The following is a 57,290-nucleotide window of genomic DNA, read 5'->3' on the forward strand; positions in this document are numbered from 1 at the left end:
CGGCGGAGTGGGTGAACATCATGGTCTTGTTCGGATCGATGCCGGCGGCCATGTAGTCGAGCACCAGGTTCAGCACGTTGTCTTGGATGTGCTCGGTGGTGTCGCGGTCGGTGATCACCTGGTAGTCGGCGATGATGATGTTCGTGTTGACGCCGCGCTCCTGCATGGCGACACGCTCACGGATCGAGCCGAAGTAGTGGCCGAGGTGCAGCCGGCCGGTCGGACGGTCGCCGGTCAACATGGTGAAGGACGACGGCTTGGCCTCCAGCTTGGCGAGCGTTTCGTCCGAACGCTTTTTGGCCGCGAGGAAGCTCGCGCTTATCTCATTGCCTGCCGCTGTCAGTTGCTGCTCGTCGGTCATGCGAAAATCCTTTAAATAGGGCTCAGATAAACGCTTTTTATGGTAAAAGTGTGAGCCGACAACGAACAAGCCACTATTAGTGGTACTCTCTATTGTTGATGAATCGAACAGCACAGTAATCGCAGGGGGTCAGATGGGCCGCGGACGTCAAAAAGCAAAACAGCAGAAAATTGCCCGAAAGCTCAAGTACCTGACCACCGATACCGATTACGATGAGCTGGCAAAAGAGCTGAGCGAGCAGGAGCCGGGAACGGGCTCTCCTGACCCGTTCGCCGATATTGATGATCAGTATGCGGACAAGGATGTGGATTCTGCTGCTGACGCCGACGCCGCCAAGGTCTCGCCCGCCGCGCAGGAGGACGACCTCGACGAGTACGCCAAGTGGGCAGCCGAAGCCGCCGCAAAGGCGACCAGCGGCGAGTTCCCGGCCTCCGCGCCGGCTGCGCCCAAGCCGAAGCCGGCCCCGCGCAAGCCGATTCCGATGCCCATGCCCTCAGCGCTGAAGCCGAAGAAGAGCTGAGCGCACGTAGGCATATGTCGGATATCAGCGGGCGGGATGGATCGAAGCCCACCATGCTCATCATGGACAACGACCGCATGGCCTTGATGGCATTGCAGTCGATTCTGGCGAAGGCCCTGCCAGACTTCGAATTGTTGCCGCCGGTGAGCGAAGGCAGCAAAGCCATTCAGCTGTGCACGGCCACCAAACGCCCGCCTGCTGTGCTATTGGCCGATATCGCGATGAACGACATCAACGGCCCGGATGTGGTGCGTGCAATCCGCAGGGAAAACGCGACCACGGCGATACTGGCCATTACCGCCTCGATTGTGGGCCGACATGCCAAAGAGATGGCCCGGGCCGGCGCGCAAGGCATCATGAGCAAGAACGATGATGTGCGGTTGCAGGCCGTGGCGATTCGTCAGGTACAGGCCGGCAAAACATGGGGCGATGGTGGCGACGTGCGGTTCGAGACCGCGACCGTTGCGTCCGCGCGCATCAAGGCCGAGAAGGACAACCGGCTGAGCGCGCGTGAGATGGAGGTTGCGGAACTGTGGTCCCGCGGCCGGACCATGCCGCAGATCGCCGCCGAACTGTCCATCACCGAAACCACCGTGCGCACGCATTTGATGCGTGCGGCCGACAAGCTTGGCGCCGGCAATCTCAAGGAACTTATCGGCGCATGGATTCGCATGAACCTGCACTGATGAAGGCGCCGATGGGCGTGTGGGGACACGGTAGAAGAAGCGCAAGACGCATAAGGGGAGCGGCCCGGTGAAACGTCCGATTATCATTTCGCAGCATTCGTCGTATTCGTATGGTCACGCCGACGGCAAGAAGCATCATCAGATTGATATCGATATAGAACTCAAGCATCCGCTGGCGATGTTCGGCCCGATCGGTGTGCTTGCGGTGGCGGCAATCGTCTATGCGGTGACCGGGTCGTGGCTGGTTACGGCGTCGGCGGCGCTGACGGCAAGCGTGCTGCTGGTATTACTGGGCATTGCGTTGCGCTGGCGCAAGCGCGTGGTGAATCAGGAGAACGAAAACGAGCAGATGGAATCGGCGCTGGCCGATCTGCGCCACGGCAACCAGCTCGCGATCGAACTGCACGACACGCTGTCCAATGATATGACGTATATCTCGACCATCGCCCGGAATAATCTGGCCGCGCCAGCCGGCATCGATGGTGGCGACTGGCAGCGCGTGCTGGATCGCAGCCAACGTGCCTTTGCGGAAGTGCATGGCATCATCGATTTTCTGACCGAGCAGAGCGGAATGGACGCCGGCTTCCGGGACGAGTCCTTGCCGGTCGGTGGCACCGGGACATCTGAGGTGGCGACTGCAGAATCAGGGCAGGTTGATTCGCCGACGAAAGAATCCGCCCTGGCTCGTGACCCGGTAGGCACCGGGAGCTGTCCAGCGATTGCGAATGAGGTGGTTGACAATGCCGTGCCCGAGAACGCCGGTGGCGATGACCGTACGCAATCCACAGCGGGCATGCCGCAATCCTTCGTCACGCGTGTGAAGGCGCAGATCACCGATACCGAGGAGTTTCTGGAGGCGCAGGGCTATCGGGGGACGGCCGCGGTCAACGGCATCGCCATGGTCGTGGACCCCGAGGCGGCGGCCGAGGCGCTGTCGCTGATGACGGAGATCGGCACGAATATCCGCCGCCATGCACCGGCGGGAGATGATTCCTATCTGCTGTTCGTCACGCTGTCTCCCGAATGGATTGAGATTCGTGAGACCAACGATATCCGTGACGATGCCGACGCGCAGAGTGGCCTGTCCGCGCAGGAGCGGTCGGGGCGTGGGCTGGCCATGCATCGCACCCGTGTGCAGGAGTTGGGTGGCGAACTGACCGCCCGTTCGGACGATGGCGTATGGATGATTTACGTGCGCATTCCATGCGTGCGGGGTTGATTGTCGCATGTACTCACAAGTGAGGACGACTACCAAGTCTAAGTCCTCGTATCTGAGGACTTTCGTCGTCCGATTCTGTCGATTGCCATCTATGGTGGTGGATGTCCGTAAGGACAAGTCTAGGAGGCAAATATGCAAATTGGAACAGATCCAATGATTAGTACGGGAGTCATTGACATTCACATCCGTATTAAGTGGTGATGTTTCATTATGTCGACGTGGATACGATAGTTGGAATCTGTCGTATCCACGCTGTTATTCTTTGTCAAATTTGCGATAAGGTAATGGGCGCTAGATGGGACGAAATATGAATATAGATTTATGGCGGGGAACTGATTACGGATGGTGGCTGGCTGCGGACACGTCCGGTGCGGTCGGTGCCAGTCTGATCGCGTTCGCGGTGCCGCTGATGATGCTCGCCACGACAGGATCCTCTGCCGCCGCCACCACGACGGAAAGCATCTGCGTGGTGGTGCAGACGGTGCTGGGCCTTGCCGGCGGCGTGATTCAGGACCGGTATGATCGCCGTACGCTCATGCTGATCTGGGGTGCGTCCGGTGTGGTGCTCTCGGCGGTGGCGGCGGCAGCGGTGATGCTGTTCGGCAATGCGCCGAAGACGAGCGGCCATGGGGTCAACGGGGCAAACGCTCCGGCATTCGGCGGACCGTATGCCCACGTGCTTCCGATCGCGCTGCTGTGTATCGTCGTGCTGTTTTCGGTGCGCGATGGGCTGTTGGAGAATACGTCGAATGCCATGCTGCGTGGCGTGGTGCCGGATGAGCAGCTGCCGCACGCGATGGCGTTGAATGATGCTCGTGATTCGACGGTCACGTTGGTGGGCGGTCCGTTGGGCGGTCTGCTGATGACCGTGGGACATGCGGTGCCGTTCCTGACCAGCGCGGTGCTGAGCGTGCTGGGCATGGTGTCCGCATGGCGTATCCGCCGCTATTGGAAACGTGCGACTGTGAGCGATAGCGGCCGTCCGGGCAATGTTGATACCGGTTCGGAGGTCGGGGCCGTCTCGGACGCCGATGATGCCGATGACTCCGCCCCACGCTGGCGCGACGCACTGGACGGCATGATCTGGCTGCTGCGCGACCGGTTCCAACGCCATCTCATCATCGCAGCGGCCATGGTGACCGGTGCCAGCAATGCCTTCCTACTGCTGACCGCGCTGGACATCTCCCAAGGTGGCAGCCAGCTGATATCCGCCGGATTCATCAACGCCGCCTCCGCCGTTGGCATGTTGCTGGGCGCACTGATGGCCTCGCAACTGGTCAACCGTGTGCCCGGCGGCGTACTGGTGGGCGTGATGTTCGTCTTGCTGGCTGTAGGATTCACCGGTGCCGCGTTGGTGCCCTCCATGGTTGGCAAGGCCATATTTGTGGCCTGCTCGGTACTGGCATTGCCCGCGGGCAACGCGGTGCTTGGAGGCCTCAGCAATACCTTGGTGGGCAAGGACAAGCTCGGCCGCGTTGGAGCGGGCAGCATGGTGTTGCAGTACGGTGCCTATGGCGTGGCCGTGGCACTCGCCGGCTGGGGTATGCAGACCATCGGCTACGGGCCGACCTGCCTGATTCTGGCCGCCGTGCTGGTGGCTGCCGCCCTCTATGCGCTGACGATGCGCAGCCTCGTCACCCTGCCCACGCCGGACCGCTGGGCCGAGCATATCCAGCGCTGGGGCATCGCCCAGTTCTGATGGGCGGCCTGCGGCGGCGATTACAGCGGCAGCAGGTCGCTTAGGTCGTCGCGCTCGCCGACCGCGCTGATGTGGCCGGCGTCCTTTTCCTCTGCCCACGTGGTGATGCCGCAGGCCAGTCGCAGCCAGACTTCCGGGTCCAGTTCGATGACGTCCGGTGGGGTCAGGTTATGCGGGTCCGATTCCGGGCCGTCCAGGATCTTGACCGCACCCCACGGCGCAACGCGCACCTCCACGCCCGGCCCGGGCGCACGCCGTTCCAGCAGGAACAGCGAGTAGCGCACGGCCATCGCCCATACCGGGCGAGGCAGAATGGGGGAGGCGGTCAGGCGATGTGGCGTGTTGTCGGCCAGTTCCAGGGCTGCGGCACGCCATTGCACCAGTGCGTCGTGCCCTCGTTTCAAGTCTTTTTCGAGAATTACTGCCATATGCTCCATCATGGCACCGGATCCGGAAGATCTTCCGTAATGCAAACGATGGCATACGGTGTGATGCGGAACTGTGAGACATGTGATACGCTTCTCAATGAGAACGTATGCAAGAGCGCTCCGCCATCGTCGTTACGGAGAGTTCATGCTTACGTTTGTGAGACGATACCTATCGCGCGGCATAATAATTACGGGCACTTATCCCGGAAGGAAAGTCAGAATGACCGAAATCACCGCACCGAAGTCTCCCGTCACGGCGGAACAATTCGCCGACGAGATTCGTGAACAACTGAAATACACTCAAAACGTCACCGCCGAGCAGGCCACCCCTGCTGACGTGTATGTCGCCGCATCCAAGGCCGTACGCAATCACCTTGCCGACTCCTGGTTCAAGACCCAGGCCGACACCGTCAACGGCAACACCAAGGCCGTCGGCTACCTGTCCGCCGAGTTCTTGATGGGCAAGCAGCTGGAGAACGCACTGCTGAACGCTGGCCTGACCGACCAGTTCGACAAGGCTGTGGAAGCCCTTGGCTTCAAGCCGAAGGACATCGTGGACGCCGAATACGAGCCGGGCCTCGGCAACGGTGGCCTCGGCCGTCTGGCCGCCTGCTTCATCGACTCTCTCGCCTCCCTCGGTGTGCCGGCCTTCGGTTACGGCATCCAGTACAAGTACGGCATCTTCAAGCAGAAGTTCGACGAGAACGGCAAGCAGGTCGAAACCCCGGACTACTGGCTGGCCAACGAAGAGCCGTGGGGTCACACCGACTACAACCGTGATCAGAAGGTCTCCTTCGGTGGCAAGGTCGTCGAAAACGCCGACGGCACCAAGACCTGGGAACCGGCCTGGTCCGTGCGCGCCGTGCCGGTGGACTACATGGTCCCTGGCTACAAGTCCCAGCGTGTGAACACCCTGCGCCTGTGGACCGCCAAGAGCTACGACGAGTTCGATCTGCTCGCCTTCAACCGCTCCGAGTACATGGACGCCGTGGCCCCGCAGGTCAAGGCCGAGAACATCTCCAAGATTCTCTACCCGGAAGACTCCACCAAGGTCGGTAAGGAACTGCGCCTCGAGCAGCAGTACTTCTTCGTCTCCGCATCCCTGCACGACGCCATCCGCGTCTTCTACCCGGGCCAGGACAAGCCGGACCTGACGACCTTCCCGAACAAGATCGTCTTCCAGCTCAACGACACCCACCCGGTGATCGGCATCCCCGAGCTCATGCGCATCCTCATCGATGAGTACGGCTACGACTGGGATACCGCGTGGTCCATCACCACCAAGACCTTCAACTACACCTGCCACACCCTGCTGCCGGAGGCCCTTGAGGTCTGGCCGGCCAGCCTGATCGGCGAGCTGCTGCCGCGTCACCTCGAGATCATCGAGAAGATCAACGAGCAGTTCGAGGCCGAGCTCAAGGCCAAGGGCGTTGCCGCCGACACCATCAAGGACATGGCCATCTACACTGGCGACGCCGTGCGCATGGCCTACCTGGCCACCTACGGCGGCTCCCACGTCAACGGCGTGGCCGAGCTGCACTCCCAGCTGCTGAAGGACGTCACCCTCAAGAACTTCTCCGACGTCTACCCGGACAAGTTCACCAACGTGACCAACGGCGTGACCCCGCGTCGCTTCGTCAAGCTCGCCAACCCGCGCCTGTCCGACCTCATCACCGAGGGCCTGGGCACCGACAAGTGGGTCGCCGATCTGGAACTGCTCAAGGGTCTCGAGCCGCTGGCCAAGGACGATGAATTCGTCAAGAAGTTCGCCGCAGTCAAGAAGGCCAACAAGCACGCATTCGTGGGCTTCGCCAAGGACCACTACGGCATCGATATCGACGAGAACACCCTGTTCAACACCATGGTCAAGCGTCTGCACGAGTACAAGCGCCAGTCTCTGAAGATTCTCGCCGTGATCTCCAACTACGCCGACATCAAGTCCGGCAAGGTCAAGGCCGAGGACATCACTCCGCGCACCGTGTTCTTCGGTGCCAAGGCCGCTCCGGGCTACTACCTGGCCAAGATGACCATCGAGCTGATCAACAACGTTTCCCGCGTGATCAGCAGCGATCCGGCCGTCAAGGGCAAGCTCGCCGTCCACATGCTGCCGAACTACAACGTCGAGATGGCCCAGAACCTCATCCCGGCCACCGAGCTTGACGAGCAGATCTCCCAGGCCGGCAAGGAAGCTTCCGGTACCGGCAACATGAAGTTCGCTCTGAACGGCGCCCTGACCGTGGGTACGCTGGACGGCGCGAACGTCGAGATTCGTGAGCGCGTCGGCGCCGAGAACTTCTTCCTGTTCGGCATGACCGTCGACGAGGTCGAGAAGAAGTACGCCGAGGGCTACGATCCCGCCTCCTACTACGAGGCCGATCCGCGCCTGAAGCAGGCCATCGATCTGGTGGCCGACGGCACCTTCTCCAACGGCGACCGCAACGCCTACTCCCCGCTCGTGGCCGACTGGCTGACCAAGGACTGGTTCATGACCCTGGCCGACTTCTCCGCCTACATGGGCATCCAGTCTGAGATCGAGGCCCTCTACGCCGATGAGCTCGAATGGAACCGCAAGGCCCTGCTCAACGTGGCCAACTCCGGCTACTTCAGCTCCGACCGCTCCATGGAAGACTATTTGGAACGTATCTGGCACACTGCTCCTCTGGCCTGACGGCCGCCGGAGCAGCGCGCCGGCTACGTGCTGGTTTCTACCTCGCGGCTGTCGCCGCTCGGCGTCGCCTACGGGAAGCCCACCGGGCTTCCTGCTTAACGGCTCCGCATATCTGGCACACTGCTCCTCTGGCTGACTGAGTCGGTGGGGCGGCTCCCCTCGGAGAGGGGAACCAGAACATAAGAAGCCCCGCAACCGACATCCATCGGTTGCGGGGCTTCTTGCGTTGAAAGACCGCCCTATCAGGCTTCGGCCGGGGCGGCTTCCGCCTCGCCATCGGCCTCATCCTCGGCCTTGTTCAGACCCAGGTCGACCGGCGAGGAGCTGTTCTCCCACGGCTCCTCCCACGGATCGTAATCCGGGTTCTGCTGCTTGTAGATGTACAAACCAACAAGCGCGGCGAGCAATCCGCCGAACAGCAGCGCGAAGAACTTCCAACCGTTAGAAGACTTGTTCTCCATGACGGCTCCTTTCCCTAGGGATCGTCTGGTCGGTATGCCCATTCAGACCGACTCTGCTCCCTATTCTAGGCCGCTGTTTGTGACGATTGGGTGGAATGACATTCGTGAGCGATTCATCCACACCCGTCTGCCCTCGGCCGGCTCAGCATCTTCGCGGCGCGTGAAACGCATCCGAGACCTTCGATACAGTGGATTGCATGCATATTCCTACACAACGGGAGATTCGATACCAGTGGGAGCGCGGTGGTCCGGTGATGACCTGGGCGCTGATTGTTGCGTGCGTGGCAGTGTGGCTACTGGAGGTATTGCTGGGATTTATTGCCCCGGGCCTGAGGACCTGGTTGATGTACCTCGGCATGGCGGCTCCGGTCAGACTGGTGGCTGAGCCGTGGACGCTCATCACTTCGATGTTCCTGCATGCGCCGAACTCGCTATTGCATATCCTGTTCAACATGATTGCCCTGTATTCCGTGGGCCCAGTGCTGGAACGAATGATCGGCCACTGGCGGTTCTTGGGACTGTATGTGATTTCCGGCCTTGGCGGCTCTCTGGGACTTATGGTGTGGGCTGCGGTGGCTCCGGGAGGCATCGGCTGGCAGATGGCAGCCTATGGGGCTTCTGGAGCCTTATTTGGCCTGTTTGCATCATTGCTGGTGGTATATCGCCGTATCGGCGCCGATATCCGCTCCATGTTGATCTGGATGGCGGTGAACTTCGCCTTGCCGTTCGTGGTCGGTGGCGTGGCGTGGCAGGCGCATGTCGGCGGCTTTGTAGTGGGTGGAATACTCACATGGCTGCTGGTGGGTGGTGTGCCGGCGTGGCGCGGTAAAAGCCTGAAATGGCGCATGCAAGTGTACGGCTGGGTCATGGTGGTGCTGGTCATTGCGTTGATTCTGTTGTGCAATATGGCCAATCCTTATGGGTGGATGAGTTTCGGCTCCCTGCACTGATATGGCTTGATATGGCTGTAAAAAACGATTGATGCCGGGTATTGCGGAACATGCAGTGCCCGGCATCAGTGTATGTGCGGAAAGCGGCGATGTGGATATTAGCGATGTGGATATCGTCGTTCGGTGAGTGGGTGTGTGCCGTATGAAGATATCCACAGTAATGAGATGCGCGCAATGACGAGTTATCCACGATAATGAGTTATCCACAATGGTGACTTGTGCACAAGTGTGTAGAAAAGTGCATAAGATTGTGGATAACTTATGTGGATAAGTTAGGAATGCCGCGTCATTGCTGGGTTTGTTGCAGTGGATAACTCGGGTGTATAACTGTTCCCTCGCTGTGGCGATGTATGCCAAGCCAAAGTTATGCACGAGATATACACCGAGAAACGCCGCTTATCCACCACTTATCCACATGGTTTTCCACATTCGGTGGAAAACTACATGGGTGTAATTCATCCACAGGCTGTGGATAACGTAGTGGATAAGTCGTGGATAAGTGGTGGATAGCTGTGGATGAACAGGTGAAGGCACGAAAAAGGCCGGCCTCCGCATACGGGAGGTCGGCCTTTCGCATAAGAACTAAGAACAACCTAACGATAGAAAAACGATCTACCGATAGATAAGCGCAACGAGTCGGAACTCAGCGCCATCCCATCGTCATCAGGAATCCGATCATGATCAGGGCGAAGCCGATGCCCAGGTTCCACGCGCCGATGTTCGGAATCGGCCAGGAGCCGGACGGGGAGAGGTAGTACACCACACACCAAATCAGGCCGATGATCATAAACGCGCAGAACAGCGGCACGAACCAACGCGGGTTCGACTTGGTGCCCTTAATGGTTTCTTCAACACGCTTGGTGTTCTCCGCCTGACGGTTCATCATGCGCTGCATCTGCGGGGTCAGCGTGGCCTTATCGGCAGTGGCGTTGAGCACGGCCTGCACCTGCTCCATATTCACGCCGTAAGCCGCGCCTTCCTCGGCAGAAGCGTTCTCTGCGTTCTGCTCGGTGTCTTTGTTGGCGGTCTCGGCCGCAGCGGTGCTGGATGAGGTCTCGCTCTGCCAGTCCTTCTGGTTGTTCGAGTCGGTCTCGTGCAGCTCTTCGTCAGCCATCAGCATAGTCTCCATTCAATAGGCTAAAAGTCATAATAGTGGCTACACTCGAAAGCGGCGACCAGAGTCGGCAAGAAGACAGGAAATTCATGGCCAGACATGTAGGTAAGCACGGCGCACGGCACTCCCTATGGGGTGGTGTCGCAGTATTCGTCGTCGTTGCCTTGACCGGTTTTCTGCTGAGCACCAACGTGAGGGTCAACCGCACGGCCGACGTCACCAGCGATACGGCCGGTCTGGTGGAGCAGGGCGTGGACGAGGCCAACCAGCTGCAGCAGGACGTCAGCGACCTGACCGAACAGGTCGCCAATCTTACGGACGCGCTCAAGGCCGATGGCAGCGGTGCCACGCGGCGTCAGGACAAGAACTCCAGCAATGTGGATTCCAGCCTGATGCTGCCCGCGCTCAGCGGCAGCGGCGTAACGGTAACGCTGGATGATTCTCCGTTATGGGAGAACGCCGTCAACAACAATGGCACGACCGCCAATATCAACGATTACGTGATTCATCAGCAGGACGTCGAATCGGTGGTGAATGCCTTGTGGGCCGGCGGTGCCGATGCGCTGATGATTATGGATCAGCGGGTGCTGTTCAATTCGGCGGTCATCTGTTCCGGCAACGTGCTGTCGTTGCACGGTAAGAAATACTCGCCGCCATTCACCATTTCCGCGATTGGTGACCCGCAAAGACTTCGCGCAGCGTTGAACGACTCCGAAGCCATTACCATTCTTAAGCAATATGTGACCGCGTTTGGCATTGGCTACAAGGTGGAGAATGCCGAGGGCCTTCAGTTCCCCGCTACCGCCGCCTTGCTGCAGCAGTTGAAATATGCCACGGTCGATACGTCAAAGACCACAGATGAGGAGCAGACTCAGCAATGAGACACGGCAGGCACGACAGCTGCGCACCGGCGCCCATTGATCTCGCGTCCGTGTCGGACGTACAGCCCTTCCCCGAGGACGACGCCGCACGAATGGCGGCAGACCCAGCCAATGCCAGCAGGGCAAGGTCCCGTCGTGCCGCAGTACGCGGCGCGTCTTCGCCCCAGCGGAGCCTGATCTGGCAGGCACTCGGCATCTGCGCCGAACTGCTGATTACCGCTGCCGTGATTTGCGCCCTGTACATCGTCTGGCAGATGTGGTGGACCGGTGTCGAGGCGGAGCGAGCCCAGAACGAAACCACCCAGTCCGTCGACTGGAGCGACCCCAGCAACAACGGGGGAACGGTCACCATCGCCAAAGCCCAGGAGGGCGATGCTCCAGTACAGCCGAAAGACGCGAAATATGGCGACTTGATCGCGCAGATCTACATTCCGCGCTTCGGCTCCCAATGGCATCGCAACATCGTGGAAGGCACCACGCTCGAGCAGCTCAATCGCCACGGTCTGGGCCATTACGACACCACCCAGATGCCGGGGCAGGTCGGCAACTTCGCCGTCGCCGGCCACCGCAACGGCTACGGGCAGCCGTTGGGCGATGTGGACAAGTTGCAGGAAGGCGATCCCATCATCGTTCGTACCAAGGATTACTGGTACGTCTACCACTACACCCGGCACGAGATTGTGCTGCCCACGGACGTGTATGTGATCGCCCCCAATCCGGGAGACTCCACTGCCAATCCCACCAAACGCATGATCACACTGACCACCTGTGAGCCGAAATACTCCACCCCCACCCAACGATGGATCAGCTATGGTGAGTTGGCGTACTGGGCCAAAGTGTCTGATGGCGTGCCCAAAGAGCTGGCTACTACTGATTCGTCCGGTGCAGTGAAGTTCTCCACCACCGAAACCCCCTCTATCGCTTCCCGCATTGGCTCGCTGGACAAGGTGGTATTCGGCGCGCTGGTAGTGTGGCTGGTTCTGTTCATCGCCGCTGCGGTGGCATGGCGCTGGCCGGTGCTGCGCGAGATTCGCACGGGTGAGCGTCGCCGCCCGGATGCCAGCATCTATGGCGGACTGTTGCGTCTGCAGCCCGGCGTGGCACCGATTCGATGGCTGCTGCTGGCTCTGCTGTTGTTCGCAGCCGCCGCGGCGCTGTTCCAGTGGGGATTCCCTTGGGCCGCCGCCGATATCCCATTCCTACAGCAGATGTCGAACTTCGTGGCAGTGAGCTGACGGCAGCCTAGTACTATGTCTTGCAGTACACGTCCCTCAAGGAGAGCCCTATGACCGATTCCGCGCATATTTTGGTGGTGGATAACTACGATTCCTTCGTCTACACGATCGTAGGCTATCTGCAAACCCTTGGCGCCACTGTTGATGTGGTGCGTAACGACGCCATCGACCCAGCCGCGCCGGGTGTACTGGACGGTTACGATGGCGTGCTGATTTCTCCCGGCCCGGGCGCTCCGGCCGAATCCGGTGCCAGTGAGGATATGATTCGCCTGTGCGCGGCCACCGGCATGCCGATGTTCGGCGTATGCCTGGGCTTGCAGGCGCTCGCCGAGGTGTACGGCTGCACGGTGGGCCACGCGCCCACCATCATGCACGGCAAGACCAGCCCGGTGGAGCATGCCGATGACGAGATCTTCGAGGGCGTGGCCAATCCCATGACCGCCACCCGCTACCATTCATTGGCCGTTGAGCCCGATTCGGTGCCGGATACGCTGGTGGTCACCGCGTGGACGCAGGATGACCACACCATTCAGGGCATCAAGGTCAAGGACAAGCCGATGTATGCCGTCCAGTTCCATCCCGAGTCGGTGATGACCCAGGACGGCTACCGTCTATTGGCCAACTGGCTGAGCGTGTGCGGCCAAGGCAACGCCGTGGCCAAGTCGGCCGGCCTTCAGCCCAAGGTCACGAAGTAGCAGTCGTCTACTTGTTGCCGCCTGGGCCGGTGCTACCGCTGCCGCCAGCGTTGTCTCCTGTGTTGCCGTTGTTGTCGCCTGTGTCGGCGGCCTTCGTGGTGATGGTGACGGTCGAGCCCACGTCGACCTGGGCGCCGGCGACGGGATCGATGCCGACCACCACGGCGGTGGGGTCGGCCGGACCGTTGGCCTGGGCCTTGAGGCCGACGGCCTTCAGCATGAGTTCGGCGGTGGCATATTTAGTGCCTGCGGCGATATTCGGTACAGCGACCTTCTCCTTGCCCGTGGACACCCAAATGGTGATGGACCCGCCCTGTGCGATAGAAGAGCCCGAATCAGGGCTTACACGGGTAATCAGACCGGCCTCCACCGTATCGGAGCTCTCCTGCTCCACAGTGAAGCTGAACCTGCCCTCATACTGCTGTAGCACGCTGTCCTTCGACTGACCGACCAAATTGCTCGGTACGGTGGTCATGCCGGAAGAAACATATATGGTGATGGTGGTGCCCTTGGGAACCGACTGGCCGGCGGCAGGATCGGTTTTCGTCACCATATCCTTGGCGATGTCGGCGCTGTCTTCGGTTCTGACGGTGGCATTCACCTTGAATCCGGCGCTTTCCAGAATGCTGCGCGCCTCTTCCTGGCTGCGTTCCTTGACATCCGGAACCTGAGTGGACTGCGGGCCTGCGGAGAACCATACCTTCACGGCAGATCCCTTGGCCACCTTGGCGCCGGCATCCGGGCTCATCTTGGTGCAGGTGCCCTCCGGCTCGGTGGAGTCGGTGTCCTGCTTGCCGACCATGGTCAGGCCCAACGCCTCGAGCTTGAGCTTGATATTGTCCTTGGAGGTGGAGGCGTTGCACACCTCGGGTATGGTGACCTTGTCTTCGGCGGACTTGTTGGGCGCGCCGTTCATGGCGAACACGATGCCCGCAATGACAAGCACCGCGACAATAGCCGCGATCACCGAACCGATAATGATCTTCTTGCGCTTCTTGGCCTTGGCCGCCGCCGCACGCTGCTGCGCACGGGACTGCAACGCCGCTGAGTTGGCACCATTGGCCGGTGGAATCTGCTCGAACTGACCGGTCACCGGGTTGAATGCCTGGGTGGGCTGCTGCTGCGGTTCCACCGGCGTGGTGGGCAAATCACGTTCGGCTTCCTTGCGGGCCTTCATATTCGACAGGTCCGTCAATGGGTTGAACGCGGCCGCCACCGGTACGCCGCCGTTCATGTAGGTCAGGATGTCGGTCTTGAACTCGGAGGCCGTGGCATAGCGATTCTGGCGGTCCTTGGCCATGGCCTTGGCGCAGATCGAATCCCACATCTTCGGCAGCCCCGGCACCACGGCGGATGGCGGCGTGGCGACTTCGGAAACATGCTGGTAGGCGATGGCCACGGCGGAATCGCCGGTAAACGGCGGGCGGCCGGTGAGCATCTCGTAGAGCACGCAGCCAGCGGAATACAGGTCGGAACGCATGTCGACGGTCTCGCCGCGCGCCTGCTCGGGAGAAAGGTACTGTGCGGTGCCCACCACGCCCTGCGACTGGGTCATGGTGGCTGCGGAATCGTCCAGAGCGCGGGCGATGCCGAAGTCCATGACCTTGACCACGCCCTGCTCGGAAATCATGATGTTGCCGGGCTTGATATCGCGGTGGATAATGCCCATGCGATGCGAATAGTCGAGCGCGTTAAGCACGCCCAACAGCACCTGTTCGCAGTCGCGCTGGCTGAGTGCGCCGTTGACCTTGATGATGTCGCGCAGGGTTTGGCCCTTGACGTATTCCATGACGATGTACGGCAGACGCTCGGTATCGCCGCTTTCGGAAGAAACCAGTTCTTCGCCCGAATCGTAGATGTTCACGATGTTCGGGTTGTTCATCTGGGCCACGGCGTGTGCTTCCCGGCGGAAACGGGCCAGGAAGATGTCGTCGTTGGCCAGATCGGCGCGCATGATTTTCACGGCCACGGTACGGCCCAGACGGGTGTCAAGGGCCACGTGGACCTCGGCCATGCCGCCACGACCGATGAGCTGGCCAAGCTGGTAGCGTCCGCCGGCCAATGCGGTGGGCATACTGGTGCTCATTGCTTATTCCCTCCCAATCTTGAGGCCGGGGCCTCCAAAACAATGCGTGGCGTGCTGGTCACTCGGCGCGGCAGTCGATTGCCGGACGTGACCATGGCGGTGTCGGCCATTTCGGTCTGCTGATCCAGCAGACGGCGTTCGATGCGTGCCAGCGTGCGGGACACCACCAGCGCGTCATTCGGGCGATCCAACGGGTCCTTGGCCAGCATTGACATGACAAATTCGCGTAACTGGACGTCCACCGAGTCCGGCAGTGGAGGCACGGGATTGTTCACGTGCGCTGCGGCGATATCGACCGGAGTGGTGCCGGTGAACGGACGCTGCCCGGCAAGGCCCTCGTACGCCACCACGCCCAGTGAATAGATGTCCGATTGCGGCGTGGCCTGCTGGCCCTGCGCCTGCTCGGGGGAGATGTATTGTGCGGTGCCCACCACCATGCCGTCCTGGGTGATCTGGCCTTGGCCGGTGGAGTAGCTCACGCCGAAATCGGTGATCTTCACTTCGCCGGTGTCGGAGACCATGATGTTGGCCGGCTTGACGTCACGATGAATCACGCCGTGCGAGTGGGCCACGAATAGGCCTCGCGCGGTCTGAATCAGAATGGGCAGCAGTTCGACGGGATCCATCGCGCCCTTGCTGTGGAACAGATCCGCCAACGATTTCGAGGGGACGTATTCCATAATCAGAAAGCCGATGCCGTCATGCTCGTAGTATTCGAACAACGCAGCGATATTCGGGTGCGCCAGATTGGCGGAATTATGGGCTTCGGCACGCAGGCGGCGCAGCTTGGCCTCGGCGTTGGTCACGTCCGAGCGCAGCGCCTTGATGGCCACTTCACGGCCGAGCTGAATATCGTAGCCTTTCCAGACCTCGCCCATACCGCCTTGCGCAAGACGCGAATCAAGACGATATCGGCGGTGAATAAGCTGTCCTTCGATAAGTTTCACTGCTGCAAAGCCTCCTGCATCATCGCGCGCATGATCGGGCCAGCGGCGAGCGAACCGTATACATCTGTGTTATGCACCAGCACCGCGATGGCGATCTGCGGATCGTCCGCCGGCGCGAAACCGATCACCCAGCCGTCGATGGCAGAGTTGTCGGTACCGATTTGTGCGGTACCGGTTTTGGCCGCCACCTTGATGCCGTTGATGGCCAGCTGCGGATTGGCCTCGGTCACCACGCTTTCCATCATCGTGGTGAGCTTGTCTGCGGAATCCTTGTTGAACGCATTGGCCATGGTTTGCGGTTTGGTCTGCGAAAGTACGGTGAGATCGGCGGCGCGCACACGATCGACCAGCGTGGGCTGCATCAGTTTGCCATTGTTGGCGATTGCCTGCGCGACCATCGCCATCTGCAACGGCGTGGCCGTGGTGTCGCCTTGGCCGATGGATGCCAGCGCAAGCTTGTCGTCGGTCGGATCAGAGGGGAATGTGGACGCGGTGGCCGTCATCGGGGTGCCCGTGGATTCGGTGCCGTCAATGGTGATGGTGCTGCCAAACTCGAGCTTGGTGGCCATGTCCGAAACCTTGCTCGCGCCGAGTTTCACGCCAAGCTGGGCGAACGCGGTGTTGGACGACCACGCGACGGCCTCTTGCAGGGAGATCTGCCCGTTGACGCCGTCGGCCTGATGCTCGGCGTTCGGCAGCTGTGTGGCGGTGCCGGGCAGCGTGTAGCCGGCGCCTGCAGGAATCTTCGTGTCCGTCTGATATTCGCCGGTTTCCAGCGCAGCCGAGGCGACGATGGTCTTGAACGTGGACCCTGGTGGGTACAGCTGCGAGGTGGCACGGTTGATTAGTGGGCTATTTTGGCCCGCAGAAAGTTCGTTGTAGGCCTGAGACGCGGCTTTGGTGTCATGGGTCGCCAGTTTGTTCGGATCATAACTGGGCGTGCTCACCATGGCGAGGATACGACCGGTGCTGACTTCGATGGCCACCGCCGCACCATCGCGCGTACCGAGCTGATCGTAGGCAACCTGCTGCAGCTTGGGGTCGATGGAGGTTTCGATGGACGCGCCCTGATTCGTAGCGCCGGTGAGCATGGCCTTGGCCCGCTGCCAGATCAATGAATCGGCCTCACCGTTGAGCAGCATGCTGCGGGAGGCTTCCAGGCCGCGATCGGCGGTCTGGTTGATGGAGAAGAAGCCGGTGACCGGAGCATACAGCGGACCGTTGGAATAGGTACGCAGGTATTTGAATGCGTCGTTGACCGGCTCGGATTTGGCCATGACCGTGCCGTCCGAGGCCAGGATGGCACCGCGGTAGGCACCGAGCTGGTGGTACAGCGAACGGGCGTTGCGCGGATCGTTGTTCAGCGCGTTGGCCCGTACCGCCATGATGATGGTGGACGACAGGCCGAGAATCACGAACAGCGCGACCACGGCGGTGAAAAGCTGACGAAGATATTTGTTCATACGCGAGTGCCTCCGTTAACGGGAGGAAGCGGGGGAATCGTGCCGGTAGGCGTGTACGGTTCATCGGCGTCGGCATACGACGGAGTGGTGGTATCCGCAATGGGGTCGTCAAACGATTCCGACTCGGACTGCGACGCCGTAGCCGACGCGCTGCGAGGCTGAACGATCGGCTCAGTGGCGCGGGCCCTGGCCTCAAGTTCCTTGTTGCGCAGCACGGCCAAAGCCTCGTACTGGAACGTATCCGAGGTCAGCTCCGGCTCGGGCGCATTGGCCGAGTTCGAGATGATGATGAGCAGGGTCGCGAGAATATAGTTGGCGATCAGGCTGGACCCGCCGGCCGCCATATAAGGCAGGGTCAGGCCCGTCAGGGGAATCACCAGCGTGATGCCGCCGACCACGGTGAACACTTGGAACGCCATGGTGAACACCAGTCCCGAAGCCAGCAGTTTGCCGAAACCATCCTTGATTTTCATGGCCGTGATGAAGCCGGAGGCGATGATGAGCAGGTACAGCATCAGCATGGCCAGCACGCCCATCAGGCCGAGTTCCTCGCCGAGCGAGGCGTAGATGAAATCGGAGTTCGCGAACGTGACGAGCGAGGGATGCCCCTGGCCCAGGCCGGTGCCGAGCATGCCGCCCGCCGCCAGTCCGAATATGCCGGTGACCAGTTGCCAGGAGCCGCCGGGGGTCTTGTTGTATTGCTCATTGCTGAACGGGTGCAGCCAGGCGTCGATGCGCTGACCCACGTGGCTGAACGCGCCGGCGGCCAGCACGGCGCCCGCGGCGAACGCGATCAGACCGATGATGATCCAGCTTTTCCGGCCGGTGGCCGTGTACAGCATGGCCACGAACATGGCGAAGAACATGAGCGAAGTGCCCAGGTCACGCTGGATGACCAGCACGCCCATCGAAGCGATCCACACCACGATGATGGGGCCGAGGTCCTTGATGCGGGGCAGTTGCAGCCCCAGCACCTTCCTGCCGCCCACGGCCAGCCGGTCGCGGTGATCGAACAGGTATGCGGCGAAGAAGAACGCGAGGAACAGTTTGGCGAACTCGCCCGGCTGGAACTGGCCCAATCCCGGAATCCTGATCCAGATGCGCGCGCCGTTCACCTCCATGCCGATGAACGGCAGCATCGGGGCGAGCAGCAGCACTAGGCCCACCACCATCGACACATAGGAGAAGCGTCGCAGCACGCGGTAGTCCTTCAGGAAGATGATGAGCAGCGCGGAAAGCACGATGGCGATGCACAGCCACACCAGCTGGCGTTGGGCCACCGCCCAACCTTCGCTCTGGTCGATGCGGGCGATCATGGTCACGCCGGTGGCGGTCAGCAGTAGCACGCAAGGCAGAATCGACTGGCTGGCGTACGGCTGGAAGCGCACAATCAGCCCCCACAGCACCAGAAACAGCACTACGACCAATGCCAGCATGCCGGCGTATTGCATAGGGAATTCGCCGGCGGTGCGTTGGAACATCTGGATGAACGCCAACGCACTGATTGCCATGGCAATCAGCAACAAGGAAATCTGACGTAGACGGGTAGCGATCATCGTGCATCCCCCGTGGCCGCGTTGTCGGCCGCTCCGATACCGGATTTATCTGAGGAATCGGATGAGCTTGACGAACCGGACTTGTCTGACGAGGAGCCGGACTGGCTGGACGAATCCTTGGTGCTGTCCTTGGAATCGCTCTGGGAACTGTCTTTGGAACTGTCCGGGGAATTGGACGCCTCAGCCTTCTTGGCGACGTCGGCCGCCTGCTGCTTGGCCAGTTTGCGCATTTCGGTGCGGATGATGCTCACATGCGACTGCGCTTCGTCCAGCGAACCGACCGTGATGCCTTGGCTCAGTTGGTCGCGCCATGATTGCGGCAGCTGCGCGATGGCGATGTCGGTGGTCTCGACTTCGTGCGAAAGCTCAAGCCCGAAAAGATTGGTCGGCACGCCACGGTAGATGGCCACCGTGCCGTTGGCGTTGCCCACGTAATAATGCGCCTGGCTCCACGTGTACGCGCCCCAGCCGGCACCGGCCAACGCCAGTGCGGCAAGAATGCAGGCGACGATCACGGCGAGCCTGTTGCGGCGTTTCCTGGTGCGTGTGACCTTCTTCTGCTCGATCTGCTCGTCGCGGATGGCCTTGGCCACGTCCGGGTCGTTCGGATCGGCGGACAAGCGCCCGTCCGGCTTCTGCACCACCGGAATCTCACCGGTATCGGGATTGGCCCGCTCGCCGGTCTCCTCGCGGACCGTGGATGGCTGGACCACGCGCGCGGACGACGGTTCGGCCGTGGTCTGCGCGGGCTCCGCCTCATGCGCGCTGGCTGGCTGGATCAGCGCCGCGGCGCGTTGTGCGGGCGAATCGTCCTCGCGCAGTGCGGGAGCGGTGGCCACCGGCGCGTTGACGATGTCCGCGATCGGCTCGAGATTGCGGCTGGCGGCGCCGCCGACCAACGGCGTTTGGTGGGGCAGGTCGAACGCGTCGGCGTCCAGCGCCAACGTGGCGTCCGCGATGACGGCCGTGACGTTATCGGTGCTGCCCGCCCGCAGCGCCATCTGCACCAGACGCTGCGCGCATTCGCCCTGATCGGACAGCGCGGTCATCGTCTCCGCGATGGTGGAGTCCTCCAGCACGCCGCACAGGCCGTCCGAACACAGCAGCCAGCGGTCGGCGGGATGGGCGCGGCGTATGGAGATGTCCGGGTGCGGGTCGATGTCGAAGTCGCCGAGCACACGCATCACGACGTTGCGCTGCGGGTGGTTCTTGGCTTCGGATGGGGTGATGCGGCCGGTGTTGATGAGATGCTGCACGTAGCTGTGGTCGCAGGTGACGCGGCCCAGATGACCATCGCGCAGCAGATAGGCGCGCGAATCGCCGATGTGGGCGATGATCCAGTAGCCGGCCACCAACGCCACCGCGGTGACGGTGGTGCCCATGCCGGCGAGTTTGCGTTCGCGCTTGGCCTTGCCGACGATGGCGTCATGCGCAGCCATGACGGAGGTCTCCATCATATGGGCGATCGCCGCGACATCGCCGTCGGTGTCGTCCCGTTCGATGTGGGCCAGCGACCGGATGGCGATGGAGGATGCCGTGTCGCCGCCGGCGTGACCGCCCATGCCGTCGCAGATGGCGATGAGATGCTCGCCGGCGAAGGAGGAATCCTGGTTGTTCGCGCGCACGGTGCCCACATCGGACACCGTGGTGGAATACAGGAACAGCGGTTGTGAAGCGGCGGATTTTGGCATGCGGCTACCTCAGTTCGAAGGTGGTGGCGCCGATGCGCACAGGGATACGGGCGGGCAGGATGGTGGGACGGTTGATGCGCTGCTGGTTGACCACGGTCCCGTTGGTGGAGTTCAGGTCCTCGATGGCCCACTGCCCGGAACGGATGTCACGGTACACGCGGGCGTGACGGGAGGAGACGAACTCATCGTCCAGCACCACGGTGTTCGAGGCGGCGCGCCCGAGCGTGATGTCGGCGTCGGACAACGGCACGGAACTGCCGGCGAGCGGGCCGTCGATGATGACGAGCAGGGTGGGCTGCGCCGGAGCGGCGGATGCCGCGCCCGCATGGGAACCGCGATGCGGGCGCGGCGCCTGCGGCGGCTCGGTCTGGGTTTTGTGCGCTTCACGTTCACGGCGGCGGCGTGCACGCGAGGGCCGCGGACTGAACGTCTCGATGTCCTTGCGCAGCGAACGCACGGCCAGCCAGATGAATATCCACAGCAGGATCAGGAATCCATACTTGAGCAGGGCGAATGTCAGTTCAGTCATGGGTGGACGGCTTTCGGGCGTGTGCTCGACTACTCCTGGGCTTGGGCGGAGGCCCAATACAGGATGCGGGTGCGGCCGATGGTGATGGTGTTGCCGTCGAGCAGCGTGGCGGCGGGCACTTGGTGGCCCTCCACGTACGTGCCGTTGGTCGATCCCAGGTCGCGGGCGATAACGCCGTTGTCGGTGATGTCGATTTCCAGGTGCTTGCGGGAGATGCCCGGATCGTCAATGACGATATCGCAACCGGAACCGCGGCCGATTACCGTCTTGTCTTTGGTGAGCAGGTACTGGTTGCCGTTCACCTCGAGCACTGGGCTGTCCTCGGTCTGCGCATCGGTGGTGACCGGCACGGCATTGCCCTGCACGGATTCGGAGGTGAGGTTGAAGTTGCCCTTGGACAGGTCAAGGTCTTCCTCGAAGATCACAATCACCGGGCCCACGAAGGCGTAATGCTGGCTCTTCGCGTACTCGGTGAGGTTATCGGCCAGTTCGTTGGCCAGGGTCTCGCTACCCCATGCCTCGATACGGTCGAAGTCAGGAGTACTGAGCTTGAAACGGTATTCATTCGGGGCCACCGTGCGGTCGCGGCCCACGGGCATGGCCTCGGCGTCAATCTCGCGCTCCAAGGCGCTGGAAAGATCGACAGGCTGCAGGTCTTTGGAGCCAAACTTGGCGAATACTCCGTTGACTGCACCCTCCACGCTTTTTTCAAAACGGTCGAGAACGCTCATAGTCCTCCCTTTCTAATCCTCACCCATCCTACGCGGTGATGGGAATATGAGGCAAAAAACCGGTCTTTTGTGTGGCGATGAGTGCAAAATATCCAAAAATATCCAAGAATTCAGGGCGGAAATGGGTGCGGCGCACCACCTGCGCCATTTTTCCGCATGCCGTGCGGGTGCGGGCCCCGGGCGTGCCGCGGACGTCACGGCCCACGGCACGCCCGGGGCCGGTCAGGCCAGGGCGTCGCGCAGGAAGTCGCGCTGGAGGGTGAGCAGGTTTTCGGCCACGGTCTCGTCGTTGGTCATGTGGGTGATGCCCGTCAACGGCAGGAAGGTGTGCGGGCGACCCGCCGCCATCAGGGCCTGCGAGAGGCGCAGGCTGTGGGCGATGGTGACGTTATCGTCGGCGAAGCCGTGGATCAGCATAAGCGGGCGGACGAGTCCCGGCGCATCCTGCACGATGCCGTTGCGGCGGTACACATCCGGGTCGAGGCCCAGATAGCGCTCGGTGTAGTGCGTGTCGTACAGCGTCCAGTCGGTCGGCGGGGCGCCGGCGCATGCGGCCTTGAACACGTCTGGCGCGTCCAGCACGGCCAGTGCGGACAGGAAGCCGCCGTAGGACCAGCCGATCATGCACACCTTGTCGAGGTCCGGCATGGGAACGCCGGGCCTGCACCCGTCGGCATTGAGCCTGGAGACGGCCTCGGGAAGGGCGTTGACGGCTTCGATCTGATCGGCCAGCGTTACGTCCTTCATATCCTCGAAGATCTCGCGGTCCCATGCCGGGCCGCGGCCGGTGGTGCCACGGCCGTCCGCCGTGACCACCAGGAAGCCCTGGTCGGCCCACCACTGGCCCTCCCAGTAGAAGGACTGCGAGGCGACGACCTGCTGGAACCCGGGGCCGCCGTAAGGCTTCATCAGCACCGGCAGTTTGTCGGAGTGCGCGTACGGGCTGGACGGGCTCGGCGCGATGATCGCCGTGTACAACCGGTGCTCGCCCAGTCGCGTAAACGTGACGTTCGGTGCAAAGCCGGGTTCCGCCGCAGTGGACGAGATAGTGGCGCTTTGTTCTCCCAGAATATGCCGCATCTGGGCGCGGGCGGAACGCATATCGCGGCCGGAGACCACGATGCCGCGCTCGCCGCGCGAGGCGGTCCACTGGCCGGGATCGGTCGTGACCGGCGTGATCGTGCCGTTGTAATCGATACTCACCACATCGAAACTGCGGGCGTCATGGCCGCCGAACAGAGACTCGGCATCCGAATCGGCGTCCGAGCCGGCCCAGGCGCGCGGCACCTCGGTCGCGATCTCGGGCGCACGCTGCACCACGGCCAGCACGTCGTCGTCGGTCACGTCGAGCACCGCGCGCACGTTCCACCCGGCCGGCGTGAACGGGCGGCCGTCCACCGTCAGACGGTTGGTGTCCGCGGCCATGTCGTTGAGCGGGCACACCAGCCGGCCATCCGGCGTGTAGGCGGGCGTGCCGTGAATCAGGTCGATCCACTGGTCGTTCGCATGCTCCTCGAGCACGCGCGTGGCACCCAGCGCGGCCCCATCCGCCGCGACCGCCACCTCGAGCACCTGGTCGCGGGTCTGGCGGCGGTTCTGCACCAGCACCAGCGGATCGTGGCCGCGACGCCAGTTCACGGCGGCCACATACTCATACGCCTCACGATCCCAATCCACATCGGCGTTGCCGGTGATGCCCGCGTACCGGTCGTTCTCATCGAACGCCAGCGTGATCACGGTCAGATACACGTCGGCGTTGCGGGTCAGCGCGCGCGGATAGCGGCGGCCGTCCGCGCGCTTCTCGGGGTCGGCCGGATCGCTGATGTACCAGGTCGGCTCGTCGGCGGTGTCGAAGGACTCGAACAGCACGTGCTGCGAATCCGGGGCCCACCAGAAGCCGTCGTACCGGTCCATCTCCTCGCCGGCCACGAACTCGGCCAGACCGATTTTCCACGTGTTTTCGGCCGGATTGCCGTCCTCATCCTCCACGCTCACGCCGTAGACGGCGGTGATGCGGTCACCTAGCTCGCCGCCGATATCGACCAGCATCAGGTAGCTGCCCGTGGTGTACAGCACATGTTCGCCATCCGGGGCGATGCGCGGGTTCAGCACCGGCGTGTACATCGCCGGGTCCTCATCGCGCCATTCGCCGGCCAGTTCACGGGTGTGCGGCTCGGGTGCGCCGGTCTCGTCATTCCAATCGATGTCGGTCAGGAACAGGCGGCCGTTGATGGTGAACACGATGCGATTGCCGTCGTCATCTGACGAATAGCCGACGATGCCGGTGCCGCCTTCGCGTGCGCGTTCGCGGCGGGCCTTCTCCTCGGCCGGCACGTCCTCGCTGTCGGCGGTTGCGCCCAACAGTTCGCGCGGGTCGGCCAGCTTGGTCTCATGGTGTTCGCCGGACTCGTCGAACCAGCTCAGCCACAGTGCCGTCACCAGATCCTGCGGCCCATCGGAGCGCAGGAACAGGGCCCGCGAACCGTCGCCCACAACCTGTGCGGAGCGCGGCGCGCCGCAGCCGAAGCGCAGCGTGCGCGCCCTCAGACGGGGGAATTGCTTGATTGCGTCATTGACATCATTGGTTTCGCTCATACTCACAACCTACGCGCTCGTACGGTCAGTGGCGTGACACATCAGCCGGGGCCACGGCGCGGGACTTGGCCTAAGATGGGGAGCATGCAGGTGACGATGATCGACGAGAACAAGTACGCCGAAACGATGGCCGACGTGGTGTTGCCCGCGCTTGAGCAGTGCCGCGAGGAAGGCTGGTTCGATCCGTCCGCCGCCGAACGTTCGGCCGGCATCGAGCCGTTGTCCGGCATCATGGACACCGGCGGACGTTCGGGACAGCTGCACTACCTGTGCTATGACGCCGCCAGGTTCGACGCGATCCGCGAACAAGGCGCCACCGCCGTCTTCCGCGGGGCCATCGTCATCAGCCACGGCTTCACCGAGTTCGCCGAGAAGTACGACGAGCTGGTCTGGTACTTCCTGCTCGCCGGCTATTCGGTGTGCGTGCTCGAACATCGCGGCCACGGCAAGTCCGCGCGCGACGTGGACAACCGCTGCATGGTGTGGATTGATGACTGGCAGCGCTACGTGGCCGATCTGGCCGGCTTCGCCGAAACCATCGGCCAGCAGTATGCGGCCGGCATGCCGCTGAACCTGTTCTGCCATTCGATGGGCGGCGGCATCGGCGCGGCCTTGCTCGAACGCTACCCCGCCCTGTTCGACAAGGCAGTGCTCTCCGCCCCGATGATCGCCCCCGCCACCGGCATGCCGTTGGTCTTGGCCCGTGTGCTGGTCGGCGCGCTGTGCGGACTCGGCTTCGGCAAGAAGCGCGTGTTCGGGCAGTCGGACTTCACGCCGGAATTCTCCATGAAAGGCAACGAGGGCGCGTCCGAGGCGCGTGAACGCTGGTACTTCAAGCTGCGTTGCGAGAATCGCGAATACCAGACCTACTGCGCGGCGTTCGAATGGGTGCGTCAGGCGCTCAAGCTCAACCGGGCCGTGCTGCGCCCGTCCGCCTGCGCCGAAGTGGAGACGCCGGTGATGCTCTTCCAGGCCGGCCGAGACGTGTGGGTGCTCAACAAACCGCAGAACCGTTTCATCCAACTGGTCAAGGACGGCGGCGGCGAGGCCGATCTCGTGCGGTTCCCCGAATCACGCCACGAGATCTTCTCCATGCCCAACAGCACCTACAAGCCCTACCTCGAAAAGATCCTTGGCTTCTACGACGATCCGACGATCGCCAGCGCCACGTACTGAGCGCCGCTGTACCCATCCGATGGGTAGAGTGGCTTGCGAGACAAGGCGAGAGAGGCGGACCCATGGCGAACGGCGTACGGCACACGAAAGGCGCACCGGCACCGCAGACCGGTCGGCGAGGCGGGCACGTCATATCCGCGCGCGCCACGACCATCGGTCTGATGGCCATCCTGTTGTGGAGCGTCATGGCCGCCGCCGTGCGCATCGTCGCCGAGGATTTCGGCGCCACACTCGGCTCGGCGCTCATCTACACGGTGGGCGGCATCCTGCTGCTGGTGTTCCGGCGGCCTGCGCCGATCCGAGAGTTTCCACGGCAATACCTGATCGTCGGCGGCCTGCTGTTCGTCTTCTACGAATCGTCGATATCCCTGTCGCTGGGCCTGGCCCCCACCGCCGAAGCCTCGGTGGAGGTGAGTCTGGTCAACTACCTGTGGCCCACGATGATGGTGCTGATGTCGGCCGCCATGTCCCATCGTCGGCGCGCGGTCCGCGCCGTGCTGCCGGGGGCGGTCGTGGCCACGGCCGGCGTGATGCTGGCGGTCGGCGGCAATTCCGGGCTTGACTGGCAGGCCGCCGTGCGGCACATCGCCGCCGACTCCCTGCCGTACGCGCTGGCGTTCGCGGGGACGCTCGCATGGTCGGTGTATGCGGTGTTCACGCCCGCCATGAGTCATGGCGTGGACGGCACCTCGCTGTTCTTTCCGTGGGTGGCCGTGGCGTTGTGGATCATCCACGCCGCATCCGGTCAGGGATGGCCGTCCACGCCGCCGCGCCCGTCCGCCTGGCTGTTCGTGGTGATCGCCGCGGTGGCGATCGGCGGCGGCTACGCCTGTTGGGGCTATGGCATTCTGCATGGTTCGATGGAACGGCTGGCCATCGCCTCATACGCCACGCCGGTGCTGTCCACCGGGGCCAGCGCGGTGCTGCTGGGCCTGTCGTTGTCGCTGCCGTTCTGGTGCGGCGCGCTGCTGGTGGCCGCCGGCTCGGTGCTCAACTATCTGGTCAGCGCACGCGAATAACCCGGTGCCGGGCATACCGGGCGTATCGCCCGTGGGACGCTGGGCGAAGCCTGTGGAAATCATGAAAACTCGTGGCAGGTTCCGTGAAACTCGTCGATGCTCCATGAATCACGGGTTAGTGTGGCGTGAGCCTGCAAGTGATGGCCTGAAGCGCGAAGGTGAGGAATGGAAGACTCCGTTTGGAAGACGGTCATGGGATTGTCGCTGGTCCGGGGGATCGTGCCCCGGACCTTGTTCGGACTGACCGCGGTCGCGGCGATCATACTGATCGGCATACTGGCATTCGGCGGCAGACGACGCCGCCCGCATCCGCTGGTCGCCTCACTGGTTGCCGCCACGCTCGCCGGCGCGGGCGGACTACTGGCCACATGGCTGATGTCCGACGTGTTCATGGTGTTCGGCGTATCGCTGGGCTGGCCGGTGATCCTCACCGTCGCGGGAGGCTTCGCGGGCCTCGGCTTCGTGCTAGCCGCCGCCGTGACGTTACGGGGAGCCCGTCGCGTGCTGGCCGTCGTGCTGGTGCCGCTGGTGCTGGCGTCCACCGCGCTTGGCGTGGACTCGATCTACGGCGAATACCGGACCATCGGCAATCTCGTCGGCTATACGCCATACCCCCCGCTCGGTTCGGTCACCGTGCGCAAAGCCTCGATGAGCGTCGGCGAGTGGCGCGACAAGGCGCGCAAGGACGCTCTGCCATCCATGCCCGACTCGGGCAAGGTGTTCGCCGTCGACATCCCGAACACCGAATCCAAGTTCAAGGCGCGCAAGGCGATGGTCTACCTTCCGCCCGCCGCGCTGTCCGACCGCCCGCCGGCCCTGCCGGTGATGGAGCTGCTCGCCGGTCAGCCGGGCAGTCCCGGTCGCCTCATCGACGCCGGCAACATCGCCGCCACGATGAACGCTTACGCCGCCGAACACGACGGGCTGGCGCCGATCGTGCTCGCACCCGACCAAAACGGTTCGGCCATGCACAACAGCCTGTGCGCCGACACCACCCGAGGCAACGCCGAAACCTACCTCACCAAAGACGTGGTGAACTGGGCCAGGGCGACGCTGCCGGTAGCCAAGTCGGCCCGTATGTGGGCGATGGGCGGATTCTCACAAGGCGGCACCTGCACCACGCAGCTGGTGCCGCGCCACCCTGACATCTACGGTGCGATGCTGCCGGTGGATGGTGAGCTCGAGCCGACCGACGGCAGCGTCGAGACGATGGTCCGGCGATATTTCGCCGGCGACCGCAAGGCCTACGACAGGCAGGTGCCGGTCAACGCCATCGCCGCCACCGGCACGGCCGGCCAGGCGCTGTTCGCCGGCGCCGGCAAAGGGGATCGGAAGTCGGTCGCCAACATGCGCACCATCGCCGCGGCCGCCCGCGCGGCCGGCATGCAGACCACCGAACTGGTCGTGCCCGGCGCCGACCATGACTGGCATGCGGTGCAGGCGGTCTGGACCCCCGGTCTCGACTGGTTCGGCGCGCGAACCGGGCTGGGCGAAATGACGAAATCGTTGGAGGAATACCCACAAGTGGAGGTGTTGCAATGAGCGAAGAACAACAGCATGGGAACGCGCAGCCGGCGGCCATGCCGCAGACGCGGCGGCCTCTGCGGGACGCGGAACCCTCGCGGACGAAGCCCACCACGACCTCCCGAGCCACCAAACCGCATACGGCAAGATCCAGCCATGCGGCGGAAAGCTGGCGTGAACTGGCCGGCGACGTGCGGCAGTGGGCGGACGACCACCGGTTGGCCGTCACCGCCACGGCGGCGCTGGTGACGCTGAATCTGGCGGCGTGGCTGGTGGCCGCGATGGCCGGATTCGCGTTTCCGCTGCGGCTCAGCACCAGCATGGCCACATTCAACGCCGGCAAACTCATCTGCTCGCTGTTCCTGGCGCGCGGCGTCATCCAACTTATGGTCGACGCCGTCCTGTGGCTCGTCATGCTGTCGATAGCCGAACCATGGCTCGGCCGTGTGCGCACCGTCGTCACCGCGCTCGCCTGCGCGGCCGGCGGCGTGCTGGCGGGCCTGACCCTGTGCGCGGCGGCCGGATGGATGTTCCAGGACTCCCTGTTCGTCTCCCGCATGCGGTTCGCATTGAGCCCGCTGGTGTTGCCGGTCGGCGCGCTCATGGCGGCCAGCGCGTTCTGCAGCCACCTACGGCGCAGGCGCATCCGACTCGTCGGCTATGTGGCGATCCTGGTCACGTTGCTCTACAGCGGCAACCCCAGCGGCTACTGCATCCTCGCCGCCGCGCTGATCGGCCATGCCGCCGGCCGTGTGATGGCCGGGCCGCCCGCGCACGTCGAAGCCGAATGGCACTGGCTGCGCAGCACCTCCTTCGAGGCACGACGCATATTCGCGGCCATCGCCGTGGTACTGGCCCTGGGGCCGGTCATCGCCATCACCTCCCATAACCATGCGGGCCCGCTCAGCACGATCGGCCTGCTCATGAGCCCGGTTTCCGTCGACAACGGCATGCTGGCCAAATGCCTGGCTGGTGACACGCACGGCGGATGCTTCCTGCAGTTCAATCTGCTGCGGGCCTCGATGCCCGGCGCGGTGCTGCGCTCGCTGCTGCCCACTGCCGTGACCTTGGTGCTGGCGTGGGGCCTGTATCGCGGACGTCGGTTCGCGGCCATCTGCACCGTGGCCATCAACCTGTTCACGGTGGCCATCGCCGTCGCCTACTATCTGGTCGTGCCGCTGAGCTTCGCGCCGGACGGCATGGCCTCCCTGCTGCAGCACGGCGCGATCGTGGCCTGCGTGGCGAACGTCCTGCCCCCGCTGCTGTTCGCCGTCGCCCTGCTGGCGGCAATGAAACACTTCCCGATTCGCATCGGCTGGCGCAGGCTGGTCGGCGGCATCGGCGCCATCGTGCTGGCCTGGCTGGCGTGCGCCGCCATATACCTGATATACGGTATTGCCCAACCCGCCACCTTCTCGCCACGCGCCACCGCCTCGTCGCTGCTGGCCGAACTGCCGGGCCGGTTCCTGCCCATCGGCTTCCTGAGCCATATGAAGCTGTCGTTCGTGCCGCGCACTCCAATGGCTTCGATCGTGTACCAAGGCGTCGGCCTGGTGTTCTGGATCGTGGTGCTGGCCGTGGTGATCCACTGGATGGGCGACGTGAGCGAATCGAACGAGCTGGCCCGTGCGCGCGCCGAACGTCTGGTCGAAACCGGCGGCGAATCGATGAGCTTCATGACCACATGGGAAGGCAACAGCTACTGGCTGTCCCCCACGGGCAGATCGGCCGTGGCGTATCGCGTGCTCAACGGCATCGCCCTGACCTGCACCGGACCATTCGGCGATCCAGCGGAATGGATGGACGATCTGAACGGTTTCACCCAGTACTGCGTGGAACGTTCGCTGTCGCCGGTGTTCTACGGCGTGCATCGGGAACAGCGCGACGCGTTGCTGGAAGCCGGCTGGAACTCCATCGAGGTCGGCAGCGAGATGGTGGTCGACCCGCGCAACTGGAAGACGACCGGCAAGAAGTGGCAGGATGTGCGCACCGCCATCAACAAGGCCAAACGCGATGGCGTGAGCGACGTGCAGTCCACCTTCCTGGAAGCGTCGCTTGACGTGCGCGAGCAGATCGAGGACATTTCCGAGGAATGGGCGCAACTCAAGGCGTTGCCGGAGATGAGGTTCACGCTCGGCGGCGTCGAGGAGCTCCGCGACCCGCGTGTGCGGCTGCTGTACGCCGTCGACGCGGACGGGCGCGTGTTGGGCGTCACCAGTTGGCTGCCGACCTGGCGCGAAGGGCGCATTGTCGGCTGGACGTTGGATTTCATGCGCCATCGCACCGACAGCCCCAACGGCATCATGGAGTTCCTGATCGCGCGCATGGCCGAGCGTCTGCGCGACGAGGGCGAAGCCGATCCCGCGCACGCCGTGGAGTTCATGAGCCTGTCCGCGGCGCCCCTGGCCGGCATGAATCCCGATCGGGACAACGCCGGGGAGGACGGGGCACCGGCCAGCGAAGGCACGCAGGTGCTCCAGCACGCGCTGCAGATTGTGGCCGACTGGATGGAACCCGCCTACGGCTTCCACTCGTTGTTCAACTTCAAACGCAAATTCCAGCCCACCGAGGCGCCGGTCTACGTGTGCTATCCCGATCCGGCCGCGTTGCCGAAGATCGGACTCGCCGTGGTGCGCGCCTATGTGCCCAGCGTGACGGCCGCCGAAGTGGCCGGCATGCTCAGCACGCTGCGGTCGTGAACGGCGCGCGCCGTCATGGCGTAGTAACGTGGGACGCATGAACGAACGAAACAACGAGCGCGGCGACGGCACCGCGCAGGTCGCATACTTCGCCGGCGGCTGCTTCTGGGGGCTGGAGCGCTACTTCCAGAACGTCGACGGCGTCACGGACACCACGGTCGGCTACGCGCAATCCACCGTCGAATCGCCGACCTACGAGCAGGTATGCGCGGGCGGCACCGATGCGGCCGAAACCGTGAAAGTCGAGTTCGACCCGTCGCGGGTCAGCCTGCGGACGCTGACATTGCTGTTCCTGGAGGTCATCGACCCGTTCTCCGTGGACCAGCAGGGCGAGGACCGCGGCCGGCAGTACCGCACCGGCATGTTCTACACGGACGAGACGCAGCGCGCCGTGTATGTGGCGGCTCTGGAGCAGCTGGTCGACCGCCAGCCGCAGCGCCCGGCCGTACTGGTCGAACCGCTGCGCAACTTCTACCCGGCCGAGGCACACCATCAGGACTATCTGGTGAACAATCCGTCGGGGTATTGCCACGTGCCGGTCGCGGCGATTGCGAACGTGAAACGCCGCCAGAAGTATGTGGAGCGCATCTGGGACCTGACGCTCGAACAGTTCGCCGTCACGCAGAACGCCGCCACCGAGCGCCCGTTCGTCAACGAGTACGACGAGAAATTCGAGCCCGGCATCTACGTGGACATCGTCAGCGGCGAGCCGCTGTTCTCATCGCGCGACAAGTTCGATTCCGGCTGCGGCTGGCCCGCGTTCTCCCGCCCGATTGCCGGTGACTTGCTGACCGAGCATGAGGACCACCGCATTCCGGGCCGCGACCGCATCGAAGTGCGCACGTCGGACACACAGATTCACTTGGGCCACGTGTTCACCGACGGCCCGGCCGACTGCGGCGGCCTGCGCTACTGCATGAATTCCGCCGCCCTGCGCTTCGTGCCGCGCTCGCGCATGGCCGAGGAAGGCTACGGCGACTGGATTGCGGTTGTGGATGGGGATGATCAGGCATGAGCATGGAGAATATCGCGGGCGCTCGCAAGCCCGCCAAGCGTGAGGATGAGCACACGGTCGCCGGCGAGCATCGCATGATGCGCCGTGCGGACCGTGAGGTGACCGACCCCGAGCAGATCGCCGCGATTATCGCCGCTTGCGACATCGTCGAAGTGGCATATGCGGATGCTGAGGGCCTGGCCATCGTGCCGCTGAATTTCGGATTTGATTATGAGTATGACGAGGCCGATGGTGTTGCCGCAACAGCCTTGGTGAACGGTGCTGAGACGGTCGGCAGCACGGGAGTCGTGGCAGCCGATGAGGTGGGGTGCCCCGGCAAACTGACGCTCTGGTTCCACTCCGCGCCGCGCGGCCGCAAGCTCGACGCGATTCGCGCCGCCGCCGGTGGCCGACTGCCCGTGGCTTTCACCATGCAGACCGACTGCGAGGTGGTGGCGGGCCGCACCACGTGCAATTGGGGTGAGGCGTTCAAGTCGATCGTCGGCAATGGCACGGCGTCACTGGTCGAGGATCTGGATGAATGCCGCCACGGCTTGCAGACGCTGATGGCGCAGCAGGCGCATATGCCGAATGTGGAATTCACTGATGCGCAGGTCCGCAGCGTCACGGTGTGGAAGATTGAGTCCGACTACTTCACCACCAAAGTCCGCACCAAACCCGTGCCCGCACACATGCATCAGCGTTAGCCGGGGATAGCGCGCCACCTCCCCACTGGCGGGAGGCAGCGCGCAGCGCCGGTGGATGGCCCACGTCCGGACCCGATAGACTTGCCGCCATGGCAGCAGTGACAGTGGTAATTACCAGCTACAATCAGGGCCCGTTGATTCACGAGGCAGTCGAGTCGTCATTTTTTAGTGGCATTCGCAGCTATCGAATTATCGATGATATCGGCTATCGCAGTATTCAAGTCATACCCAACAGAACGCATGGACTCCAGCAGGTTGGGATTTGGCGCACATGTTCGTTCTCTCACAGTGATACCTCGATGTGCTTAAAGTTGCTTGCAAAATCTAATGTAACGGACGTTAAGAACGGTTTTCGGATAATCAATTAAGATTGGCGGCTAGTATAAGCATCTTTCTAATTACTGTACTCAATACGCAAGCTGGGGTCTGTCTCGTATGTGTCAATAATCTTGTTGTAAGAGGTGACCAAATCAGTGAGCATTGTTTTGCGTCCATCTTGGCTAAAATGACCATGCTCATGGACATTGGTTGACAGGAATGACTGAATATCCCAGACCTCCAATCGTTCAGCGAAGCCCATATCCGCTGCCAAATACCAAGCAGTTTTCACTCGGTCTTTCACCGTGATAATGATTGGATGAAGGCCATTCTTGATATTGCGCTGGCATTTCTCCATAAGCAACGTGGCTGGAGCGGTAGTGCAGTGTATGGCGGTATCTCCGATATTGAAGTCGCCGCCTCGCCCGGTGGGGTCATCTGCTACTGAAGCTCCGTTGATTTCCACTTCCGGCATGATAATAGACAGCTTTGCTGCCACGAGCTGCTGCAGCACCGTGCCCTCGTACATGGTACCGGGATTCTCTTTTTGCCGCTTCTTGGCCTGCTCTAACAGATTGCCTACTGCTGCGGTGATTGAGAGTGACTCATCGGCCTCTAGCCTGAATGGCTTACTATTGAAGAACTTGCGTATACGATCAATCCAAAAACGCTCTATCTCGCTGAAATCTTTGCTGGACGGCCGCTCTTCATTAATGAGCGCTGCAAATCTTTCATTATGCCCATAAGGCCGCGGCTAGTTCGACCACCTTCGGACGCGAGCACCCTCTTGATGTGGTACTCCTCTAAAATGCTTTGGCAGTTCGCACCACTCAGTCCTTTGACCTGTCCTTCTTTACCCGTGAGATAATCATCGGGATTGATTGGCAATGTATCTTTCGAGAAGGCGCGGTTGAGCTGCAGTATGCCGGCTAGGTTGCCTTTGGTGTTAATGCCGTGGCTCTTTCGAAACTCCTCGATGGCGTCAATACCCATGCTCGCTCTCCTTCGACGACTATCAAGCTGACCGTAGCTCGTGTTGCTGCTTTGCCTTGTCCAATGTACCGCGAAGTGCTGGCATGAAGTAGTGCTCGCCAAGCCATTCGACTACAGGTACTGCCACTGCGTCACCGAAGCCGAACAAGGCTTGGTTGGTGCGCAGACCATTAAGGTTGTAATGAGATGCGCCCATAAGTGCCGCGTACTCCTTTGGAGTCATCCAGCGCACTGCCGTCGACCCCTTGCCGAGTCGTACCACGGCTTGTCTTGAAGAACCCCCGCGAGCTGTTCGTAGACATCCCGAAATGTCATCCGCTCGGACTTCCCACGTGGGTTTCCCGTTCCGAGTGCGCCTGTATGCCGTTCGATAAGAGATGAACGGATTGTCCTTCAGCTTCATCACTCTCTCTGATTGCACAGCGGACAGTGAGTCAAGAAATGCCGTTAGCTTGCCCTTAGGCCACCATCGGGAATCATCGTCTGACATCTCTTCGGCGTACATGCCAAAGCCCGCCATAAGTGGTTCCGGCGGTTCCGGCAGAACTGCCCTGTGCATACGCAGGGAGGTATCGGCAAACACCTGTTGCAACCAATCTGGCCGTAGTGGGGAATTGGCTTGCGAGCCCTCAGGAGGATTGGTTAGGCCGACCAAGAACAGTCTGGGGCGGGACTGGGGCACAAAACGCCGAGCGTCGATTGACAGCGCGTCAACTGAATATCCCAGTTGGTTGAATGCGCTTACTGCTGCTGCTATATCCTCGCCTGAGTGAGACGTAGCAAGACCTGCGACATTCTCAAGTACGGCTACAGGTGGCCTATTGTTGCCCATCTCTTCCAGGAGGCGGATATACTGCCAGAAAGCGCTGGACTGTTTGCCGTTCAACCCTGTACGGGTTCCAGCCAGAGATATATCGGTACAAGGGGAGGAGCCCCAAGCAATGGAGATATTGTGAGGCAAGTCAGAGCCATGTAGCTCACCCATGTCCCCCTCGATCAGGGTATGTTCCTGCTCATTGTTGCCGAACTGGTTCCTATACATCTGGCATTTGGCGTGATCTATATCGTTCGACCACGCCACGTGGAAGCCAGCCTCTTCGAGGCCTAGGCGGGCAAGCCCTATGCCGGCAAAGAACTCAAGCGCTTGTGGTGCGGTTGAGCCGATACGGGTAGCCCCGCTGGATGCACCAGTCATGCCCTGTTCCTTTCCGATTTCTGACATTCACTGGTACTAGTGTACGTGCTGCTTGCTATGAAATCGTATGCGTATTCGCTGTGGCGCGCTCCTCCTATGACATCTACCAGCATTTTTTGGCGGCGAAACGCGCATTTGATTACGCAATCGCGTGGATTGAAGATGTCGGGAAAGGCGCTCTCGACTATTGTGGTAGCCAAGAGAAGCGATCCGTTTCCGAGGTGAGATTCGGGAACGGTCCGACTCTCGGCAGTGATTTATCTACGCAGACAAGCCAAAGGAGCCTCGCCATGATTCTCGTCACCACCACCCCGTCCGTCGACGGATACACCATCACCAACTACCAGGGCATCGTCTTCGGCGAAGTGGTATCCGGTGTGAACATGTTCAAGGATCTTGGCGCGGGCCTGCGTAACATGTTCGGCGGGCGCAGCCAGGGCTATGAGGAAGAGCTGATGCGCGCCCGCAACGAGGCCATCGCCGAGATGCAGCGGCGCGCGGAGGCTCTAGGCGCACACGCCGTGGTCGGCGTGGACATTGATTACGAAGTGCTCGGCGCCGACAACGGCATGCTTATGGTCACCGCATCCGGCACCGCCGTGCAGATTTCACGGCGTGCCTGAGGATTTGAGCGGGCTGCGCGGAGGTCGCGCGGATTATAACGCGCAGACGATCAGGTAGATCGCCACGATGTGGCAGGCGTACCCGATGACCGTGCCCAAGTGGAACACTTCATGGAACTCGAACCAGCCGGGCACGGGGTTGGGTCTGCGCAACGCGAAGCACACGGCGCCGGCGATGTATGCGGCCCCTCCGCATGCGATGAGTATGGTTGGCGCGGGGCCGACCGCGGGAGCCGTCCAAAGCTGCGGGATAAGCGTCACCGGTGCCAGTCCGAGCACGATGTACACGGTGGTGAACACCCAATTCGGGGTTCGCAGCCAGACGATATGCAGTATCGTGCCGATGGCCGCGGTCACCCAGATCACCGTGAGGTATGGGCGGCGCGTGCCCGGGTCGAGCGCGAAAAGCACGGGTGTGTTGGTGCCTGCGATAATGAGGAAGATATTCGAATAGTCGATGCCGCACAGCACACGGGTCACCGCCGTGCTTCGCCACGGCACGACGTGCAGGAGCGAGCTGTTGCCGAACAGCAGCATGGCCGATGCACCGTACACCGCGCACGCCGCTTTGACGGGGCCGGACGGTGCGATGCAGATCAGCACGATGGACGCCGCGATGCACAACGGTAGGGTGGCGAGGTGCAGCCATCCACGCAGTCGGGGTTTGCGATTGCCGAATGCGTCCACGGGGACGATGCGGCGTCTGACCGTTTTCAGTGCTGCCTTGGCTTGGCGGTAGTGCGACTGCGCGGCCCGGTATCGCGCCGACGCGCGATTCAGTGCGGCGACGGCATCGTCCATCCGGTCGCCGGTGTGCGGAGGCGTGGTCGTCGCGGCGGGGGACGCCGCCCGTGCCGTGCCGGTGGGAGCGCTCATATCGATCACCTCGCTGTGGCCGGCGCGTTTCCGGCCGCTAACTTACGTTACCGTAACGTAGTACGGGGCGGCGCGGCAGTCAAGGTCGGCAACGGCAATCCGGTGCATGTTCGATTATCCCGATTCGGTCGCGCCGCGGACGAAGGTGCACGGAGCGCTTCACCGTGAGCGTAATTACGGAATGAGAGCCGCCGGCAAGGGTTGGGTGGAGCGAAAGGTCAAGGTCGGGAGCCCGGAACGGTGCCGGATGCGGCAACGAACCCGGTCGCCGGCGTCGCTGGATGGTGACATCGCGGCGGCGGTCGCACGGTCGGCTGCCAAGCCGCATTACTCCGCGCGTGCAACGCGTTGATTGAAGGAGTACCGATTATGGCGATGTTTCCGTCTCTGATGAATGACACGATGTTCTCCGACCTGTTCGACGATCCGTTCTTCGAAGGTTGGCGCAACGTGGATCATGCCGTTGCGGACGGTCCGACCATGCAGACGGGCATGATGAACACTGATGTTCGGGAGACCGATAAGGACTACATCGTCGACATCGACATGCCCGGCTTCAGGAAGGACGATGTCTCGCTGAATCTGCAGAACGGCTATCTGACCGTTTCCGCGCGTCGCGACGACTCCCACGAAGACAAGGACTGCAATGGCCGTTGGCTGCGTCGTGAACGCTATGCCGGCTCCTGCTCGCGCAGCTTCTTCGTTGGCGAGGACGTGAAGGATTCCGACATTCACGCCAGCTACAAGGATGGCACGTTGTGCTTGGAAATGCCGATGCCGGATATGCGATAACCCTTTCCGTCGATCTTCAGGGGAATATCAGCCTTTCGTGTTATGTTTTCTCCCTATGAAAAAGGTGTATGTATATGTATTGAACGACATGGCGGAATGTGAAATAGGTTATATTCTACAAGCGTTCAGTATGGAAAAACTATTAAAAAATGGAACAAAAGAATTTGAAGTAGAAACGGTTGCTTGTAATAAGAAACCCATCCTAACTTTGGGCGGGTTGACCATTATTCCGGATCGCGCTATATCGGAAGTCGATTTCAGCAATATCGCGGCTCTGCTTTTGCCGGGTTCTTCCGCTTGGGGCAGTGAAGACAATCAGGAGATATTGAAAAAGGCGCAGGAGTGTCTACGTAATGATATTCTGGTTGGTGCTATTTGCGGGGCAACTCTTGCGCTTGCCGATTATGGTATATTGGATAGATTCAAACATACAAGCAACTCTCTGGAATATCTGAATTTCTTCTCAAAGAACTATGCAGGGCAGGACTTGTATGTTTGTTCTAATTCTGTTTCGGACAGGAACCTGGTGACGGCAAATTTGGCAGGTTCATTGGAATGGACAAAAGATATTTTAAAGAATCTTAATGTGTATTCCGATAAGAAGATTGATGCATTTTATAATTACTATTCAACAGGCGATGCGAAGTATTATGATGAGCTCCTACAATAGAGGGTGGTCACGGGTCGTTGGCTTTCCCGCGGGAGCCGGATTACATGCATGATTTGTTCGCAGTGAGCCGTATGCACTACGATATGGCTGGTTATCGTAGTGCTCGCCCTCCCATGGGGTGAGCCGACTCCTTTTGGCTGTTGCTGCTCGATCTACACGGGCCGATTCTCGCAATCGCACTTGTCCTGATTTGGTGGCGATGACTCTTTACTCTATACTCGGCATAAAGACCCAGCAAAGGAGCATGCGACATGAACGCCGTTAAACATATCCTTATGACGGTCTGCACAGGCATTGTCCTCTGGCTCATGACATTGGTGGGAGGACTCGCCTGGGCGATGTTCTCCACCCCGGGCAGCCGGCAGCGCACAGAGGCGCTCTGGGGAGCCGTCTACTTCGAGACAAGCCCCTCCAAGAACGGGGTTCTGATGCAATTCGGATTGGAGAACATGCGATCGGTCCTGCTGTTGCTGCTCGCTTGCCTTGCGGCGTGCGCTGCAATCAGTCTGATCGCGAAGGCCTGCATCAAAGGCCATGCGGCAATGTGCAAGCCGAAGCGAATCACCCGCTAGCAGGCGCTTGCATGTGCCGTACTTGGACCATGCGCCGATGCCACGGCCGCCATATGCCTGACAGGATTATACGGCCCTCCCTTCGGCTGGCTGGTCGTCGTGCAACAGATGAGTGGGATATGAATTCTATCTGGTGCGCTTGTAGGGCAACGAGTCGCTGGTCAATTCCAAGCCGTCGGCGACTTTGGCCGCGTCACTATTGGACAGCGAACCAAACCACTTGTATAGATCACCGGGCAGGAACTCGTAACGCTGCCCGCAACGGACGAGCGATGGCTTCAACAAACCGGCCTGCTGCCAGTCGGCAAGAACAATGTCGCCCGGCTCGTTCCAGTTGATGTTGCCAGTGACTTTGACGATCACGCCCGATACACCGTCGTCGCCGACTTCGGTGACGACCACCGGCCGGACTTTGCCGACGCCCGGATGGTCGGGGAACTCGACCCACATCAGCCACACGTCATAGGGCTTCACATCAGAGGTTGTCATAGATGTCATCTTCCGGGTCGTCCCAATCGGCCGGCATGATCGCACGCCCCGATGCGGAACGCTCGAACCTGCGCACCGTGTTCACCTTGACCACGCGTCGCGGACCATAGCCTCCGGCGACATAGCCGGCCAAGTACGCGCCGATGAGCGACGTGAGATTGTCGCCACGGCTTTCCGCAACCTCTTCGGCGGTCTTGTACACAGGCAAAGACTCAACAGCTGTCATCACACACCACCTTTCCTGATTGCTCCAATTATATCGATTGCGCTTGGCGGTTTACGAGCGTCATGCGACGGACTTACGCAAGAGACCACATAACCCAGCCGGACAGGGAACGTCAGTCGTCGTCATCGTCCCATCCGCGCGGATATAGTCCGACTCCATCCCCGCGATACGCAACTGGCCTGATGATGCAGTCGGCGTCGTGATTGACCTTAAGTTCCGGATATCCATCCGCGTCGCGGCGGATGTCATCATGCACAGCATCAACGGGATGGATCGGGCCGCGCATGACAGGCCCCCGGCTTCCGCCGTAATCACCACGCTCGGCGGATTCGCTCCACTGTTCAAACTTTTCGTCTGGAATATTCATAGCACGCCTCCATCGTCACCCAACTTGTATGGAAGAATTTAGGGTGTGTTTACACTAGTTGTTTTTGCTGGTGTTTTTGAGTTGGATGGCGATGAGGGCGAGTTGGAGGTTGGCGAGGAAGGTAGCGTCGAGCCTGTCGTAGCGGGTGGCGGCCTCGCGGTAGTGCTTCATACGGTTGAAGATGCGTTCCACGACGTTCCGCCCCTTGTGCGCCTGCCTGTCATAGTCCCATGACTCCGCGCGGTTTCTCTTGGGCGGCACGACCGGCGTCAGGCCATATCAAAATGTGTTGTCACGAAGCTGGCTGTTGTCAAAACAAAAGGGCTGGAATCGTTGGTATTTCAACGATTCCAGCCCTTTACTTGCTGGTGCGAGTGGGGGGAGTTGAACCCCCACGAGCATACACTCACTGCCACCTGAAGACAGCGCGTCTACCATTCCGCCACACTCGCAGACAATCGACTAACTTACACCCAGATGCGCAATCATACAATCTTCGGCGTGTCGCGGTTGGCGGTTGGCGGTTGCCGTTCGGCGATCCGCAGGTGGCGGCATGATGCCGCGGCCGTCGGCGCGCGACGGCTACGGCATCACAGTCCCGGCTTGCGTTCGCCGTTGCCGTAGAAGTGAGCCATCGCGTCGTCGCGGAACTCATCGAAGTATCCGCCGTCGATGGCGGCGCGGATGTCGTCCAGCAGCTTCACGAAGAAATGTTCGTTGTGAATCGTGGCCAACGTGAAACCGTTGAATTCGCGTGCGCGAAGCAGGTGATCGACGTATGCGCGCGAGTAGTGACGGCACGTGTAGCAGTCGCATCCTTCCTCCAGCGGGCCGAAATCGAACTTGTGCTGGGCGCGTTTGATGTTGTATCGGCCCGACCTCGTGTAGATCGCGCCGTTGCGGGCGCAACGTGCGGGGGCCACGCAGTCGAAGGTGTCGCCGCCGTTCTCCACGCAGGCGAAGATGTCATCCACGGAGGCGATGCCGAGCACATGACGTGGACGGTTCTCCGGCATCGCGTCGCAGATCCATGCGCAGGTGTCGCCGATGAGACGCTTCTCGATCGCGCCGCCGATGCCCACGCCGTCGAAGTCCAGAGAGGCGATCTGCGCGGCCGCGCGCCGGCGCAGGTCCTCATAGTTCGCGCCCTGCACCACGCCGTACAAGGCCTGATACGGCCTGCCCAGGCGTTCCGCCGTCAGCCGCTGGTGCTCGTCCACGCAGCGACGGGCCCAGCGGAAGGTGCGCTCCACCGAGTCTTCCTGGTAGGAGCGGGTGTTCATCAGCGTGGTGAGTTCGTCGAACGCGAACATGATGTCTGCGCCGATTTTGTGCTGGATGCCCATCGAAATCTCAGCGGAGAAACGATGTGCGTCACCATTCAGAGGCGACTTGAATGTCACGCCGTCCTCGTCCACCCAGGCCATGCGTTCCTTGCCCTTGGCGATGATGTCGTCCGACTTCATGCCGGTCACGTCCATCGCCAGCGTCTTTTTGAACCCGACTCCTAGGGACATGACCTGGAATCCGCCGGAATCGGTGAACGTGGGCCCGTCCCAGTTCATGAAGTTCGCCAGCCCGCCGGCCGCGTCCAGCACGGCCTCGCCCGGGCGTTCGAACAGGTGGAAGGCGTTGGCCAGCAGACACTGCGCGCCGAGCTCCTTCATTTGCTCGGGCAGCACGGCCTTCATGGCGGCTTGCGTGCTCACCGGCACGAACGCGGGTGTGCGAATATCGCCGTGGGGCGTGTGGATGATGCCGGTGCGTCCGTATCGGGCACCGTCTCGCCCAAGCCCGCTGGCCGTGGATGGCAGGCGGGTGATTGTTTCGAAATGGAAGGCGCTGCGGTCGCCGGGCTGGCCGGGCTGCGCGCCCAACGGATGTTCAAGAAGGCTGATCGTCATATGTTCACTTTAGGCAGAAGGGCCAGAAAAGGGCTGGAAATTGTGAAGAACTCGGTTTCGAGGGGCGGATTTCGCCGCTCTCGAACGTCTACTTCCGCTTCAAGGGGCTCCTGGCCAAGTAGGCCGTCTGCAAAAATGGCGGAATGGCGTTAAATGAGGGCTCTTGATACTCGGAATTGACCGCGCGAACAGCCCCTTGAAGTGCAAGTAGATGTTCCCGAAACAGGAAATCAGCCCCTCGAAGCCGAGATGTCCATAAGACTCTGCGATGATTACGCATAGACTTTCAATCAACGTTCAGAAAACCCTCAGATTAACTGCCTTTACTAATGAGGTAGCACACGAGAAGCGGCAATGAGCAAGCGCCCGAATAGCCGCCGAACAGACGTGATAAGAATTTAGGAAAAGGAGTAGCAATGGCTGACGAATTCAACCCGCAGGGCGTCGACCAGACCCCGCGGAATAACGAAACCCCCAATGATACTGCCGATGCCGGCAGCGCCGAGCCGAAGAACCCGTTTGTAGGCGGCGACTCGGTCGATGCCGGCAACGCCAGCGATTCCAACGAGCAGCAAGCCCCGGTTTCCCCGTCCGCCCCCGCTGCCGATCAGCAGCCTACGCAAGCCGCTACTGACACCGCCGCCACCGAGCCCATCCCGGACTACGCCTCCGCCAAGGGCGAGAGCACGGTGGTCTCCTCCTCGCCGGCTTCTCCGGCAGCGCCGGCCGCAGACCAGACCTCGGCCACAACTCCGCTGTACCGCCCGGCCCCGGAATACGGCGCTTATGGTCCGACCCCGACTCAGGCACAGGGCCAGCAGGGCGGCCAGGCCGGCAACAATGCCCAGCCCACGCAGCAATTCCCGTTCGGTCAGTCTGCACAGCAAACCCCACAGGGCCAGCAAGGCAACCGCAATCCCTACTACACCAATAACCCGCAGCCGCAGGGCAACGGCAATCCGTTCAATCCGCCCACGCAGCCGCAGCAGAACATCGGCAACCCATTCGCCAGCCAGTCCGGCCAGAATGGCCAGAATGGCCAGCAGCCCCAGCAGGGCGGTCTGTTCGGTTTCGGCACTCCCGGTACCGGTACGCCGAACGGTCAAGGTCCGACCCAGCCGGGACAGCCCGGTCAGCCCGGCCCCGCCAAGCAGGGCATGTCCAAGACGGCGAGCAACATCCTCATCGCCGTGGTCGCCGCCGTCGTGTCCGCGGCCCTGTGCCGGGGCCTCGGCTACGGTGCCCTCACCAGCGGCCTGATCACCTTGCCGACCAGCAATTCGCTGTCCAACGTCAGCTCGAATAAGTCCGGCTCCGGGTCCGCCACCGCCAAGAGCGGCGAAGCCCCCGACTGGCAGACCGTCGCCAGCGATGTCTCCGGCTCCGTGGTCTCCATCCAGACCGCGTTGAGCAACGGCACCGCCAAGGGATCCGGCGCCATCCTCGACACCGAAGGCCACATCATCACCAACAACCACGTGATCTCCGGGGCCCAGCAGATCCAAGTGACGCTCGCCAACGGCAACATGTATTCCGCCACGCTCGTCGGCACCGACACCACCACCGATCTTGCGGTCATCAAGCTCGACAACCCGCCGAGCGACCTCAAGGCCGTGAAATTCGCCGATTCCGACAAGCTCGCCGTCGGCGAGAACGTGATGGCCATCGGCAACCCGCTCGGCTACGACGACACCGCCACCACCGGCATCGTCTCCGCCCTGAACCGCCCGGTGACCGTGACCGACGACAACAACAACGAGATCGTCACCAACGCCGTCCAGATCGACGCGGCCATCAACCCCGGCAACTCCGGCGGCCCGACCTTCAACGCGGCCGGCCAGGTGATCGGCATCAACTCGTCCATCGCCTCGACCGCCACCTCATCCGACTCCGCCGGTTCGATCGGCATCGGCTTCGCCATCCCGTCCAACCTCGTCAAGCGTGTGGCCGACGAGATCATCAAGGACGGCAAGGTCAAGCACGTTGCCCTCGGCGTGGTCATCAAGTCCGACACGGTTGAAGCCGACGGCGTGACCCGCGGCGGCGCGACCATCACCAAGTCCAGCGCCACCGGCAGCGCGGTCGTCTCCGGCGGCCCGGCCGACAAGGCCGGCCTCAAGGAGGGCGACACCATCGTGGCCTTCAACGGCAACGCGGTGAACAACAACTACTCGCTGCTCGGCTACGTGCGTGCCGCGGCTTTGGGAGACAAGGTGACGCTGACCATCGTGCGCGATGGCAAGACCATGGATGTGGACGTGACGCTCGATCAGGAGGAGTCGTCGGTGAACGGTTCGTCCGGCGCCAACGGCAACAGCAACGGCCAGAACAACAAGCGCAACCGGAACGGCGACGGCAACAACGGCGGCGACGATGGCAACGGCCAGAACGGCAACGGCCGCAACGATGGAGGCACCGGTGACGGCGGCGGCTTCACCGATCCGTTCGGCCTGTGGTAAAGGCCTGCGGTAAAGCGGATGGCGCGTCGCGCGACGGTGGACGATAGTCGCTGAACGCGCGTCGGGCCGGTCAGGGGCCGTGGCGGTGAGCGAGTCTGCCGCCTCGGCCCTTTCGCATATCCGATGCGTTCGGCGTGCCGCGCAGACTCGGCCATGCGGCGGATTGGGGGGCGCGCGATGCGCGGGGCAGGATGTCCCGAGCGATACCCATAATTATGGATACACATAACTGAATACGAACATCTTTACGCCGTGTATCGGAAGGTCACGCGGGAGCTGAGCGATGCGAGGCCCCAGGCATGGACGCCGGTGGGTTAACAAGGCGTGACCGCAGCGCCGATTGCGCGGGCCACGCTTGCCGCAATCGACTCCGTATACGAGCGTAAGGAGCAATGATGAGCAAACTCATCAGATTCTTCACCAAAATCCTCGACATCTGCAAGCTTGTGCCGATGCTTCCGGTCGTCGTCATCGCCGCGATTCCGTTGGCTTTACTGGGCGATTGGCGCCCGTGGGGCAATGCGATGGCGATTCCGGTACTCGGCAATCCGGGCTTCGGCCAGTGGCTGGTTATCGCACTGGTGCTGATTATCGTGATTGACACTGTGCGCGGCATGATTGACGATTTGCGTCATGGGCAGGTTGGAGTCGATGTGCTGGCCGTGGTCGCGATCCTCTCCACCGTGGCCGTCGCCGAATACTGGGCAAGTTGGGCGGTGACGCTGATGATCACGTCTGGCGAGGCCATTGAGGAATACGCTCAAGCCAAGGCCGAGCGCAGTCTGACCGCGCTGATGGCGGCCGCGCCGCAGACCGCGCACGTCGTCAACTTGCCCGGTGTGGGGCGTGGGTCTGCTGCCGATAAGGGCGATTCGTCCGATGGCTTCCGGCGTGTGGGCTCGGCTTCGGCTGCGGCCGCCGCGCACCGCTTCGACACGGTGCCGGTCGAGCAGGTGCAGCTGGGCGACGTACTCATGGTGCTGCCGGGCGAAACCGTGCCGGTTGACGGCGAGCTGCTGTCCGGCACGGCCACGCTCGACCTGAGCAATATCAACGGTGAACCGGTGCCGCGTGAAGTGTTCGCCGGCGCCCGCGTGATGTCCGGCGCGGTGAACGGCTCGACTGCATTGACCATGCGGGCCACCCAAGTGGCCGCCGATTCGCAGTACCAGCGCATCCTCGAGCTCGTGGCGTCCGCGCAGGAATCGCGGCCAGCCGTGGTGAAAACCGCTGACCGCTTGGCCGTGCCCTTCACCGTGCTTTCGTTGGTGATTGCCGGCGTCGCATGGGCGGTGTCCGGGGTGCCGACGCGATTCGCCCAGGTGCTGGTGTTGGCCACGCCCTGCCCGCTGCTCATCGCCGCACCGGTGGCATACATCGCCGGAACCGGACGTCTCGCCGCAGCCGGCGTGCTTATCAAAGCACAGGACGTGCTGGAAAACCTCGGCCGCGTCACGCAGGTGTTCTTCGACAAAACCGGTACGCTCACCGTCAAGCAGCCTCAGGTGGTGCGCGTCGAGATGTTGCCCGGCGCGGCGGCCCAGCTCGACGGGGACCATGTGCTGATGATGGCCGGCGTGGTGGAAAGCTATTCGGTGCATATCCTGTCCAAAGGCATCGCCAAGGCCGGAACGGAGGCGATGGCCAGACTGCGCCGGCAGTCCGAGAACGATGGGCGGCCATACCCCGAGTCGGACGCCGTCTGGTTCGGCGTCGGCCGCGAGCATCCGGTCGTCAAGGGCATCAACGAGGAGGCCGGCAAAGGCGTTTCCGGCGAAGTGAACGGGCACGTGGTGCGTGTGGGCCGGCTGTCTTTCGCCGCCGCCGGGAAGGACGGATTCCTGACGGCCGGCAACGCCGACCCCACTGGCCCGCGTCACGACCTGCGGCCCGGAACGGAGGCTGCCGGTGGAACGGAAGAGGATATCCTCACGCGCTTCGGCCTGCTGCAGCCGGACGAGATGGCGTCCTACGTGTCCATCGACGGCCAATTGATCGCACGCATCGTGCTGCGTGATGTGCCGCGCGCCAACGCCAGGACGGCGCTCGCCAAACTGCATGCGCTGGGCGTCGCCAGACTCGCCATGCTCACCGGCGACAAGCGCGCTTCGGCCGACATCATCGCGAACGAGGTCGGCATTGACGAGGTCCACGCCGAACTCTTCCCCGAAGACAAGGTCGCCGCCGTCAAGTCCGCCGCGGAAGACGGCAACGCCGTCACGATGATGGTCGGTGACGGCGTGAACGACGCCCCGGTGCTCGCCGTCGCCGACATCGGTGTGGCCATGACCGACGGCACCTCCACCGCCGCCTCCGAAAGCGCCCAGGTGGTCATCATGACCGATGACATCGCGGCCGTGCCGCGCGCCATCGCCATCGCCCGCCGCACCAAGCGTGTGATGCTGCAAGCCGTTATCGTCGGTCTTGCACTCGCCGTGATCGGCATGATCGTCGCCGCGTTCGATCTCATTCCGGTCGTCGTCGGCGCATTCCTCCAGGAGGCCATCGACGTGGTGAGCATCCTCTGGGCCCTCACCGCCCTGATCGATCGAGATTAGGGGACACGGCCCGCCGCGTACCGCGACATGGAGCCGGCCGTCGCACCGATCGCATATCGGTGCGACGGCCGGCTTGTTTTTGTCGTCGCTCTTCTTGCGTTCATGCCGTAAGGCCCGTTCCGGGCGATGCCGATGCCGCCCGTCTCGAAGCGCGGAACCGCGCCCGTCGGCATCCGGGCGAAATCCATCCCCGTATGTTCCCTTGTGAACACAGGGTTTTCGGCGTCTCGTTAACGAAGACGTCATACGTGAGACGTTTTGGAAACACAAGGGCAACACGACGCGCGAAAGGGGTTGGGATAAATGGGCATGTAACTGCTTGAGCGTCGTGCGAGAGAGGAACAAGCGTATGGCGAAGTTGGGAATGATGCGACCGGTCGCGGCCGCTATGGTGCTCGCCGCGGTGGTCGCCTTGACCAGCGGCTGTGGCTGGGGCCGCACCGTGGCCGACAGAAAGGCCATGGAATCCGATGGCTCCGGCACTCCTGCGCAAAGCTGTGTGGATACCAGCGCAAAGAGCATCGCCATCGGTTTCGTGAACTCGCTGAGCGGCACCATGGCCCTCTCCGAGAAGACCGTGTCCGATTCGCTGCATATGGCGGTCGATGAGATCAACGCCAAGGGTGGTGTGCTCGGCAAGAAATTGGAAGTCGTGCAACAGGACGGCAAGTCCGAACCGGCGGTGTTCGCGGAGAAAGCCAAGACCTTGATCGAAAAGAACTGCGTGGCGGCGGTGTTCGGCGGATGGACCTCCGCGTCCCGCAAAGCCATGAAGCCGGTGTTCGAAGCAGACGACGCGCTGCTGTTCTATCCGCTGCAGTATGAAGGCATGGAGGCCAGCCCCAATATCTTCTATACGGGTGCGGCGCCGAACCAGCAGATCGTTCCCGCTCTCGACTATCTCAAGGAGCAAGGCCGCAGAAGGCTGTTCCTTGTGGGATCCGATTATGTGTTCCCCCAAACCGCGAACCGCATCGTGCGCGCCTATGCGAAACACAATGGCATGCAGATCGTCGGAGAGGAATACACGCCGATGGGTGCCACGGACTTCAGCACCATCGTCAATAAGCTCAAGGCCTCGGGGGCTGACGCCGTGGTCAACACGCTGAACGGTGATTCCAACGTCGCGTTCTTCAAGGAATACAAGGCGTCGGGTCTGCAGGCGGACAGTCTTCCCGTCATCTCCATGTCCATCGCGGAAGAAGAAGTCGCCTCGATCGGCTCGGACAACGTCAAAGGCCAGTTGACCGCATGGAACTACTACCAGACTTTGGGCGACGAGGAAAACAGGACTTTCGTGAAGGATTTCAAAGCCAGGTACGGGCATGACAGACCGACCTCGGACCCGATGGAATCCGCCTACACCTCCGTGTACCTGTGGAAGGAGATGGTCGAGAAGGCGAAGAGTTTCGCCGTGGATGACGTCAAACGCGCCGCCGACGGCATCACGTTCGATGCCCCCGAAGGCAAGGTCACCGTCGATGGCGAAAACCACCACATTTACAAGACGTCGTATATCGGCCGGATCGGCGATGATCGCCTGATCCACACCGTGTGGAAGTCCGATGGCCCCATCAGGCCCGATCCGTATCTCAAGGCGTATGCGTGGGCCGGGAGCCTGCAGAGCCCGGGTTCGGATTCGTCCAAGTGAGTGAAGGGAGAAGGAGGGATGAACATGCTTGCACCGCGGATTGTCGAGGGACTACCAAGCGGCTCGATATGGTCCCAGCAGGCCCGATTCGTATCTCAAGGCGTATGCGTGGGCCGGGAGCCTGCAGAGCCCGGGTTCGGATTCGTCCAAGTGAATAAAAGGAGATAGAGGGATGAACATGCTTGTACCGCAGCTGGTCGCGGGATTGTCCAATGGCTCGATACTGCTTCTGGCGGCGCTCGGTCTGTCGTTGACCTTCGGGCAGATGGGCGTGATCAACAACGCGCATGGCGAATTCATGATGGCCGGTGCGTACACGGCGTACGTCATGAGCACGGTCTTCGCCAGCAAGACGCTTGCACTGGGCCTCGCGCTGGTCGCCGGTTTCGTGGTCGCGGGTCTGCTCGGCCTGCTGCTGGACGTGCTGCTGCTTTCGCGTATGCGCACCCGTCCTTTGGACACGTTGCTGGTCACATTCGGCGTTTCGCTGGTGCTGCAGCAGGTGGCGCGAGACATCTTCGGCTCCACGGGCGTCTATGCCCAAGCGCCGGAAGCGCTGACCGAGCCGGTCACGTTGTTCGGGTACGATTTCCCGGCATCGAGGCTGTTCATCTTCGTGGTGTCGGTGGTGTGCGTGGCCGCATTGTACGCGGTGCTGAAGTTCACGCCGCTGGGACGCCGTATCCGTGCGACCGCCGAAAACCGCGATCTTGCCGAGGTCTCCGGAATCTCCACCGCAACGGTGGATCACCTGACCTTCTTCATCGGATCCGGTATCGCCGGTATCGCCGGTGTGGCTTTGAGCCTGCTCAACTCCATCAGCTATAACTTCGGCACCTCGTTCATCGTGCAGGCGTTCCTTGTGGTCGTCGCCGGAGGCGTCGGACAGCTCAAGGGCGCCGTCATCGCATCCTTCGCGCTTGGCCTGTGCCAGTCCGCGATCGAGTTGCCGACCTCGTCGTCCATCGCGCAGATGTCCATTTTCCTGATCGTGGTGATCTTCCTGCAGTTCCGTCCTCAAGGTCTGGTCTCGGTCCGTTCCAGGAATCTGGCATAAGGCAAGAAGGGAGTGCATGTTATGGGATCTGTTGCCGCATTCGTCACCAAGTACCGTTCATGGATCGGTTCCATCGCCGCCGTCGCGTTGATCATCCTCGCGCCGACGGTCATGAGCGCGTACAGTCTGGGGCTGTTGTCCAAATACCTGTGTTACGCGATGGTCGCGGTCGGCATTGGCCTGGCATGGGGGCAGGGAGGCATGCTGACCTTGGGCCAGGGACTGTTCTTCGGACTCGGCGCCTATGTGATGGCCATCCACCTGAAGATCGAAGAACTCGGTCCAGACGCGGTTCCCGACTTCATGGCACAGTACGGCATCGACAGACTTCCCGGATTCTGGGAGCTTTTCCGCAATCCGGTCGTCACCATCATCGGCGTCGCCGTGGTGCCGGGCGCCGTTGCGGCGGCCCTCGGTTGGGCCGTGTTCGGCAGAGGCGTGCGTGGCGCCTACTTCGCGATCCTTTCCCAAGCGTTGGTCGCCGCGTTCGCCGTGCTGCTTGTTGGCCAGTCCAAGACCACGGGCGGCACCAATGGCCTGAACGACTTCTCCGGTTTCTTCGGCTACGATTTGACCGACCCGGCCAACAAAAGGATGATCTACTACATTTGCGCGTTCTGCGTGCTGGGCATGGTGCTCATCGCCGATTGGATTCGTCATTCATTCATGGGCGAGCTCATCATCGGCGTGCGGGACCAGGAGAACCGCATGAAGTTCCTCGGCTACAATCCCGCTTCCATCAAAGTGTTCACGTTCTCCCTCGCGGCCGTGTTCGCGGGCATCGGCGGCGCCATGTTCGTACCGGTCGTCGGCATCATCTCCCCCTCCGACATCGATGTGATTCCATCCATCATGATGCTTGCCGGCGTGGTGATCGGGGGAAGAAGCACCCTGCTTGGTCCGGTCATCGGCACGCTGATCATTCGATTCGCCGAAACGCAGCTCTCCGAGGCCTGCCCGTCCGTTTGGACGTACGTCGAAGGCGCGATCTTCATCCTGGTCATCGCCTTCGCCCCGATGGGCCTTGGCCAGATCAGGAACTTCCGTCCATGGCTGGCCGGAAGGCTCGGCCATGATAGCGTGAAGGCCACGGTGCCGAACGAGGCGGCAACAACCACAAAGGCGGTGAACGCATGAGCGACGAAAACAAGACCGAGGGTGCCGAGCTGGATCAGCTGCGCGATGAGATGCGCCGGATGCGCGATGAAGCCAGACGCTTCCGCGATGAGGCCGCCAGGATGAAGGCCGAGATCGCCAGAGAGCGCCAGGAGCTTGCGAGCCAGCTCGCGACTTTGGACGCTCAGGGCGGCCAATGGAACGACTACCTCGAAATCCGTGGATTGCATGTTGAATTCGACGGGTTCGTGGCGGTCAAGGATATCGACCTGACCGTCATGCACGGTGATCTGAGGTTCCTGATCGGTCCGAACGGCGCCGGGAAAACCACGATCATCGATGCCATCACCGGACTGGTGCCGGCCACAGGCTCGGCCATGTTCGGAGGGGAGGAGCTTATCGGACGCAAGCCGAACGACATCGTCCGGCTGGGGGTCGGCCGCACCTTCCAGACGGCCTCCGTCGTGGAAGAGCTGTCCGTGCTGCAGAATCTGCAGCTCGCCGAAGGCCTGCACAAGAAGACGTCGGAATTATTCAGAAGAACCGAGGGAGCGTCGCGCAACATCCAGAGCATCATGGAAGTGTGCGGTCTCGTCGGCGATGCGGATAAGACGGCGGGTATTCTGCCGCACGGCAAGAAGCAGTGGCTGGAGATCGGCATGCTGCTCGTGCAGGACGCGCGTCTGCTTCTTCTCGATGAACCGGTCGCCGGCATGACGCCGGCGGAACGTCAGGCCACCGGTGAACTGCTCACGCGCATCAGCCGCAATCGCACGGTCGTCATCGTCGAACACGATATGGATTTCATGCGTCAATTCGCCGACTCGGTCACCGTGCTCAATCAGGGGCGGATCCTCGCCGAAGGCAGCGTCGAGGACATCCAGAACAACGAGGAAGTGGTCAGAATCTACCTTGGCGGAGGAGAAGATCGATGATGGCAGAGAACATGTTGGAGATCAGGGGATTGCGAACGGGCTATGGCAAGGTGTCCGTGGTCAACGACATCGATGTGTCCGTCCGCCCCGGTGAGTGGGTGAGCATCGTCGGCAACAACGGCGCCGGGAAGACCACCCTGTTGAAATCGGTGGTCGGTCTGCTCCCGGCGACCGGTGGGTCGATCACCTTCGATGGCGTGGATGTCACTCGCGTCGCGCCGAACAAACGCATCCGCATGGGCATGGCGTTTGTTCCGCAAGGCCAGCAATCCTTTGGGCAAATGACCGTGGACGAGAATCTGCGCGTGGTCGCCGACCGTTACGGCGCCGAAGCACAGAGCCGGTATGACGAAGCGATGGAGGCGTTCCCCGTGCTGAGGGAGTTCGCCGACCGTCGTGCCGGTCTTCTCTCCGGCGGCCAGCGCCAGCAGCTATCCATTGCCAGGGCGTTGATCACCAGACCGAAACTGATGATTCTGGACGAACCCACGGAAGGCATCCAGCCGAATATCGTGGCGGAAATCCAACGGTCCATCCGTTCGATGGCCGAAGACAAGGGCATCGCCGTGATGCTCGTCGAACAGAAAGTGCAATTCGCGGTCGAACGTGCGGATCGCTACTATGTTCTCGCCGCAGGCCGATTCATCGGCGCCGGAGATGGCGGCGTCGGCGCGGTCGGGGAGGCGAAGGACGTCATGCGCGTCTGACGTGCCGGTCGCGGCTTCGGCCATGATTCGCGGAAACATGGCCGTAGCCGTGCCGTAATACGCGATCCCTATGGTTGCGCCCATAACGGATTCACGGATGGACGGGTCGGCGCGCGGTGCCCGATTCCGGTTCCCATGACCTGCAAGGAGAGTGTTGGTGAAAGGTCTGCGACGAATCGTGAAGGCGGGATTGCCGTACTATATGGGAACGGCGATGCTGCATATTCTGGGCATCGGCATGCTGCTCATGGCGGCCGGAACGGCTCCCGTGCTGTTTGGGCTGGGAATGCTCGCCTACACGTTGGGTTTGCGCCACGCGTTCGATGCGGATCACATCGCGGCGATCGACAATACCGTGCGCAAGCTTATCCAGCTGAAAAGAAACCCGAACGGCGTCGGATTCTTCTTCTCTTTGGGTCATTCGACCATCGTGTTCCTCATGGCGTTGCTTCTGGGATTGTCGTCCAAGTGGGCTCAGGCGCATATGGCCGTGTTCCAGCAGATCGGCGGATACGTCGGCGCCACGGTTTCCGGGATGTTCCTGATTCTCACCGCGGTGTTCAACGCGGTCGTGCTTGTGGACATGGTCCGGGTCTTCCGCTCCATGAAAGGCCATCGCAAGGATTACGACGACAACGCGTTCAGCGCGATGCTCGACTCGCGAGGTTTCATCAACAGAATCTTCGGCAGGCTTTTCGCCTTCGTGACCAGAAGCTGGCATGTGTATCCGATAGGGTTGCTCTTCGGACTCGGATTCGACACCGCCACCGAAGTCGCGTTGCTGGCCATGTCGGCCGGCGCCACGCAGTCGAACATCCCGCTGTACGGCACGCTTTGCCTTCCGATACTGTTCGCTGCGGGCATGAATCTCATGGACACCACGGATTCGGTGATGATGTCCAGCGCATACGAGTGGGCCTTCGACACGCCGGTGCGCAAGGTCTACTACAACCTGACCATCACCTCCGCTTCGGTGCTTGCCGCGGTGATGATCGGCGTGGTCGAACTGTTGCAGGTCATCGCCACGGCCATGAATCTTCGGAGCGGATTCTGGAACTGGGTGCAGGGAATCGACTTCAATTACCTCGGTTATGCGATGGTCGTGCTGTTCATCGGTTTCTGGCTCGTCTCGGTACTGATCTGGAAATACGGCAAGGTCGAGCAGCATTGGGCGTGACCATCGCTGCCACGCGATCCGCGGCATCATCGACGTGCGGGCGAGGGGAATCCTCCCGCGCACACGCAACGGCAACACTGTGAGGCAATCAACGACAAGGGGTCGAATATGAGACTGACGCCAAGGGAAACCGACAAGCTGCTCCTCCATCTGGCGGGGGAGTTGGCCAAGGAGCGAAGGGGCAGGGGAGTGAAGCTCAACTACGCCGAGGCGATAGCGCTCATCAGTTCGGAGGTGATGGAACGCGCCCGCGAAGGCAGGACCGTGGCGGAGCTCATGCACTATGGGCGCACCATCGTATCCGCGGATGACGTCATGCCCGGTGTCGCCGAGATGATCTCCGAAGTGGAGGTGGAGGCCACCTTCCCGGACGGCACCAAACTGGTCTCCATCCATGACCCCATCGAGACGACCGAGGAGCTCAAGCCGGGTGAATATATTCTCGCCGATGACGATATCGAGCTCAATCCAGACAGCGAGCCCATCGCGCTTGATGTGACCAATACCGCGGATCGCCCGATTCAGGTCGGTTCCCACTTCCACTTCTTCGAGGTCAACAAGTATCTGAGATTCGATCGCAAGGCCGCATACGGGAAGCATCTTGACATCGCGGCCGGCACCGCCGTGCGCTTCGAACCCGGTGAATCCCACAGGGTCGAACTCGTCGATTTCAGGGGCAGCCGTGAAATGCACGGCTTCAACGCGCTGACCGAAGGAAGGCTCGACGATCCCAAGGTGCGCGAGGCGGCGTTCGCCAGAGCCAAGGAGCAGGGTTTCCTCGGCTTCGATGAGGAAACGGAGGACTGAACATGAGAACCATCACCAGAAGCGACTATGCGGGCATGTTCGGGCCGACCACCGGCGATCGGGTGCGCTTGGGGGATACGGGTCTGTTGATCGAGGTCGAGAAGGATTACGCGCGTTATGGCGACGAATTGAAATTCGGCGGCGGAAAATCCTTCCGGGACGGCATGGGGCAGTCATCCGTCCAGAAGGACTCCGAATCGCCGGACACGGTCATCACCAACGCGCTCGTCGTCGATTACACCGGCATCTACAAAGCGGATATCGGCATCAAGGATGGGAAGATCAGCGCGATCGGCAAGGCCGGCAACCCGCAGACCATGGACGGGGTGACCCCGGGTCTTGCAGTCGGCGCGTGCACGGAGGCAATCGCCGGTGAAGGGCTCATCCTCACCGCCGGCGGCATCGACACCCATATTCACTTCATCGCGCCGCAACAAGTCCGCACGGCTCTTGCCGGCGGCGTCACCACCATGGTCGGCGGCGGCACCGGGCCGGCTGACGGCACCAACGCCACCACATGCTCGCCGGGCGCGTTCCACATCGCCCGCATGATCGAAGCCGCCGAAGCCATGCCGGTGAACGTCGCGTATCTGGGCAAAGGCAACGGGTCGTCGCCGGAACCATTGCGCGAGCAGATTCGTGCGGGAGCGGCCGGATTGAAGATCCACGAGGATTGGGGCGCGACCCCGGCCGTCATCGACACATGCCTCGGTGTCGCCGACGACATGGACGTGCAGGTGGCCATCCATACGGACACCCTGAATGAGGGAGGATGCGTCGAAGACACCATCGCCGCATTCAAGGGCCGGACCATCCACACCTATCACACCGAAGGGGCGGGCGGCGGCCACGCGCCCGACATCATCCGCGCGGCCAGTTTCCCCAACGTGCTCCCGAGCTCCACAAACCCGACCATGCCGTTCACCCGTAACACCATCGATGAACATCTCGACATGATGATGGTCACGCATCATCTTGACCGCAATGTGCCGGAAGACATCGCCTTCGCCGATTCGCGTATTCGCCCCGAGACCATCGGGGCCGAGGATGTGCTTCATGACCTTGGGCTGATCTCCATGATGAGTTCGGACTCGCAGGCCATGGGACGGGTCGGTGAGGTCATCACCCGTACCTGGCAGACGGCCGACAAGATGAAAAAGCAACGCGGCCCGCTCCCCGAGGATGCGCACGACGACAACCGCAACGACAATTTCCGTGTGAAGCGGTACGTGTCGAAATACACCATCAATCCGGCCATCACGCACGGCATCTCCGACTACGTCGGTTCCGTCGAAGTCGGGAAAATGGCCGATCTGGTGCTTTGGCAGCCGGCGCTGTTCGGCGCCAAACCGGAGATGATCATCAAGGGAGGATCGATCCTCCATGCGCGTATGGGCGACGCGAATGCGTCCATACCTACTCCCGAGCCGGTGCTGTACCGCGACATGTTCGGCGCGATGGGCAAGGCCTTGGGCTCCTCATGCGCCACATTCGTCTCGCAGGCCGCCCATGACGACGACATCGCCGGCCGGCTCGGTCTCGAACGGCAGGTGCTTCCGGTGCGCCACTGCCGTGGCATCGGTAAGAAGGATCTGAAGTTCAATGACACCATCGCGGATATTCAGGTCAACCCCGAGACGTTCCAAGTGAGCGTCGACGGCGAGCCGATCCACAGCGAACCGGTGGCGGAACTGCCGTTGGCGCAGCGGTACTTCCTGTTCTAGACGCCGAAGAACGGGTGCCCGCGCCGCCATGCGTGAGGGCGCGGGCACCCGCCCACCGGAAAGGAGGGCCTCGTTGCCGAATCGTTTCCCCGTGTTTACATGCCCGCCCTTTTCAGCGTCTAGCGTTCTGCGTGACCATCACAGGCAATGCAAACGAAAGGCGGCAGCAGGCTCATGATCGCCAACCGCATCTCCGGCAACATCATTTCGGACACATTCTCCGACGGCAAGCTGAACGTTCCGATCGAATTCGAATGGTTCGAGGCCGATAAGAAGCGCATGCGCAAAGTCGCCGCCGACGGCACCGAGTTCGGCGTCGCGGTCGGCGCCACCATCGCAGACGGCGATGTGCTCGCCGAAACCGCCGACAAACGCTATTTCGCCCGTATCCGCACCGCGCAGCTCATCGAGATTCCGGTGCATTCCATGAAGGAGATGGGGCGTCTGTGCTTCGAACTGGGCAACCGCCATCTCAGCCTGAAGGTGGAGGACGACCGCGTGCTGGTGCCATACGACCATCCGACCATGGAATACACGAAGAAGATCGGATTCGATCCGCGCGTCATCGAGGGCGGATTCGACGGATTCCTCATCGTCAAAGCGCATGCCGGCGCCGGCACCATCGTTCCGGGCACGAACAAAACCACCGGCGATCTGGCCGAAGAAGAGCAGGAGGCCGAACGGCATGAGCCCCACGCCCATGCCGTCGGCGAACATCACCACGAGAACAGCGAATACGAAGTCAACGGCGTATTGCATCGCGCCGACGGCATGCATTCGCACGATCACGGCCAAACCTGGCATATGCACTGATGCCGTCCGTACACATGAAGGAACACACGATGCCCCATGCCGGCTCCCCGGCTGATGAATGCGCCCTGCGTCATCTTGCGATGCTGCAGGTGTGCGACAGTGTTTTTCCCGTCGGCGCATTCGCCTTGTCGAACGGCATGGAGACCTTCGTGCAACGCGACCTGCTGCGGTCCTCGGCTGATTTCGAGCAATATCTGAAAGACTATGTGGAGGTTGCCGCATACCGCGAGATCGGGCAGATGGTGATCGCGGGCAAGATGGCCGCGGGCCGCGACCCCGATGACGCCGGTTTCGTGAACGGACTCGCCGAGCTCGACGCATTGTGCGTGGCCTTGCAGTCGGCGAGGGAGATTCGTGAGGGGCAGAACCGCATGTGCATGCGCATGATCAAACTCGTCGATCAGATGGAGGCCCAACCGTTGCAGCCCGTCGATTCAAGGCGCGGGCATGGCGTCGACCGCGGGGAGGCGTCCAAACGGGGAGGCGCCGCCCGTCCGCGCACCATTCCACACGTCGACCGGTACAAGCGACTCGTGGATTCGGGAACCTGTTTCGGCATGCACTCGATAGCCATGGGTCTGTATGCCGCCGACAAGGCGGCGTCGCTGCGGGACGCGGCCGTCACCT

General features: G+C 61.9%; 52 protein-coding genes and 1 tRNA gene (2 of these 53 cut by a window edge). 31 read left to right on the forward strand and 22 right to left on the reverse strand.

Going from position 1 to position 57,290, the window contains the following annotated elements; translation table 11 throughout:
* Positions 1 to 361, reverse strand: partial view of a tryptophan--tRNA ligase gene (gene trpS, locus MMB48_RS00245; RefSeq protein WP_032745104.1) — the beginning only. Its footprint begins 731 nt before the window's first position; the window shows 361 of its 1,092 coding nt (coding positions 1–361); its start codon is at positions 359 to 361; its stop codon lies beyond the left edge, outside the window.
* Between the two features lie 133 nt (positions 362 to 494).
* Between trpS and MMB48_RS00250 the strand changes: the two genes are divergently transcribed.
* The 4 genes from MMB48_RS00250 (at position 495) to MMB48_RS00265 (ending at position 4,485) form a co-directional block, all read left to right on the forward strand.
* The gene (locus MMB48_RS00250; protein ID WP_012576517.1) at positions 495 to 881 is read left to right on the forward strand and encodes a DUF3073 domain-containing protein; all 387 of its coding nucleotides are present in this window, start codon (positions 495 to 497) and stop codon (positions 879 to 881) included.
* 14 nt (positions 882 to 895) lie between these two features.
* On the forward strand, positions 896 to 1,567 hold the full coding sequence (locus MMB48_RS00255; protein WP_032745102.1) for a response regulator: 672 nt from the start codon (positions 896 to 898) through the stop codon (positions 1,565 to 1,567).
* Positions 1,568 to 1,634: 67 nt separating this feature from the next.
* Positions 1,635 to 2,786 carry a histidine kinase gene (locus MMB48_RS00260; protein WP_032745100.1) on the forward strand — a complete coding sequence of 384 codons (1,152 nt, stop codon included), beginning with the start codon at positions 1,635 to 1,637 and terminating at the stop codon, positions 2,784 to 2,786.
* Positions 2,787 to 3,093: 307 nt separating this feature from the next.
* The gene (locus tag MMB48_RS00265) at positions 3,094 to 4,485 is read left to right on the forward strand and encodes an MFS transporter (protein WP_032745099.1); all 1,392 of its coding nucleotides are present in this window, start codon (positions 3,094 to 3,096) and stop codon (positions 4,483 to 4,485) included.
* Between the two features lie 20 nt (positions 4,486 to 4,505).
* Here MMB48_RS00265 and MMB48_RS00270 read toward each other — a convergent pair whose 3' ends face one another.
* Positions 4,506 to 4,925, reverse strand: coding sequence for a sterol carrier family protein (locus MMB48_RS00270; RefSeq protein WP_077424944.1), 420 nt, complete (start codon positions 4,923 to 4,925; stop codon positions 4,506 to 4,508).
* Between the two features lie 208 nt (positions 4,926 to 5,133).
* On the opposite strand from MMB48_RS00270, the gene MMB48_RS00275 reads away from it, so the two are divergent.
* Positions 5,134 to 7,581: a glycogen/starch/alpha-glucan phosphorylase gene (locus MMB48_RS00275; protein WP_032745096.1), complete on the forward strand. Its 2,448-nt coding sequence runs from the start codon at positions 5,134 to 5,136 to the stop codon at positions 7,579 to 7,581.
* A 242-nt stretch (positions 7,582 to 7,823) separates the two neighbouring features.
* Here the strand turns inward: MMB48_RS00275 and MMB48_RS00280 are convergent, their stop codons facing one another.
* Positions 7,824 to 8,042: a hypothetical protein gene (locus MMB48_RS00280; RefSeq protein ID WP_012576523.1), complete on the reverse strand. Its 219-nt coding sequence runs from the start codon at positions 8,040 to 8,042 to the stop codon at positions 7,824 to 7,826.
* Between the two features lie 197 nt (positions 8,043 to 8,239).
* Here MMB48_RS00280 and MMB48_RS00285 point away from each other — a divergent pair, with 197 nt between their 5' ends.
* Positions 8,240 to 8,992, forward strand: coding sequence for a rhomboid family intramembrane serine protease (locus tag MMB48_RS00285; RefSeq protein ID WP_032745094.1), 753 nt, complete (start codon positions 8,240 to 8,242; stop codon positions 8,990 to 8,992).
* Positions 8,993 to 9,635: 643 nt separating this feature from the next.
* On the opposite strand, the gene crgA is transcribed toward MMB48_RS00285, so the two are convergent.
* Complete coding sequence (crgA, locus tag MMB48_RS00290) at positions 9,636 to 10,112, reverse strand: cell division protein CrgA (RefSeq protein ID WP_032745092.1); 477 nt, start codon at positions 10,110 to 10,112, stop codon at positions 9,636 to 9,638.
* Between the two features lie 83 nt (positions 10,113 to 10,195).
* Here crgA and MMB48_RS00295 point away from each other — a divergent pair, with 83 nt between their 5' ends.
* From MMB48_RS00295 to MMB48_RS00305, 3 genes are read left to right on the forward strand one after another with little or no spacing between them, the layout of a single operon-like run.
* A complete protein-coding gene (locus tag MMB48_RS00295) occupies positions 10,196 to 10,987 on the forward strand; it encodes a DUF881 domain-containing protein (protein WP_032745090.1) in 792 nt (263 codons plus the stop codon).
* Positions 10,984 to 12,222, forward strand: a complete 1,239-nt coding sequence (locus tag MMB48_RS00300) for a class E sortase (protein WP_032745089.1) — start codon at positions 10,984 to 10,986, stop codon at positions 12,220 to 12,222. Before MMB48_RS00295 ends, MMB48_RS00300 begins: the two co-directional genes overlap by 4 nt.
* A gap of 50 nt (positions 12,223 to 12,272) precedes the next feature.
* Positions 12,273 to 12,917, forward strand: coding sequence for an anthranilate synthase component II (locus MMB48_RS00305; RefSeq protein WP_012576528.1), 645 nt, complete (start codon positions 12,273 to 12,275; stop codon positions 12,915 to 12,917).
* A gap of 7 nt (positions 12,918 to 12,924) precedes the next feature.
* Here MMB48_RS00305 and pknB read toward each other — a convergent pair whose 3' ends face one another.
* From pknB to MMB48_RS00345, 8 genes are all read right to left on the reverse strand, one after another.
* The gene (gene pknB / locus MMB48_RS00310) at positions 12,925 to 15,003 is read right to left on the reverse strand and encodes a Stk1 family PASTA domain-containing Ser/Thr kinase (protein ID WP_032745088.1); all 2,079 of its coding nucleotides are present in this window, start codon (positions 15,001 to 15,003) and stop codon (positions 12,925 to 12,927) included.
* Positions 15,000 to 15,950, reverse strand: a complete 951-nt coding sequence (locus MMB48_RS00315) for a serine/threonine-protein kinase (RefSeq protein WP_032745087.1) — start codon at positions 15,948 to 15,950, stop codon at positions 15,000 to 15,002. The genes pknB and MMB48_RS00315 overlap by 4 nt, the downstream gene beginning before the upstream one ends.
* Positions 15,947 to 17,413: a peptidoglycan D,D-transpeptidase FtsI family protein gene (locus tag MMB48_RS00320; RefSeq protein ID WP_032745086.1), complete on the reverse strand. Its 1,467-nt coding sequence runs from the start codon at positions 17,411 to 17,413 to the stop codon at positions 15,947 to 15,949. The genes MMB48_RS00315 and MMB48_RS00320 overlap by 4 nt, the downstream gene beginning before the upstream one ends.
* Complete coding sequence (locus tag MMB48_RS00325; protein WP_032745085.1) at positions 17,410 to 18,969, reverse strand: FtsW/RodA/SpoVE family cell cycle protein; 1,560 nt, start codon at positions 18,967 to 18,969, stop codon at positions 17,410 to 17,412. The genes MMB48_RS00320 and MMB48_RS00325 overlap by 4 nt, the downstream gene beginning before the upstream one ends.
* A complete protein-coding gene (locus tag MMB48_RS00330) occupies positions 18,966 to 20,660 on the reverse strand; it encodes a BofC C-terminal domain-containing protein (protein WP_032745084.1) in 1,695 nt (564 codons plus the stop codon). The genes MMB48_RS00325 and MMB48_RS00330 overlap by 4 nt, the downstream gene beginning before the upstream one ends.
* Positions 20,661 to 20,664: 4 nt before the next feature.
* Complete coding sequence (locus MMB48_RS00335) at positions 20,665 to 21,189, reverse strand: FHA domain-containing protein (protein ID WP_012576534.1); 525 nt, start codon at positions 21,187 to 21,189, stop codon at positions 20,665 to 20,667.
* 29 nt (positions 21,190 to 21,218) lie between these two features.
* A complete protein-coding gene (locus MMB48_RS00340; protein WP_007051707.1) occupies positions 21,219 to 21,920 on the reverse strand; it encodes an FhaA domain-containing protein in 702 nt (233 codons plus the stop codon).
* 222 nt (positions 21,921 to 22,142) lie between these two features.
* Positions 22,143 to 24,515, reverse strand: a complete 2,373-nt coding sequence (locus tag MMB48_RS00345) for a prolyl oligopeptidase family serine peptidase (RefSeq protein WP_032745083.1) — start codon at positions 24,513 to 24,515, stop codon at positions 22,143 to 22,145.
* Between the two features lie 84 nt (positions 24,516 to 24,599).
* Here MMB48_RS00345 and MMB48_RS00350 point away from each other — a divergent pair, with 84 nt between their 5' ends.
* The 6 genes from MMB48_RS00350 (at position 24,600) to MMB48_RS00375 (ending at position 32,634) form a co-directional block, all read left to right on the forward strand.
* Positions 24,600 to 25,691, forward strand: a complete 1,092-nt coding sequence (locus MMB48_RS00350; RefSeq protein WP_032745082.1) for an alpha/beta fold hydrolase — start codon at positions 24,600 to 24,602, stop codon at positions 25,689 to 25,691.
* A gap of 62 nt (positions 25,692 to 25,753) precedes the next feature.
* The gene (gene yddG / locus MMB48_RS00355; protein WP_032745081.1) at positions 25,754 to 26,710 is read left to right on the forward strand and encodes an aromatic amino acid DMT transporter YddG; all 957 of its coding nucleotides are present in this window, start codon (positions 25,754 to 25,756) and stop codon (positions 26,708 to 26,710) included.
* A 165-nt stretch (positions 26,711 to 26,875) separates the two neighbouring features.
* Positions 26,876 to 28,252 (forward strand): alpha/beta hydrolase, encoded by a 1,377-nt coding sequence (locus MMB48_RS00360; protein ID WP_032745080.1) that lies wholly within the window; start codon positions 26,876 to 26,878, stop codon positions 28,250 to 28,252.
* 38 nt (positions 28,253 to 28,290) lie between these two features.
* Positions 28,291 to 30,933 (forward strand): bifunctional lysylphosphatidylglycerol flippase/synthetase MprF, encoded by a 2,643-nt coding sequence (locus MMB48_RS00365; RefSeq protein ID WP_230581284.1) that lies wholly within the window; start codon positions 28,291 to 28,293, stop codon positions 30,931 to 30,933.
* Positions 30,934 to 30,970: 37 nt separating this feature from the next.
* Positions 30,971 to 31,948, forward strand: coding sequence for a peptide-methionine (R)-S-oxide reductase MsrB (msrB, locus tag MMB48_RS00370; RefSeq protein ID WP_032745077.1), 978 nt, complete (start codon positions 30,971 to 30,973; stop codon positions 31,946 to 31,948).
* A complete protein-coding gene (locus MMB48_RS00375; protein WP_032745075.1) occupies positions 31,945 to 32,634 on the forward strand; it encodes a pyridoxamine 5'-phosphate oxidase family protein in 690 nt (229 codons plus the stop codon). The genes msrB and MMB48_RS00375 overlap by 4 nt, the downstream gene beginning before the upstream one ends.
* Positions 32,635 to 33,028: 394 nt before the next feature.
* Here the strand turns inward: MMB48_RS00375 and MMB48_RS00380 are convergent, their stop codons facing one another.
* From MMB48_RS00380 to MMB48_RS00390, 3 genes are read right to left on the reverse strand one after another with little or no spacing between them, the layout of a single operon-like run.
* Positions 33,029 to 33,667 (reverse strand): DUF4928 family protein, encoded by a 639-nt coding sequence (locus MMB48_RS00380; protein WP_320109846.1) that lies wholly within the window; start codon positions 33,665 to 33,667, stop codon positions 33,029 to 33,031.
* On the reverse strand, positions 33,625 to 33,945 hold the full coding sequence (locus tag MMB48_RS00385) for a DUF4928 family protein (RefSeq protein WP_257798035.1): 321 nt from the start codon (positions 33,943 to 33,945) through the stop codon (positions 33,625 to 33,627). The genes MMB48_RS00380 and MMB48_RS00385 overlap by 43 nt, the downstream gene beginning before the upstream one ends.
* Before the next feature lie 22 nt (positions 33,946 to 33,967).
* On the reverse strand, positions 33,968 to 35,140 hold the full coding sequence (locus MMB48_RS00390; protein WP_012576543.1) for a DNA cytosine methyltransferase: 1,173 nt from the start codon (positions 35,138 to 35,140) through the stop codon (positions 33,968 to 33,970).
* A 290-nt stretch (positions 35,141 to 35,430) separates the two neighbouring features.
* On the opposite strand from MMB48_RS00390, the gene MMB48_RS00395 reads away from it, so the two are divergent.
* On the forward strand, positions 35,431 to 35,763 hold the full coding sequence (locus tag MMB48_RS00395) for a putative heavy metal-binding protein (RefSeq protein ID WP_032745074.1): 333 nt from the start codon (positions 35,431 to 35,433) through the stop codon (positions 35,761 to 35,763).
* Between the two features lie 33 nt (positions 35,764 to 35,796).
* Here the strand turns inward: MMB48_RS00395 and trhA are convergent, their stop codons facing one another.
* Positions 35,797 to 36,639 carry a PAQR family membrane homeostasis protein TrhA gene (gene trhA, locus MMB48_RS00400; protein ID WP_136527121.1) on the reverse strand — a complete coding sequence of 281 codons (843 nt, stop codon included), beginning with the start codon at positions 36,637 to 36,639 and terminating at the stop codon, positions 35,797 to 35,799.
* A 369-nt stretch (positions 36,640 to 37,008) separates the two neighbouring features.
* On the opposite strand from trhA, the gene MMB48_RS00405 reads away from it, so the two are divergent.
* The 3 genes from MMB48_RS00405 to MMB48_RS00415 all read left to right on the forward strand — a co-directional run bounded on the left by MMB48_RS00405 (position 37,009) and on the right by MMB48_RS00415 (position 38,673).
* On the forward strand, positions 37,009 to 37,431 hold the full coding sequence (locus MMB48_RS00405; protein ID WP_012576546.1) for an Hsp20/alpha crystallin family protein: 423 nt from the start codon (positions 37,009 to 37,011) through the stop codon (positions 37,429 to 37,431).
* A 55-nt stretch (positions 37,432 to 37,486) separates the two neighbouring features.
* Positions 37,487 to 38,101: a DJ-1/PfpI family protein gene (locus tag MMB48_RS00410; protein WP_032745072.1), complete on the forward strand. Its 615-nt coding sequence runs from the start codon at positions 37,487 to 37,489 to the stop codon at positions 38,099 to 38,101.
* A 251-nt stretch (positions 38,102 to 38,352) separates the two neighbouring features.
* Complete coding sequence (locus MMB48_RS00415; RefSeq protein WP_012576548.1) at positions 38,353 to 38,673, forward strand: hypothetical protein; 321 nt, start codon at positions 38,353 to 38,355, stop codon at positions 38,671 to 38,673.
* A gap of 126 nt (positions 38,674 to 38,799) precedes the next feature.
* Here the strand turns inward: MMB48_RS00415 and MMB48_RS00420 are convergent, their stop codons facing one another.
* From MMB48_RS00420 to tgt, 6 genes are all read right to left on the reverse strand, one after another.
* Complete coding sequence (locus MMB48_RS00420) at positions 38,800 to 39,162, reverse strand: type II toxin-antitoxin system PemK/MazF family toxin (protein WP_229773807.1); 363 nt, start codon at positions 39,160 to 39,162, stop codon at positions 38,800 to 38,802.
* Positions 39,149 to 39,388 carry a hypothetical protein gene (locus tag MMB48_RS00425; protein WP_012576550.1) on the reverse strand — a complete coding sequence of 80 codons (240 nt, stop codon included), beginning with the start codon at positions 39,386 to 39,388 and terminating at the stop codon, positions 39,149 to 39,151. Before MMB48_RS00425 ends, MMB48_RS00420 begins: the two co-directional genes overlap by 14 nt.
* A 112-nt stretch (positions 39,389 to 39,500) precedes the next feature.
* On the reverse strand, positions 39,501 to 39,755 hold the full coding sequence (locus MMB48_RS00430) for a hypothetical protein (protein WP_014484483.1): 255 nt from the start codon (positions 39,753 to 39,755) through the stop codon (positions 39,501 to 39,503).
* 54 nt (positions 39,756 to 39,809) lie between these two features.
* Positions 39,810 to 40,016 carry a transposase gene (locus tag MMB48_RS00435; RefSeq protein ID WP_157860784.1) on the reverse strand — a complete coding sequence of 69 codons (207 nt, stop codon included), beginning with the start codon at positions 40,014 to 40,016 and terminating at the stop codon, positions 39,810 to 39,812.
* A gap of 105 nt (positions 40,017 to 40,121) precedes the next feature.
* Positions 40,122 to 40,207: transfer RNA gene (locus MMB48_RS00440), tRNA-Leu, on the reverse strand.
* Positions 40,208 to 40,345: 138 nt separating this feature from the next.
* A complete protein-coding gene (tgt, locus tag MMB48_RS00445) occupies positions 40,346 to 41,659 on the reverse strand; it encodes a tRNA guanosine(34) transglycosylase Tgt (protein WP_012576551.1) in 1,314 nt (437 codons plus the stop codon).
* Positions 41,660 to 42,075: 416 nt separating this feature from the next.
* Between tgt and MMB48_RS00450 the strand changes: the two genes are divergently transcribed.
* From MMB48_RS00450 to MMB48_RS00505, 12 genes are all read left to right on the forward strand, one after another.
* A complete protein-coding gene (locus MMB48_RS00450) occupies positions 42,076 to 44,118 on the forward strand; it encodes a S1C family serine protease (protein ID WP_032745066.1) in 2,043 nt (680 codons plus the stop codon).
* Between the two features lie 395 nt (positions 44,119 to 44,513).
* Positions 44,514 to 46,676: a heavy metal translocating P-type ATPase gene (locus MMB48_RS00455; protein WP_032745064.1), complete on the forward strand. Its 2,163-nt coding sequence runs from the start codon at positions 44,514 to 44,516 to the stop codon at positions 46,674 to 46,676.
* A 349-nt stretch (positions 46,677 to 47,025) separates the two neighbouring features.
* The gene (urtA, locus tag MMB48_RS00460) at positions 47,026 to 48,327 is read left to right on the forward strand and encodes an urea ABC transporter substrate-binding protein (protein WP_080714887.1); all 1,302 of its coding nucleotides are present in this window, start codon (positions 47,026 to 47,028) and stop codon (positions 48,325 to 48,327) included.
* A gap of 172 nt (positions 48,328 to 48,499) precedes the next feature.
* Positions 48,500 to 49,384, forward strand: coding sequence for an urea ABC transporter permease subunit UrtB (gene urtB, locus MMB48_RS00465; protein ID WP_032745061.1), 885 nt, complete (start codon positions 48,500 to 48,502; stop codon positions 49,382 to 49,384).
* Positions 49,385 to 49,405: 21 nt separating this feature from the next.
* Positions 49,406 to 50,521: an urea ABC transporter permease subunit UrtC gene (gene urtC / locus MMB48_RS00470; RefSeq protein WP_032745059.1), complete on the forward strand. Its 1,116-nt coding sequence runs from the start codon at positions 49,406 to 49,408 to the stop codon at positions 50,519 to 50,521.
* Positions 50,518 to 51,435 carry an urea ABC transporter ATP-binding protein UrtD gene (gene urtD / locus MMB48_RS00475; RefSeq protein WP_172664368.1) on the forward strand — a complete coding sequence of 306 codons (918 nt, stop codon included), beginning with the start codon at positions 50,518 to 50,520 and terminating at the stop codon, positions 51,433 to 51,435. Before urtC ends, urtD begins: the two co-directional genes overlap by 4 nt.
* Positions 51,432 to 52,142 carry an ATP-binding cassette domain-containing protein gene (locus MMB48_RS00480; RefSeq protein ID WP_080714886.1) on the forward strand — a complete coding sequence of 237 codons (711 nt, stop codon included), beginning with the start codon at positions 51,432 to 51,434 and terminating at the stop codon, positions 52,140 to 52,142. Before urtD ends, MMB48_RS00480 begins: the two co-directional genes overlap by 4 nt.
* A 157-nt stretch (positions 52,143 to 52,299) precedes the next feature.
* Positions 52,300 to 53,319, forward strand: a complete 1,020-nt coding sequence (locus tag MMB48_RS00485) for a HoxN/HupN/NixA family nickel/cobalt transporter (protein WP_014484490.1) — start codon at positions 52,300 to 52,302, stop codon at positions 53,317 to 53,319.
* Positions 53,320 to 53,427: 108 nt separating this feature from the next.
* The gene (gene ureA / locus MMB48_RS00490) at positions 53,428 to 54,126 is read left to right on the forward strand and encodes an urease subunit gamma (protein WP_032745057.1); all 699 of its coding nucleotides are present in this window, start codon (positions 53,428 to 53,430) and stop codon (positions 54,124 to 54,126) included.
* A 2-nt stretch (positions 54,127 to 54,128) separates the two neighbouring features.
* Positions 54,129 to 55,850: an urease subunit alpha gene (gene ureC, locus MMB48_RS00495; protein WP_032745056.1), complete on the forward strand. Its 1,722-nt coding sequence runs from the start codon at positions 54,129 to 54,131 to the stop codon at positions 55,848 to 55,850.
* Positions 55,851 to 56,024: 174 nt separating this feature from the next.
* A complete protein-coding gene (locus MMB48_RS00500) occupies positions 56,025 to 56,663 on the forward strand; it encodes an urease accessory protein UreE (RefSeq protein ID WP_234883725.1) in 639 nt (212 codons plus the stop codon).
* 29 nt (positions 56,664 to 56,692) lie between these two features.
* Positions 56,693 to 57,290, forward strand: partial view of an urease accessory protein UreF gene (locus MMB48_RS00505; protein ID WP_032745054.1) — the 5' portion only. Its footprint extends 224 nt past the window's final position; 598 of the gene's 822 nt are visible here — the first part of the coding sequence; the start codon lies at positions 56,693 to 56,695; its stop codon lies off the right edge, out of view.

Origin of the sequence: Bifidobacterium sp. FKU (assembly GCF_026016385.1) — a bacterium.
Taxonomy (GTDB): Bacteria; Actinomycetota; Actinomycetes; order Actinomycetales; family Bifidobacteriaceae; genus Bifidobacterium; species Bifidobacterium infantis.

Excerpts from the sequence above, each read along its gene's own strand:
- MMB48_RS00250 (WP_012576517.1), top strand. The coding sequence starts at position 495 with ATGGGCCGCGGACGTCAAAAAGCAAAACAGCAGAAAATTGCCCGAAAG.
- MMB48_RS00255 (WP_032745102.1), top strand. The coding sequence starts at position 896 with ATGTCGGATATCAGCGGGCGGGATGGATCGAAGCCCACCATGCTCATC.
- MMB48_RS00265 (WP_032745099.1), top strand. The coding sequence starts at position 3,094 with ATGAATATAGATTTATGGCGGGGAACTGATTACGGATGGTGGCTGGCT.
- MMB48_RS00270 (WP_077424944.1), bottom strand. The coding sequence starts at position 4,925 with ATGATGGAGCATATGGCAGTAATTCTCGAAAAAGACTTGAAACGAGGG.
- MMB48_RS00275 (WP_032745096.1), top strand. The coding sequence starts at position 5,134 with ATGACCGAAATCACCGCACCGAAGTCTCCCGTCACGGCGGAACAATTC.
- MMB48_RS00280 (WP_012576523.1), bottom strand. The coding sequence starts at position 8,042 with ATGGAGAACAAGTCTTCTAACGGTTGGAAGTTCTTCGCGCTGCTGTTC.
- MMB48_RS00285 (WP_032745094.1), top strand. The coding sequence starts at position 8,240 with ATGCATATTCCTACACAACGGGAGATTCGATACCAGTGGGAGCGCGGT.
- crgA (WP_032745092.1), bottom strand. The coding sequence starts at position 10,112 with ATGCTGATGGCTGACGAAGAGCTGCACGAGACCGACTCGAACAACCAG.
- MMB48_RS00295 (WP_032745090.1), top strand. The coding sequence starts at position 10,196 with ATGGCCAGACATGTAGGTAAGCACGGCGCACGGCACTCCCTATGGGGT.
- MMB48_RS00300 (WP_032745089.1), top strand. The coding sequence starts at position 10,984 with ATGAGACACGGCAGGCACGACAGCTGCGCACCGGCGCCCATTGATCTC.
- MMB48_RS00305 (WP_012576528.1), top strand. The coding sequence starts at position 12,273 with ATGACCGATTCCGCGCATATTTTGGTGGTGGATAACTACGATTCCTTC.
- pknB (WP_032745088.1), bottom strand. The coding sequence starts at position 15,003 with ATGAGCACCAGTATGCCCACCGCATTGGCCGGCGGACGCTACCAGCTT.
- MMB48_RS00320 (WP_032745086.1), bottom strand. The coding sequence starts at position 17,413 with ATGAACAAATATCTTCGTCAGCTTTTCACCGCCGTGGTCGCGCTGTTC.
- MMB48_RS00325 (WP_032745085.1), bottom strand. The coding sequence starts at position 18,969 with ATGATCGCTACCCGTCTACGTCAGATTTCCTTGTTGCTGATTGCCATG.
- MMB48_RS00330 (WP_032745084.1), bottom strand. The coding sequence starts at position 20,660 with ATGCCAAAATCCGCCGCTTCACAACCGCTGTTCCTGTATTCCACCACG.
- MMB48_RS00335 (WP_012576534.1), bottom strand. The coding sequence starts at position 21,189 with ATGACTGAACTGACATTCGCCCTGCTCAAGTATGGATTCCTGATCCTG.
- MMB48_RS00340 (WP_007051707.1), bottom strand. The coding sequence starts at position 21,920 with ATGAGCGTTCTCGACCGTTTTGAAAAAAGCGTGGAGGGTGCAGTCAAC.
- MMB48_RS00345 (WP_032745083.1), bottom strand. The coding sequence starts at position 24,515 with ATGAGCGAAACCAATGATGTCAATGACGCAATCAAGCAATTCCCCCGT.
- MMB48_RS00350 (WP_032745082.1), top strand. The coding sequence starts at position 24,600 with ATGCAGGTGACGATGATCGACGAGAACAAGTACGCCGAAACGATGGCC.
- yddG (WP_032745081.1), top strand. The coding sequence starts at position 25,754 with ATGGCGAACGGCGTACGGCACACGAAAGGCGCACCGGCACCGCAGACC.
- MMB48_RS00360 (WP_032745080.1), top strand. The coding sequence starts at position 26,876 with ATGGAAGACTCCGTTTGGAAGACGGTCATGGGATTGTCGCTGGTCCGG.
- MMB48_RS00365 (WP_230581284.1), top strand. The coding sequence starts at position 28,291 with ATGCCGCAGACGCGGCGGCCTCTGCGGGACGCGGAACCCTCGCGGACG.
- msrB (WP_032745077.1), top strand. The coding sequence starts at position 30,971 with ATGAACGAACGAAACAACGAGCGCGGCGACGGCACCGCGCAGGTCGCA.
- MMB48_RS00375 (WP_032745075.1), top strand. The coding sequence starts at position 31,945 with ATGAGCATGGAGAATATCGCGGGCGCTCGCAAGCCCGCCAAGCGTGAG.
- MMB48_RS00385 (WP_257798035.1), bottom strand. The coding sequence starts at position 33,945 with ATGGGTATTGACGCCATCGAGGAGTTTCGAAAGAGCCACGGCATTAAC.
- MMB48_RS00390 (WP_012576543.1), bottom strand. The coding sequence starts at position 35,140 with ATGACTGGTGCATCCAGCGGGGCTACCCGTATCGGCTCAACCGCACCA.
- MMB48_RS00395 (WP_032745074.1), top strand. The coding sequence starts at position 35,431 with ATGATTCTCGTCACCACCACCCCGTCCGTCGACGGATACACCATCACC.
- trhA (WP_136527121.1), bottom strand. The coding sequence starts at position 36,639 with ATGAGCGCTCCCACCGGCACGGCACGGGCGGCGTCCCCCGCCGCGACG.
- MMB48_RS00405 (WP_012576546.1), top strand. The coding sequence starts at position 37,009 with ATGGCGATGTTTCCGTCTCTGATGAATGACACGATGTTCTCCGACCTG.
- MMB48_RS00410 (WP_032745072.1), top strand. The coding sequence starts at position 37,487 with ATGAAAAAGGTGTATGTATATGTATTGAACGACATGGCGGAATGTGAA.
- MMB48_RS00415 (WP_012576548.1), top strand. The coding sequence starts at position 38,353 with ATGAACGCCGTTAAACATATCCTTATGACGGTCTGCACAGGCATTGTC.
- MMB48_RS00420 (WP_229773807.1), bottom strand. The coding sequence starts at position 39,162 with ATGACAACCTCTGATGTGAAGCCCTATGACGTGTGGCTGATGTGGGTC.
- MMB48_RS00425 (WP_012576550.1), bottom strand. The coding sequence starts at position 39,388 with ATGACAGCTGTTGAGTCTTTGCCTGTGTACAAGACCGCCGAAGAGGTT.
- MMB48_RS00430 (WP_014484483.1), bottom strand. The coding sequence starts at position 39,755 with ATGAATATTCCAGACGAAAAGTTTGAACAGTGGAGCGAATCCGCCGAG.
- tgt (WP_012576551.1), bottom strand. The coding sequence starts at position 41,659 with ATGACGATCAGCCTTCTTGAACATCCGTTGGGCGCGCAGCCCGGCCAG.
- MMB48_RS00450 (WP_032745066.1), top strand. The coding sequence starts at position 42,076 with ATGGCTGACGAATTCAACCCGCAGGGCGTCGACCAGACCCCGCGGAAT.
- MMB48_RS00455 (WP_032745064.1), top strand. The coding sequence starts at position 44,514 with ATGAGCAAACTCATCAGATTCTTCACCAAAATCCTCGACATCTGCAAG.
- urtA (WP_080714887.1), top strand. The coding sequence starts at position 47,026 with ATGGCGAAGTTGGGAATGATGCGACCGGTCGCGGCCGCTATGGTGCTC.
- urtB (WP_032745061.1), top strand. The coding sequence starts at position 48,500 with ATGAACATGCTTGTACCGCAGCTGGTCGCGGGATTGTCCAATGGCTCG.
- urtC (WP_032745059.1), top strand. The coding sequence starts at position 49,406 with ATGGGATCTGTTGCCGCATTCGTCACCAAGTACCGTTCATGGATCGGT.
- urtD (WP_172664368.1), top strand. The coding sequence starts at position 50,518 with ATGAGCGACGAAAACAAGACCGAGGGTGCCGAGCTGGATCAGCTGCGC.
- MMB48_RS00480 (WP_080714886.1), top strand. The coding sequence starts at position 51,432 with ATGATGGCAGAGAACATGTTGGAGATCAGGGGATTGCGAACGGGCTAT.
- ureA (WP_032745057.1), top strand. The coding sequence starts at position 53,428 with ATGAGACTGACGCCAAGGGAAACCGACAAGCTGCTCCTCCATCTGGCG.
- ureC (WP_032745056.1), top strand. The coding sequence starts at position 54,129 with ATGAGAACCATCACCAGAAGCGACTATGCGGGCATGTTCGGGCCGACC.
- MMB48_RS00500 (WP_234883725.1), top strand. The coding sequence starts at position 56,025 with ATGATCGCCAACCGCATCTCCGGCAACATCATTTCGGACACATTCTCC.